Annotated in this window: 57 protein-coding genes (2 of these 57 cut by a window edge); 33 read left to right on the forward strand and 24 right to left on the reverse strand. The window is 37.8% G+C overall.

From position 1 onward, the window contains the following. Positions 1-330 carry the final stretch of a formimidoylglutamase gene (locus tag HQN86_RS18230; RefSeq protein WP_172662324.1) on the forward strand. 639 nt of this gene lie to the left of the window's left edge, so 330 of the gene's 969 nt are visible here — the last part of the coding sequence; its start codon lies beyond the left edge, outside the window; its stop codon occupies positions 328-330. Here HQN86_RS18230 and HQN86_RS18235 read toward each other — a convergent pair. From HQN86_RS18235 to HQN86_RS18265, 7 genes are all read right to left on the reverse strand, one after another. After that, the gene (locus HQN86_RS18235) at positions 291-869 is read right to left on the reverse strand and encodes a 5-formyltetrahydrofolate cyclo-ligase (protein WP_172662325.1); all 579 of its coding nucleotides are present in this window, start codon (positions 867-869) and stop codon (positions 291-293) included. The two genes, HQN86_RS18230 and HQN86_RS18235, sit on opposite strands and share 40 nt — an antisense overlap. Before the next feature lie 84 nt (positions 870-953). After that, positions 954-1,514, reverse strand: coding sequence for an elongation factor P (gene efp, locus HQN86_RS18240; RefSeq protein WP_048908156.1), 561 nt, complete (start codon positions 1,512-1,514; stop codon positions 954-956). A 156-nt stretch (positions 1,515-1,670) separates the two neighbouring features. Then, complete coding sequence (locus tag HQN86_RS18245) at positions 1,671-2,285, reverse strand: ABC transporter ATP-binding protein (protein WP_172662326.1); 615 nt, start codon at positions 2,283-2,285, stop codon at positions 1,671-1,673. Between the two features lie 11 nt (positions 2,286-2,296). After that, positions 2,297-3,082 (reverse strand): acyl-ACP--UDP-N-acetylglucosamine O-acyltransferase, encoded by a 786-nt coding sequence (lpxA, locus tag HQN86_RS18250; RefSeq protein ID WP_048908154.1) that lies wholly within the window; start codon positions 3,080-3,082, stop codon positions 2,297-2,299. After that, positions 3,079-4,491, reverse strand: a complete 1,413-nt coding sequence (locus tag HQN86_RS18255; RefSeq protein ID WP_172662327.1) for a bifunctional UDP-3-O-[3-hydroxymyristoyl] N-acetylglucosamine deacetylase/3-hydroxyacyl-ACP dehydratase — start codon at positions 4,489-4,491, stop codon at positions 3,079-3,081. The genes lpxA and HQN86_RS18255 overlap by 4 nt, the downstream gene beginning before the upstream one ends. Next, complete coding sequence (lpxD, locus tag HQN86_RS18260; RefSeq protein WP_048908152.1) at positions 4,491-5,567, reverse strand: UDP-3-O-(3-hydroxymyristoyl)glucosamine N-acyltransferase; 1,077 nt, start codon at positions 5,565-5,567, stop codon at positions 4,491-4,493. The genes HQN86_RS18255 and lpxD overlap by 1 nt, the downstream gene beginning before the upstream one ends. Positions 5,568-5,686: 119 nt before the next feature. Then, positions 5,687-6,910: an HD domain-containing protein gene (locus HQN86_RS18265; RefSeq protein WP_172662328.1), complete on the reverse strand. Its 1,224-nt coding sequence runs from the start codon at positions 6,908-6,910 to the stop codon at positions 5,687-5,689. A gap of 103 nt (positions 6,911-7,013) precedes the next feature. Between HQN86_RS18265 and porX the strand changes: the two genes are divergently transcribed. From porX to HQN86_RS18285, 4 genes are all read left to right on the forward strand, one after another. Further along, complete coding sequence (porX, locus tag HQN86_RS18270) at positions 7,014-8,567, forward strand: T9SS response regulator signal transducer PorX (RefSeq protein WP_172662329.1); 1,554 nt, start codon at positions 7,014-7,016, stop codon at positions 8,565-8,567. A 2-nt stretch (positions 8,568-8,569) separates the two neighbouring features. Next, positions 8,570-8,986, forward strand: coding sequence for a tRNA (adenosine(37)-N6)-threonylcarbamoyltransferase complex ATPase subunit type 1 TsaE (gene tsaE, locus HQN86_RS18275; protein WP_172662330.1), 417 nt, complete (start codon positions 8,570-8,572; stop codon positions 8,984-8,986). A 65-nt stretch (positions 8,987-9,051) separates the two neighbouring features. After that, positions 9,052-10,278: an alanine dehydrogenase gene (locus HQN86_RS18280; RefSeq protein WP_048908148.1), complete on the forward strand. Its 1,227-nt coding sequence runs from the start codon at positions 9,052-9,054 to the stop codon at positions 10,276-10,278. An 8-nt stretch (positions 10,279-10,286) separates the two neighbouring features. After that, positions 10,287-10,973, forward strand: a complete 687-nt coding sequence (locus HQN86_RS18285; protein ID WP_172662331.1) for a M15 family metallopeptidase — start codon at positions 10,287-10,289, stop codon at positions 10,971-10,973. A gap of 1 nt (position 10,974) precedes the next feature. On the opposite strand, the gene HQN86_RS18290 is transcribed toward HQN86_RS18285, so the two are convergent. Continuing rightward, positions 10,975-12,213, reverse strand: coding sequence for a D-alanyl-D-alanine carboxypeptidase/D-alanyl-D-alanine-endopeptidase (locus HQN86_RS18290; RefSeq protein WP_246269686.1), 1,239 nt, complete (start codon positions 12,211-12,213; stop codon positions 10,975-10,977). A gap of 122 nt (positions 12,214-12,335) precedes the next feature. On the opposite strand from HQN86_RS18290, the gene HQN86_RS18295 reads away from it, so the two are divergent. The 3 genes from HQN86_RS18295 (at position 12,336) to HQN86_RS18305 (ending at position 14,839) form a co-directional block, all read left to right on the forward strand. Further along, positions 12,336-13,589: an aspartyl protease family protein gene (locus tag HQN86_RS18295; RefSeq protein WP_172662333.1), complete on the forward strand. Its 1,254-nt coding sequence runs from the start codon at positions 12,336-12,338 to the stop codon at positions 13,587-13,589. Between the two features lie 18 nt (positions 13,590-13,607). Beyond that, positions 13,608-14,549 (forward strand): hypothetical protein, encoded by a 942-nt coding sequence (locus tag HQN86_RS18300; RefSeq protein WP_216854442.1) that lies wholly within the window; start codon positions 13,608-13,610, stop codon positions 14,547-14,549. 98 nt (positions 14,550-14,647) lie between these two features. Further along, entirely contained in the window at positions 14,648-14,839 is a 192-nt protein-coding gene (locus HQN86_RS18305; RefSeq protein WP_008241764.1) for a cold-shock protein, read from the forward strand. 66 nt (positions 14,840-14,905) lie between these two features. Here the strand turns inward: HQN86_RS18305 and HQN86_RS18310 are convergent, their stop codons facing one another. Continuing rightward, the gene (locus tag HQN86_RS18310) at positions 14,906-15,718 is read right to left on the reverse strand and encodes a glycerophosphodiester phosphodiesterase (RefSeq protein WP_172662334.1); all 813 of its coding nucleotides are present in this window, start codon (positions 15,716-15,718) and stop codon (positions 14,906-14,908) included. 92 nt (positions 15,719-15,810) lie between these two features. On the opposite strand from HQN86_RS18310, the gene HQN86_RS18315 reads away from it, so the two are divergent. The 5 genes from HQN86_RS18315 (at position 15,811) to HQN86_RS18335 (ending at position 25,455) form a co-directional block, all read left to right on the forward strand. Next, positions 15,811-19,128 carry a DUF4175 family protein gene (locus HQN86_RS18315; RefSeq protein WP_172662335.1) on the forward strand — a complete coding sequence of 1,106 codons (3,318 nt, stop codon included), beginning with the start codon at positions 15,811-15,813 and terminating at the stop codon, positions 19,126-19,128. 11 nt (positions 19,129-19,139) lie between these two features. Next, positions 19,140-19,574 carry an rRNA maturation RNase YbeY gene (gene ybeY / locus HQN86_RS18320; RefSeq protein ID WP_172662336.1) on the forward strand — a complete coding sequence of 145 codons (435 nt, stop codon included), beginning with the start codon at positions 19,140-19,142 and terminating at the stop codon, positions 19,572-19,574. 295 nt (positions 19,575-19,869) lie between these two features. Further along, the gene (locus HQN86_RS18325) at positions 19,870-21,732 is read left to right on the forward strand and encodes an ABC-F family ATP-binding cassette domain-containing protein (RefSeq protein WP_172662337.1); all 1,863 of its coding nucleotides are present in this window, start codon (positions 19,870-19,872) and stop codon (positions 21,730-21,732) included. An 88-nt stretch (positions 21,733-21,820) separates the two neighbouring features. Next, positions 21,821-23,683 carry a tRNA uridine-5-carboxymethylaminomethyl(34) synthesis enzyme MnmG gene (gene mnmG / locus HQN86_RS18330; RefSeq protein ID WP_172662338.1) on the forward strand — a complete coding sequence of 621 codons (1,863 nt, stop codon included), beginning with the start codon at positions 21,821-21,823 and terminating at the stop codon, positions 23,681-23,683. Between the two features lie 143 nt (positions 23,684-23,826). Beyond that, complete coding sequence (locus HQN86_RS18335; protein WP_172662339.1) at positions 23,827-25,455, forward strand: Ig-like domain-containing protein; 1,629 nt, start codon at positions 23,827-23,829, stop codon at positions 25,453-25,455. Between the two features lies 1 nt (position 25,456). Here HQN86_RS18335 and HQN86_RS18340 read toward each other — a convergent pair whose 3' ends face one another. Both HQN86_RS18340 and nadB read right to left on the reverse strand, forming a co-directional pair. Further along, positions 25,457-25,966, reverse strand: a complete 510-nt coding sequence (locus HQN86_RS18340) for a gamma carbonic anhydrase family protein (RefSeq protein ID WP_172662340.1) — start codon at positions 25,964-25,966, stop codon at positions 25,457-25,459. A 2-nt stretch (positions 25,967-25,968) separates the two neighbouring features. Continuing rightward, positions 25,969-27,555, reverse strand: coding sequence for an L-aspartate oxidase (nadB, locus tag HQN86_RS18345; RefSeq protein WP_172662341.1), 1,587 nt, complete (start codon positions 27,553-27,555; stop codon positions 25,969-25,971). Between the two features lie 503 nt (positions 27,556-28,058). On the opposite strand from nadB, the gene nadA reads away from it, so the two are divergent. Then, positions 28,059-29,051 (forward strand): quinolinate synthase NadA, encoded by a 993-nt coding sequence (gene nadA / locus HQN86_RS18350; protein ID WP_172662342.1) that lies wholly within the window; start codon positions 28,059-28,061, stop codon positions 29,049-29,051. A gap of 134 nt (positions 29,052-29,185) precedes the next feature. Beyond that, complete coding sequence (thiL, locus tag HQN86_RS18355; RefSeq protein ID WP_172662343.1) at positions 29,186-30,226, forward strand: thiamine-phosphate kinase; 1,041 nt, start codon at positions 29,186-29,188, stop codon at positions 30,224-30,226. Here the strand turns inward: thiL and HQN86_RS18360 are convergent. Then, complete coding sequence (locus HQN86_RS18360) at positions 30,221-31,546, reverse strand: DNA recombination protein RmuC (RefSeq protein WP_172662344.1); 1,326 nt, start codon at positions 31,544-31,546, stop codon at positions 30,221-30,223. The genes thiL and HQN86_RS18360 overlap by 6 nt on opposite strands. 71 nt (positions 31,547-31,617) lie before the next feature. Beyond that, positions 31,618-32,757: an NAD(P)/FAD-dependent oxidoreductase gene (locus HQN86_RS18365; RefSeq protein WP_172662345.1), complete on the reverse strand. Its 1,140-nt coding sequence runs from the start codon at positions 32,755-32,757 to the stop codon at positions 31,618-31,620. A gap of 86 nt (positions 32,758-32,843) precedes the next feature. On the opposite strand from HQN86_RS18365, the gene HQN86_RS18370 reads away from it, so the two are divergent. Beyond that, a complete protein-coding gene (locus tag HQN86_RS18370) occupies positions 32,844-33,539 on the forward strand; it encodes a zinc metallopeptidase (protein WP_172662346.1) in 696 nt (231 codons plus the stop codon). Here the strand turns inward: HQN86_RS18370 and apaG are convergent. Both apaG and dusB read right to left on the reverse strand, forming a co-directional pair. After that, complete coding sequence (gene apaG / locus HQN86_RS18375; RefSeq protein ID WP_048908132.1) at positions 33,536-33,922, reverse strand: Co2+/Mg2+ efflux protein ApaG; 387 nt, start codon at positions 33,920-33,922, stop codon at positions 33,536-33,538. The two genes, HQN86_RS18370 and apaG, sit on opposite strands and share 4 nt — an antisense overlap. Before the next feature lie 32 nt (positions 33,923-33,954). Next, on the reverse strand, positions 33,955-34,962 hold the full coding sequence (gene dusB, locus HQN86_RS18380; RefSeq protein WP_172662347.1) for a tRNA dihydrouridine synthase DusB: 1,008 nt from the start codon (positions 34,960-34,962) through the stop codon (positions 33,955-33,957). A 53-nt stretch (positions 34,963-35,015) separates the two neighbouring features. Between dusB and HQN86_RS18385 the strand changes: the two genes are divergently transcribed. Genes HQN86_RS18385 through HQN86_RS18395 form a run of 3 tightly spaced genes read left to right on the forward strand, consistent with a single transcriptional unit; the run spans position 35,016 to position 36,944 of the window. Continuing rightward, on the forward strand, positions 35,016-35,948 hold the full coding sequence (locus tag HQN86_RS18385) for a CPBP family intramembrane glutamic endopeptidase (protein ID WP_172662348.1): 933 nt from the start codon (positions 35,016-35,018) through the stop codon (positions 35,946-35,948). Continuing rightward, positions 35,929-36,135 (forward strand): putative signal transducing protein, encoded by a 207-nt coding sequence (locus HQN86_RS18390; protein ID WP_172662349.1) that lies wholly within the window; start codon positions 35,929-35,931, stop codon positions 36,133-36,135. The genes HQN86_RS18385 and HQN86_RS18390 overlap by 20 nt, the downstream gene beginning before the upstream one ends. Further along, positions 36,135-36,944, forward strand: a complete 810-nt coding sequence (locus HQN86_RS18395) for a phosphatidate cytidylyltransferase (protein WP_172662350.1) — start codon at positions 36,135-36,137, stop codon at positions 36,942-36,944. Before HQN86_RS18390 ends, HQN86_RS18395 begins: the two co-directional genes overlap by 1 nt. Positions 36,945-37,193: 249 nt before the next feature. Here HQN86_RS18395 and HQN86_RS18400 read toward each other — a convergent pair whose 3' ends face one another. Together HQN86_RS18400 and mfd are read right to left on the reverse strand one after the other, a co-directional pair. Then, complete coding sequence (locus tag HQN86_RS18400) at positions 37,194-37,412, reverse strand: DUF3820 family protein (protein ID WP_048908127.1); 219 nt, start codon at positions 37,410-37,412, stop codon at positions 37,194-37,196. 11 nt (positions 37,413-37,423) lie between these two features. Further along, positions 37,424-40,765, reverse strand: a complete 3,342-nt coding sequence (gene mfd / locus HQN86_RS18405; RefSeq protein ID WP_172662351.1) for a transcription-repair coupling factor — start codon at positions 40,763-40,765, stop codon at positions 37,424-37,426. A 79-nt stretch (positions 40,766-40,844) separates the two neighbouring features. Here mfd and HQN86_RS18410 point away from each other — a divergent pair, with 79 nt between their 5' ends. From HQN86_RS18410 to HQN86_RS18430, 5 genes are all read left to right on the forward strand, one after another. After that, a complete protein-coding gene (locus tag HQN86_RS18410) occupies positions 40,845-41,171 on the forward strand; it encodes a DUF2752 domain-containing protein (protein ID WP_172662352.1) in 327 nt (108 codons plus the stop codon). Beyond that, positions 41,164-41,523 carry a TM2 domain-containing protein gene (locus HQN86_RS18415; protein WP_172662353.1) on the forward strand — a complete coding sequence of 120 codons (360 nt, stop codon included), beginning with the start codon at positions 41,164-41,166 and terminating at the stop codon, positions 41,521-41,523. The genes HQN86_RS18410 and HQN86_RS18415 overlap by 8 nt, the downstream gene beginning before the upstream one ends. A gap of 98 nt (positions 41,524-41,621) precedes the next feature. Then, a complete protein-coding gene (locus tag HQN86_RS18420) occupies positions 41,622-42,719 on the forward strand; it encodes a Nif3-like dinuclear metal center hexameric protein (protein ID WP_172662354.1) in 1,098 nt (365 codons plus the stop codon). Further along, the gene (locus tag HQN86_RS18425; protein WP_048908124.1) at positions 42,719-43,462 is read left to right on the forward strand and encodes a zinc ribbon domain-containing protein; all 744 of its coding nucleotides are present in this window, start codon (positions 42,719-42,721) and stop codon (positions 43,460-43,462) included. Before HQN86_RS18420 ends, HQN86_RS18425 begins: the two co-directional genes overlap by 1 nt. A 199-nt stretch (positions 43,463-43,661) precedes the next feature. After that, a complete protein-coding gene (locus HQN86_RS18430) occupies positions 43,662-45,170 on the forward strand; it encodes a tetratricopeptide repeat protein (RefSeq protein WP_246269687.1) in 1,509 nt (502 codons plus the stop codon). Between the two features lie 9 nt (positions 45,171-45,179). Here the strand turns inward: HQN86_RS18430 and HQN86_RS18435 are convergent, their stop codons facing one another. The 4 genes from HQN86_RS18435 to rsfS form a co-directional block, all read right to left on the reverse strand. Further along, positions 45,180-46,262: a 3-oxoacyl-ACP synthase III family protein gene (locus HQN86_RS18435; RefSeq protein ID WP_172662355.1), complete on the reverse strand. Its 1,083-nt coding sequence runs from the start codon at positions 46,260-46,262 to the stop codon at positions 45,180-45,182. Positions 46,263-46,327: 65 nt separating this feature from the next. Then, positions 46,328-46,972 carry a LutC/YkgG family protein gene (locus tag HQN86_RS18440; protein WP_048908122.1) on the reverse strand — a complete coding sequence of 215 codons (645 nt, stop codon included), beginning with the start codon at positions 46,970-46,972 and terminating at the stop codon, positions 46,328-46,330. A gap of 61 nt (positions 46,973-47,033) precedes the next feature. Further along, positions 47,034-49,124 (reverse strand): ATP-dependent zinc metalloprotease FtsH, encoded by a 2,091-nt coding sequence (ftsH, locus tag HQN86_RS18445; protein ID WP_172662356.1) that lies wholly within the window; start codon positions 49,122-49,124, stop codon positions 47,034-47,036. Positions 49,125-49,154: 30 nt separating this feature from the next. Next, positions 49,155-49,529, reverse strand: a complete 375-nt coding sequence (gene rsfS / locus HQN86_RS18450) for a ribosome silencing factor (RefSeq protein WP_048908120.1) — start codon at positions 49,527-49,529, stop codon at positions 49,155-49,157. Positions 49,530-49,570: 41 nt separating this feature from the next. Between rsfS and HQN86_RS18455 the strand changes: the two genes are divergently transcribed. The 4 genes from HQN86_RS18455 (at position 49,571) to pfkA (ending at position 53,736) form a co-directional block, all read left to right on the forward strand. Continuing rightward, positions 49,571-50,344, forward strand: coding sequence for a biotin--[acetyl-CoA-carboxylase] ligase (locus HQN86_RS18455; protein ID WP_172662357.1), 774 nt, complete (start codon positions 49,571-49,573; stop codon positions 50,342-50,344). Between the two features lie 29 nt (positions 50,345-50,373). Next, positions 50,374-50,823, forward strand: a complete 450-nt coding sequence (locus tag HQN86_RS18460; RefSeq protein ID WP_172662358.1) for a protein-disulfide reductase DsbD N-terminal domain-containing protein — start codon at positions 50,374-50,376, stop codon at positions 50,821-50,823. A 218-nt stretch (positions 50,824-51,041) separates the two neighbouring features. Then, positions 51,042-52,760, forward strand: a complete 1,719-nt coding sequence (locus HQN86_RS18465; protein ID WP_172662359.1) for a protein-disulfide reductase DsbD family protein — start codon at positions 51,042-51,044, stop codon at positions 52,758-52,760. Next, a complete protein-coding gene (pfkA, locus tag HQN86_RS18470; RefSeq protein WP_172662360.1) occupies positions 52,753-53,736 on the forward strand; it encodes a 6-phosphofructokinase in 984 nt (327 codons plus the stop codon). Before HQN86_RS18465 ends, pfkA begins: the two co-directional genes overlap by 8 nt. Before the next feature lie 35 nt (positions 53,737-53,771). Here pfkA and HQN86_RS18475 read toward each other — a convergent pair whose 3' ends face one another. Both HQN86_RS18475 and HQN86_RS18480 read right to left on the reverse strand, forming a co-directional pair. Then, entirely contained in the window at positions 53,772-54,092 is a 321-nt protein-coding gene (locus HQN86_RS18475; protein ID WP_048908115.1) for a YbjQ family protein, read from the reverse strand. Positions 54,093-54,135: 43 nt separating this feature from the next. Further along, complete coding sequence (locus HQN86_RS18480) at positions 54,136-54,654, reverse strand: 5' nucleotidase, NT5C type (RefSeq protein ID WP_246269689.1); 519 nt, start codon at positions 54,652-54,654, stop codon at positions 54,136-54,138. Positions 54,655-54,815: 161 nt separating this feature from the next. Here HQN86_RS18480 and HQN86_RS18485 point away from each other — a divergent pair, with 161 nt between their 5' ends. The 3 genes from HQN86_RS18485 (at position 54,816) to trmD (ending at position 56,809) form a co-directional block, all read left to right on the forward strand. Next, on the forward strand, positions 54,816-55,406 hold the full coding sequence (locus HQN86_RS18485) for a 30S ribosomal protein S16 (protein ID WP_172662361.1): 591 nt from the start codon (positions 54,816-54,818) through the stop codon (positions 55,404-55,406). Between the two features lie 182 nt (positions 55,407-55,588). Then, a complete protein-coding gene (rimM, locus tag HQN86_RS18490; protein ID WP_048908112.1) occupies positions 55,589-56,116 on the forward strand; it encodes a ribosome maturation factor RimM in 528 nt (175 codons plus the stop codon). A gap of 15 nt (positions 56,117-56,131) precedes the next feature. Beyond that, positions 56,132-56,809, forward strand: a complete 678-nt coding sequence (gene trmD / locus HQN86_RS18495; protein ID WP_172662362.1) for a tRNA (guanosine(37)-N1)-methyltransferase TrmD — start codon at positions 56,132-56,134, stop codon at positions 56,807-56,809. Here the strand turns inward: trmD and HQN86_RS18500 are convergent. Further along, positions 56,806-57,165, reverse strand: coding sequence for a hypothetical protein (locus HQN86_RS18500; RefSeq protein ID WP_172662363.1), 360 nt, complete (start codon positions 57,163-57,165; stop codon positions 56,806-56,808). The genes trmD and HQN86_RS18500 overlap by 4 nt on opposite strands. A 131-nt stretch (positions 57,166-57,296) precedes the next feature. Between HQN86_RS18500 and HQN86_RS18505 the strand changes: the two genes are divergently transcribed. Together HQN86_RS18505 and HQN86_RS18510 are read left to right on the forward strand one after the other, a co-directional pair. Continuing rightward, positions 57,297-57,536 carry a hypothetical protein gene (locus tag HQN86_RS18505; protein ID WP_172662364.1) on the forward strand — a complete coding sequence of 80 codons (240 nt, stop codon included), beginning with the start codon at positions 57,297-57,299 and terminating at the stop codon, positions 57,534-57,536. 115 nt (positions 57,537-57,651) lie between these two features. After that, on the forward strand, positions 57,652-57,671 hold the 5' end (the start) of the coding sequence (locus tag HQN86_RS18510) for a hypothetical protein (RefSeq protein ID WP_172662365.1). Its footprint extends 274 nt past the window's final position; the window shows 20 of its 294 coding nt (coding positions 1-20); the start codon lies at positions 57,652-57,654; its stop codon lies beyond the right edge, outside the window.

Here is a 57,671-nt window from a genome sequence, read left to right on the forward strand (position 1 = left end):
GAGAATGAAAAAATACAGGTTGTTTTCTTTGATGATATCTTATTGTCGGACGCTACAGTAACCCTTTGGACCCCATTCATCAGTGCCTTTAAAAATCCTGGTCTAGAAATCGATCTTGATAGTATAGAGAATATGCTGTCAAGTGCTGCTACGCCCTCCGGATTTAGCTTAAATGACATCAGAAAGCTCATTCTTCGGTCATCAAAACAATTTGCCTATTTGCACATATGTGAAGGCGCAAGCGAAATGGCTGATGGAAGAACCAGTTCCTTTACTGGCAAAAGTATTGCCTACCTGATCACTGATTTCCTGAAATCATACACCCTATGAGGTGTAATACACAAATCCATTTGGATATCATGTTCATTTACATCCTCTATATCATCTCCTGATTCGAAAAAGGAAACACCCACCTTAAGTGTGGTCAAGCCCTGTAGAAACCTGTCATAAAACCCTTTCCCATAGCCAACCCTATAGCCTCTTTCATCAAAAGCCAATAATGGAATGATCACCATTTCCACATCCCCACTGTGGAGTTCTCCTTTTTGAGGCTCTAGAATATCATATAAGTTCTTTTCTAAACCATCCTTCCCTGAATAAACATAATTGTGCATTAAGGCCGTTTCAAAATCTGCTTTTGGGACAATAATTTTAATATCAGGATGGTTATTTCTAAGCCAATCGATGAAAAGAAATGTATCTGGTTCGTTTTTCTCAACTATGGGTAAAAAAACATGGATTGTCTTCACCTCCGAAAAATCAAGTCTTGAAAAATGAGCTAATAATTGGTTACTAAGTGCAGGTATTGCTGAGGGGGAGAGTAATTTTCTCTTGTTCAATGCTAATTTCCTAAGTTCTGCCTTTTTCATTTAAACAAATATAAAAAAAGATGGCTTCGGGAACCACTCCGAAGCCACAATCAACCTAAACCTAAAACTAAACTATGAAAATTCTTATTTTACTCTTTCTACGTAATCGCCAGTGCGTGTATCTATCTTAACTTTATCGCCTTGATTGATAAACATTGGCACTTTTATTTCAACTCCGGTCTCTACTGTTGCATATTTAAGTGCGTTTGTAGAGGTATCGCCTTTAACTGCTGGCTCAGAGTACGTTATTTCTAATTCAACATGTGAAGGTGTTTGTGCCATAATAGGCTCGTCACTTTCAAATGCGATAATTACATTCATTCCTTCTTTCAAAAAGCGAAGGCTTTTACCAAATAACACCTTTGGTATGTTAAACTGCTCGTAAGTAGTATTATCCATTACTACAAGTGCTTCACCATCTTCATACAAGTATTGGTAATCGTTGGTTTCAACACGGCAAATCTCAACATCTTCATCAACACGGAACCTATATTCTACAAGTTTCCCTGTTTTTACATTCCGCATTCTTGCTTGATAAAAAGCGCGTAAATTACCTGGTGTACGGTGTAGAAACTCTTCTACTTGCACTAATTCTCCGTTAAAACGAAGGATATTACCATTTTTTACTTCTGATGCTTTTGCCATTTTATTCTGAAATTTTGCCTAAACCACCGGCTATTTTTCGTGCCGCAAAGGTATAAACTATTTATTAATTCTACAATAGTAATTTAAAAATATTTTTTTATCGTTCTTTAATGCCCAAATCGACCGCTTTTGCACTTATCACAAATATAATTTTTGTTATTTATAATCCGTTATTTGAACGAAATGGTTACAAAACGAATACTCAGCTTCCTGATTTGAGCCTACTATTACAAGCCGGTCAGCCGTAAAACGTGCGATCAGTTCATGATACCATACAACACCTTGCTTATCTAAGTTTGAGGTCGGCTCATCCAATAAAAGTATTGGTGTATCTGTACAACATGCCAGAACAAGCTTGGTTCGCTGTTTCATTCCAGACGAGAAGTGTTTTAGTGCCTTGTCTTGCGATTTCTTTAATCCAAGCAGATCCAAGACCATCTCTTCATCAAAGCCCTTCTGCAGCGTCTTAAACCTGAAATGGAAATCGATGGTTTCCTGCAGCGTAAATTCTTCGATCAAATCTAAATACGGTGCCGCAAAACTGATATATTCATAGATTCGCTCTACGGGTATATTCTTCTGATTATTATAGGTTATAGCACCCTCCGACGGAGATAAATTTCCCAGTACAACACTCAAAAGTGTCGATTTTCCAGAGCCATTTGGGCCTAAGATTGCGTATTTGCCGCCAGAATTAAATTGATAATTTATTCCTTTAAAAATCCATTCCTGGTTAAACCTTCGCCCAATGTCCTCTAAAGTAATTGTCATTGATTGATCAATTAGCTTCCAGAACCAAAGCCCTTCATTACACCTCTGTTTGAGTTTCTAATAAAATCAACTATTTCATCACGAATTTCTGTTGGTTTAAATTCTGCTTCAATCATATCCAACGCTTTAGTAACGTTATTATGTTTCACAAATAAAACCCTATAGATCTCCTGTATCTCGTTAATCTTTTCAGACGAAAAGCCTCTCCTTCTCAAACCTACTGAGTTAATTCCTGCATACGAAAGCGGCTCTCTTGCTGCTTTGACGTAAGGCGGAACATCTTTCCTTACCAGGGAACCTCCGGTAACAAAGGCATGGGCACCAACTTTTACAAATTGATGGATAGCCACTAGTCCTGCCAGTACTACATAATTACCAATGGTAATATGGCCTGCCAAGGTGGTGCTATTAGAAAAAATGCAGTAATCTCCAACTTCACAGTCATGAGCGATGTGAGAATATGCCTGTATAAGGCAATTACTTCCTATTACCGTCTTCCACTTGTCTTTTGTTCCCCTGTTTATAGTCACGCACTCTCGGATAGTGGTATTGTCTCCAATCTCAGCTGTGGTTACCTCACCAGCAAATTTTAAATCCTGAGGCACACCAGAAATTACTGAGCCCGGAAAAACCCGGCAGTTCTTTCCAATACGCGCTCCATCCATAATGACTACGTTAGAACCTATCCAGGTTCCCTCACCAATCTCTACGTCCTTATGTATCACTGCAAAAGGCTCTATTACCACATTATCGGCAATTTTTGCCTGAGGGTGTATATACGCTAGGGGTTGTATCATGCTACTGGTTCGCTATCTTTTACTTTTACAATTTGTGCCATCATCTCTGCTTCCACAACTACCTTGCCTCCAACCATTCCGACACCCTTCATCTGGGCAATTCCCCTTCTGATTGGTTCCATCAAATCGCATCTGAAAACAATAGTATCGCCTGGCGATACTTGAGCCCTAAAGCGTACATTATCTATTTTTAAGAACAAGGTAAGGTAATTTCTTGGATCTGGAACTGTGCTCAGGACCAAAATACCTCCGGTCTGCGCCATTGCCTCAATTTGAATTACTCCCGGGAACACTGGCGCTCCAGGGAAATGTCCTTTAAAAAACTCTTCATTCATGGTAACATTCTTAACGCCAACTACGTGTGTTTTAGAAAGTTCCAATATTTTATCAATAAATAGAAAAGGTTGTCTGTGCGGTAAAATATCCATGATTTGAACCACGTCGTAAAGTGGTTTTACCGATGGGTCATAAACGTGCTGTACCTTTTTGTTTTTTTCTTTTTTGATTGCTGCTTTAATCTTTTTTGCAAAGGCAACATTTGCTGCATGACCTGGGCGGGCAGCCATAATATGGCCCTTTAAATGCACTCCAACAAGCGCAAGATCACCTATCATGTCCAACAATTTATGTCTGGCAGGTTCATTTTGATACCTTAATTCCATGTTATTTAAGATCCCCTGTGGAGCAACCTCTATCGCCTTTCTATTAAAAATAGTAGCTAAATGGTCTAGTTCCTCTTTGGTAACTTCTTTGTCAACAATAACTATGGCATTATTTAAATCACCTCCCTTAATCAGATTATTTTGTAATTGATATTCAAGTTCGTGTAAAAAACAAAAAGTTCTGCACGATGCAATTTCCTTTCTGAATTCAGCAATACTTGAAATGCCAGCATGCTGACTGCCTAAAACAGGTGAATTATAATCTATCATACAGGTAAACCTATAGTCGTCAAGCGGCATTGCTACAATCTCCACTTTTCTATCCGGTTCTGTATAAGTTATATTATGTGGTATTTGAAAGTACTCGCGATCGATATCTTGTTGCTGAATTCCGGCTGCTTCCAGTGCTTCTAGGAATAGGATTGCGCTGCCATCCATAATTGGCGTTTCCGGACCATCCACTTTCATAAGCACATTATCCAGATCCATACCTACAAGCGAGGCCATTACATGCTCAACGGTACTTACACTTGCGCCATTCTGAGAAATAGTTGTGCCTCTGGCAGTATCAGTAACATTATCACAATCTGCATCAACTATTGGCGCTCCTGGTAAATCTACTCTTTGGAATTTAAATCCATGATTTTCAGGTGCGGGACAAAAAGTTAATGTAACATTTGCTCCGGTATGCAGGCCTACCCCTTTTACGGAAACCTCGTTCTTAATGGTCTTTTGCTTAACGTTCATTATTTATCTTGTATTGTACTGTTTTGCTCAATTAACGCTTTTAATTGTGCGATAGTTGTTTCTAAGGCTGCTATTCTTTTTTCAACAGCAGGTAATTGTTTAAATATTACAGATGCGCGCATCCAATCTCTTAGTGGCTGGGCAGGGCTGCCGTGCCATTGTTTATTTTCTTCTGTTGTACTAAAATTAATACCCGCCTGTGCGCCAATTTGTGTTCCCTTAGCTAATGATAGGTGACCCGCAATACCAACCTGTCCTCCAACAACGGATTTCTCACCCAGTTTGGTACTTCCCGAAATTCCGGTTTGCGCGGCAACAACACTGTGTTCACCAACATCAACATTGTGGGCAATTTGAATAAGATTATCCAATTTAACCCCTTTTCTAATGAAAGTGGATCCCATTGTTGCCCTATCGATCGTAGTATTCGCGCCAATCTCAACATCATCTTCAATAACCACATTGCCAATTTGGGCAATTTTTGAATAGGTCCCGTCAGCTTGTGGGGCAAACCCAAAGCCATCACTACCTACTACAGTGTTTGCGTGTATAAAAACCCGATCTCCAATAACTGACCGGTTATAAATCTTTACCCCCGGAAAAAGTGTACACCCCGTTCCAATTTTGGTATCAGGGCCCACGTAAACCTGAGCAAGTATTTTCGAGTTATCTCCTATTTCTACGTTTTCTGCGATATAAGAAAAGGCTGCTATAAAGACATTTTTACCCAATTTTGCAGTTGGGTGCACAAAGGATGGCTGTTCAATTCCTGATGAGTCATTAACCTGACTAATCACTTCATTGTACCTGTCTAACAACACAGAAAATGCACTATAAGGATCTGCAACCTTAATTAAGGTACTTTTTACAGCCTGTGCAGGCAAAAAATCTTGACTAACAATAACTACAGAGGCATTGGTAGAATATAAATAGTTCTCGTATTTCGGGTTGGACAAAAAGCATAAAGATCCCGGCTTGCCATCTTCTATTTTAGAAAGCTCTTCGACTTTTACATTTTCGTCGCCCTCAATGGTGCCATTTATAAATTCGCTTATCTGCTTGGCAGTAAATTGCATTTTACAAAGTTATATGTTAAATTGATATGAACAAATAAACCTATTTAGGTTATTATAATTCCATCTTAGATTAAGAAACTAAAAACGGGATTAAAAACTAATTATTTTGTTAAATTATGCTAAATAATTCTCGGGTAGCAAAGTATGTGCTTTTTCACTGTTTTGTCTAAAGATTCTAAGTTAGATAAATCTGATGCTTTTGCAATATCAATTATGATATTGTTTTTTAATAGGATATTAATATTGCTGTTCCCCGCATCATATGCCCTGTTTCTTATTACATCGGTAAAAACAAAATAGGACACTTCATCATCATTAAGTTTCAAAAATTCCGCGGTGTTCTCCTTAAGCACATCTACTCTGTTCTGATCTGGAGCATCATTTGTAATTTCAACTTTATAAAGATTCCTGTTAGTAAGCATTTTGCACAATTGGGCCAATATTCTATCCGGATGGTCTCGCCAAACTTTAATGGAGGCAAAAATGTCCTGATCATCAAGTTGGGCGAACATATTTAAATGAATCTCTTCAGAAAAGAAACTTGTCTCCGTAACGTCATTTATTAAAAAATGCTGAAGCGCAGGTGTTGCAAAAAGAGCCTCTCCCTTAACTGCAAGTTCCTTTGCGCGTTTCAAAATTTTCACCAGCACCATTTCTCCTGCAATAACTGTTTTATGCAAATAAACCTGCCAATACATCAGTCTTCTGGAAATCAAAAAGTTCTCTATTGAGTAAATTCCCTTTTCTTCAATTACCAGGTTATCGTCCAGCACATTAAACATCTTAATGATGCGGTCAAAACTGATTACACCTTCGCTTACTCCGGTAAAAAAGCTATCCCGGTTCAGGTAATCCATTCTGTCAAGATCCAGCTGACCAGAAACAAGTTGAGCCAGAAAATTCTTATGGTATTTGCCTTTAAAAATATCAATTGCCGGGGTTAATCTTCCGCCAAATTCTGCATTAAGCTTTTCCATAATAAGCATGGAAATATCTTCATGCTTTATTCCGTTAACCAACGAATACTCAAGCGCATGCGAAAAAGGCCCATGTCCGATGTCATGTAGTAAGATTGCAATTGTGGCAGCCTCTTCTTCTTCCTTATTAATCTCATGCCCTTTGCTTCTTAAAATTTCAATAGCCAATCCCATCAGATGCATTGCCCCTAAAGCGTGGTGAAATCGGGTATGTAACGCTCCCGGATACACCAAATGGGTCATCCCCAATTGCTTTATATACCTCAACCTTTGAAAATAAGGATGAGAGATGAGATCAAATACTATTTCTGAAGGAATATTTATGAAACCATAAACAGGATCATTTATTATTTTCTTTTTGTTCAATCCTTAAAAATAAATTATACGGTACAAAAATTGCTATTTTTATCCATAGTAAGAAAGACACAGTCTCTTTTTGACAAATTAATTCACATTATAAAATACGATAATGCAGGAAACCAAGATTCTATGGGCCGACGATGAGATAAACTTATTAAAACCACATATATTACTGTTAAACGAAAAAGGATATCATGTTACCACCTACACTAATGGTAACGATGCCCTTGAAGCATTTGGGAAAGAACACTTTGACCTGGTTTTTCTTGATGAAAACATGCCTGGTATGAGTGGTCTCGAAACCCTTACCGCAATAAAAAACATTAGAAATGATGTTCCGGTTGTACTAATTACCAAAAGCGAAGAAGAAAACCTGATGGAAGATGCCATCGGGTCTAAAATAGATGACTACCTTATTAAGCCCGTTAATCCGAAACAGGTTTTATTAACCATAAAGAAAATTATAGACAATAAGCGTCTTGTAAGCGAAAGAACCTCCATGGCTTACCAACAGGACTTCAGGCGCCTGGGAATGACTTTAAACGATAAGTTAAGCTACGAAGAGTGGGTAGATGTTTATAAAAAATTAGTCTTCTGGGAACTTGAGCTAGAGAAACTTGATGATCCGCAAATGCACGAGATTCTGACAATGCAAAAGTCAGAAGCAAATATGCAGTTCTCAAAATTCATTGAAGACCATTACTTAGGCTGGGTTAATGGCAAAGGCAAAGCCCCCTTGCTTTCAAACGAGTTATTAAAGAAAAAAGCATTCCCTTTAATTAATAACAATGTTCCTGTCTTCTTTATTCTTATTGATAACTTAAGGTACGATCAATGGCGGATTATTAATCCCCTGATTACTGAACATTTCCGTTTGGACGAGGAAGATACGTATTCAAGTATCTTACCTACTGCAACCCAATATGCACGTAATTCGATATTCTCTGGGTTAATGCCGCTGGAAATGGAAAAACGCTTTCCTGGATTATGGCAAAACGATGATGATGAGGGCGGAAAAAACATGCACGAAGGTGCCTTTTTGGCAGATCAGATTAAGCGTAGCCTGCGTAAAGATTGTAAATTCAGCTACAACAAAATATTAACTTACGACGACGGGAAGGCCCTTAATGAGCAAGTGAACAATTTGCTGCAAAACGAGTTTAATGCTATTGTATATAACTTTGTCGACATGCTATCGCATGCCAGAACAGACATGCAAATGATTCGTGAGCTGGCCAACGACGATGCCGCCTACCGTTCACTAACCCTCTCATGGTTTGAGCATTCTCCTTTAATGGATCTTTTGAAAAAAATCTCTCAGAAGAATGTTAAGCTGATTATCACGACAGACCATGGAACAATAAGGGTAAAACATCCAAGCAAAGTTATTGGCGATAGAAATACCAATACAAATCTTCGCTACAAGCAAGGGCGTAACCTTAATTTTAATGCAAAAGAGGTTTTTCTTATTAAAAATCCTCACGAGGCCCAATTGCCAAAAATTAATATTAGCTCTAATTATATCTTTGCAAAAGAAGACCGTTATTTTGTTTACCAGAACAACTATAACCAATTCGTAAATTACTACAATGAAACCTTCCAGCATGGGGGTATTTCATTAGAAGAGATGATTATACCAATTGCCACATACAGTTCAAGATAATAATGAATATTAATGTAAACAGCTTATCTGATTTAGATCAAGCCGCTATTGCCCTGTTAGATTTTGCCGGAACTGAAAAAATATTTGTTTTTGAAGGAGACATGGGGGCTGGAAAAACAACTTTTATTAAAGTCATAGCAAAAGCGCTTGGCGTAAAAGAACTGGTTTCAAGTCCAACCTTTTCCATTGTAAACGAATACGAGGGAAAAGGCAACATCTTTTATCATTTTGATTTCTATCGTATTAAAAACCTCCAGGAGGCATACGATATTGGCTACGAAGAGTATTTTTTTTCAGGAAACACCTGCTTTATCGAATGGCCCGAAAAAGTTGAAGAGCTTTTACCGGAGCACTATATTAAAGTTGAGATCAAAATGTTAAGTGAAAACGAGAGGGTCCTGTCCATCAATAAAATATAAAATGGCAAACCCTGATTTTTAGGTTATTTTTCTTAATTTCAAGCTAAAATATCACATAAACAAATATGGCTACAGGATTACGCGAAGGTATGGCCTCCATTGCTCAAAAAGGGCTTTTACAACCCAAAGAGACAATGTCAGAAACCAGTCAGAAAAGCAATAGTTTGTATATTGGCATTCCAAAAGAAATCTCTTTCCAGGAAAACCGAATTGCACTGACTCCTTTATCGGTTGCCCTCTTGGTTAACAATGGGCATAAAGTTATAATTGAAACCGGCGCTGGCGTTGGTTCAAATTTTTCAGATAACGACTATAGCGAACAGGGTGCGATTATCTCTTTTAATAAAAAGGATGTATTTAATGCTGATATCCTGGTTAAAATAGCCCCGCCAACTTTAGAAGAGGTTGCCCTCATGCATAAAGGACAGACTTTAATATCGGCGCTTCAAATGGGCGGACTAAAAGAAACCTATCTAAAAGCGCTTCTTAATAAGAAAATCAATGCCATTTGCTTTGAAAACCTTAGAGATGAAGGAAATATTCTAAGCGTAGTACGTGCAATGAGTGAAATTGTTGGAGCAACCTCTATTTTCATCGCTGCAGAATATCTCAGCAATGTAACAGGAGGAAAAGGACTGATGCTTGGGGGCTTTACAGGCGTTCCGCCAACCGAGATTGTAATTCTTGGCGCAGGAACCGTTGGAGAATATGCCGCGCGTACAGCCCTTGCGCTAGGCGCGGAGGTAAAAGTATTCGACAGTTCTATTTATCGCTTAAGACGCCTTCAAAATAACCTGGGAAGCCGGGTATTCACCTCTGTAATGCAACCTATAGTCCTTGGTAAAGCAATTACTACCTGCGATGTTGTTATTGGCGCCATCAGAGCAACTCACGGAAGAAGCCCCTGCATTGTAATGGAAGAAACCGTAACCCGAATGAAACCCAATTCGGTTGTAATCGATGTAAGCATAGACCAGGGTGGTTGTTTCGAAACCTCAGAAGTCACCAATCATAAGGACCCCGTGTTTAGGAAACATGATGTAATCCATTATTGCGTTCCTAATATCGCTTCTCGGGTGCCTCGCACGGCGTCATATGCCCTCACAAATATATTTACACCAATTCTTGTAGATATAGGTGATATGGGCGGATTAATGAATGTGGTTTGGAGCAAGCCCGGTATCAGAGAAGCGCTATACATTTATCAGGGGCATTTAACGAACAAAGACCTTGCTAACATGTATAACCTTCCATACAAGGACATTGAACTGCTTGTGGTCTCAAATCAATAGCTCCTGGCATGAGGAAATACCTGTACCTGCTACTGCTTTTCATTTTTCCGTTATGCACAAAAGCGCAAAAACTTAAGGCCAACCCTTACGGTTTACAAGTCGTCAATTCATATGAAGATTACCACTCATCCTATGCTAAAGACCCAAAGAATAAATTAATAGAAATCCAAAAAGCAATTCCGAACATTAAGCTCGATATCAGGTACGCCACCAAAAACAACTTCATGAATCAGGTGATGTACAAAGAGGCCCGGGCTTTTGCAAGGAAGCCTGTTGTTGAACAGCTAAAAAAGATACAATTTGCCCTTAACAAAAAAGGCTACGGCTTAAAAATCTTCGATGCGTATCGGCCATATACCATTACACTTGCTTTCTACCAAAAAGCTAAAGACAAAAATTTTGTCGCTAACCCTAAAAAAGGATCTAAACACAACCGGGGCTGTGCCATAGACCTAACACTTATCGATTTAAAAACGGGAAAAGAACTTCAAATGCCGACACCGTACGACAGTTTTGCGGCCCAAGCCTCACCATCTTACTCAAACCTGCCAGCACCAGTAATAAAAAACAGAACATTACTGATAACAACAATGCAAGCCTATGGATTCCGTGTAATAACAAATGAATGGTGGCATTTTGATTTCGTTGGATGGAAAAAATATCCCCTCATGGATATTCCATTTGAAAAGCTATAACCTAAAAGTTTTCGTGCACGTAGGTTATAATTTTGCCCATCTCATTTCTCACTCCGGTTGTAGACGAAACAAAATTATTATTCATAAAGGAGAACAGATATATCTTGTTTTTTTTGGTCACAACATAACCGCTCTGACAGTGAACATTCGATAGCGTTCCTGTTTTGCCAAAAACAAAGGGATCATTGGTTTTAGGATAGGCATTTTTTAAGGTTCCGCTCTTCCCTCCGGCCGGGAGCATCGCAAATAATCTCTTTTGATCATTCACCTCTTTGTAAATAAGCTCCAGAAGCTTAATAATATCCCTTGGGGTGAATAAATTATACCTTGACAAGCCAGAACCATCAATCCATACGGGTTTATCCTGTAGCTCCTTTAAATAGGTTTTTTCGATGTGCTGTATTGCCGCCTCTGCACTCAAATGCTCGCCAATCTGATTTGAATATACCAGGAGCAACTGTTCGGCAATAAAATTGTCACTTGGAACCAGCATCTCTTTAAAAACAGAATCCGATTTTAAAGAATACAACGTTGATGCATTAGCGGGCATATTCATGTTAACTAATTCAACCTTTTTTCCAAGCGTATCCGACAATAATGCTAATGTTGTTTGCAAACTGACTTTATATGGCACGGCCTGCTTATATCCCAAAGGCACAGCTACTGAGGGATAATTAAATCTATTTTCATTGAAATCCCTCTTTACAAGAAAAGAAGTATCTTTTATTGAAGAATCCTGACCTACACAATCAGCAAACAAGGTAGGCGAAACCTTCAATTTACCCTTCTCTTCATTAATTTCAACCAGGTTCCCCATAATCGGGAACTCATTGATCTCTGCCTGATAATAATCATTGTAATCATCCCATTGCCAACCCTTTCCATAAAAATCCCCCTTGTATCTTCCATGCGCAAAAAAGAGTTTCTTTTTTGTAGCTCTTAGAAAATCGAAAGCTTTCGTTCCTTTTAACTGGATTTGTAAAAAAGAAGGATCTCCTGTCCCCCAAAATATAAGGGAATCACCACGCTCAATATACCGCAAGGCTGGAATTGAATCAGGGGTCATTTTTAGTCCCCCATAAAAAGTAAATAATTTAGTGTTTGATGCCGGAGTAAAATATTTATCAGCGTTATTTTCAAAGACCATTTTATCCGCAGACATATCGTATAAAGCAAACCCAACATAGTGTTTTTTTAGCCCCTCAGACTGTTTAAAAAGGCTATTCACCTTTCTGGCCATACGACGGTCAATGGAGCACCCACTTAAAAAAAAGCCCCCACAGACAACCAATAAAAGAAATAAGCTTTTAATTTTAAATTCAGATCTACACATACTGACTACTAATTTATTAAATTAGTTCAATGAATTCGCTTATGCGTGCCGTTAATTTCTTTTTCTTAAAAGTTATTCTGATTTCCATAATAATTGGAATTTGCTCGGCATATGCCCTAAAAGCCCAGCAATTTAGTTTTCATGGTTCTCGTACAAAAGGCGCTGTCAATTTTACCCTTATCCGGAATTTAATTATTATTCCCTTGTACATTAACAACAAAGGCCCGTATAACTTCATTCTTGATACCGGTGTAGGACCATTGGTGATCACAGATACTACAATTGTTAAAGATTTAAACCTCAAAGATCTTCGGCCTATTAAAATAACCGGTCTCGGTAAAGGAATAGAAATCGACGCTTTTCTTTCCAATGAGCTCTCAGCCAAAGTAGGCAAAGCAAGTATTGATTACATCCCTACGGCAATATTAAAAACAGATATTTTAGGTCTTTCAAATTTTATGGGCATCAGAATTTATGGCCTTTTGGGTTACTATTTCTTCAATAGCTTTACAGTCGAAATTAATTACTCTTCTAAAAGAGTAATCTTTAGCTTGCCGGGAACTAAAAAGAAAATAAAAGGAGATATTGTTCCATTGCAAATCATCAATAACAAGCCCTATATCAACGTAGAGCTAGACACCAAAGAATTGGGTATAATAAACGCAAAAGTTGTTGTTGATAATGGTGCCAGTCATGCCATTTCACTTGAAACCTTAAACGAAAAACCTTTCCCTGTCCCTGCAAATTCAATTCCTGCAAATCTCGGAATTGGTTTAAGTGGTCCAATTAGCGGAAATGTTGGGCGTGTGCCCAAAATAAGGATAGGAAACTTCGTGTTAAAGGATGTCATTTCTTCCTATCCTATTTATGATGATGTAGCGGCAAAAACGTTTATTTTAAATCGAAATGGGAATCTGGGAGCCGACATATTAAGTCGGTTCAATGTTACTTTTGATTATGCAAATGAAATCATGTACCTCAAACAGAATCAATCCTTCAAGCGGCCGTTTGAACACGATATGTCGGGTATCGAAGTCTATGTAGAAGAAGACCCAAACAAGCGATATTTCATCAGCAGAATTGAACCCAATTCTCCGGCCCAGTTGGCAGGAATACATGAAGGAGATGAGATTATATCCATCAATTTTTCTAGCGCCAAAACCCTAAACCTTAATGACATTACCAAAACATTACGCTCGGGAGATGGCAGGGGCATTTTCCTTTCCATAAACAGAAATGGAGAGCTCCTTATCAAACTTATAAAATTGAAGAAACGGATATAAATATTTATTTTTACAAATATGACGAAGATACCCCGTTTTAAATTATTATTCAGCTTAATCTTACTCACTACATCTTATGCCTGCAACAGCCCTAAAGAGGAGAAAAAAGTCGTAAAAAAACTTTCATTTGATTCAATCATTGGAATTAGATATCAGGAAGTAAAGCGTAGATTTAGCAACGGCCTTTCTTTCAATGAAATGGGATTCCAGCAGGAACCATCGTGGATCATTCAGTTTAAATCAAACGATACAGTGATGGCTTATAGTCCTCAAAAGAAAAAGATGCAGCCCTTTTTTCTCATGTTTGATCATGGCGATGTATATAATTTTGCAAATGAATACTTCCGGATAAAAAAAGTAAACAAAGATAGCCTTGTGTTTCAAAGGCTTCATCTTCAAAAAAAGGAAATCTCGAAAGACATCAGATCTGATGTTAACATAACTTACTATTCCGATAATTATATAAAAAATGTATTAAAAACAACTGCAGAGGAGCTGCAAAAGCCCTCCAAAGCCGATACACTTTATGTTCAATGGCTCTCTGCAAAATCAAATCGCAACCCGAAAAATTTAGATAGTGCGTTCGCGGGCCGGCAGCCGGTGGAGTTTACCCCGGTAAGCAAGCTAATTAAAGTAAAAAAAATCACAACCGTTGACCCCTTTATGGGCAGAACACAATCCTACGATTATTTATTCCCGGAATATCGTATCGACATTGATAAGGCTTACAAGGACTTTGCATACGCATTTAATGTGCTTGTAAATGCTAATGGCAAGATGTATTTAACTTCATTTGGAAACGTTTTGCCAGAACACAAAGAGGCAAGAAAGAAGTCATTAGAAGCAATTATCAATGTCTATCTTCAAAATCTACTGAGGGTTACACCGGGAAAAACACTTGGAATACCCCACTCTAGCGAAATTAAATTGGTTGTTCAGGGCAAAAAAGACAATAAATGATGCTTTTCGCATTTTATATTAATCAAAATATAAAGCACTTGCATTTTAATAAAAAAATAATATGTACATTGCACACTTAATTTTTAATAAATAATACAATGCAAGAAGGAACAGTAAAATTTTTTAATGTAACTAAAGGTTTCGGATTCATCATTCCAGCAAACGGAGATAGCGAAATTTTTGTACATTCAACAGGCCTTATCGATGAAATTCGTGAAAACGACAAAGTTGAATACGATGTTGAAAGCGGTAAAAAAGGGTTGAATGCGATTAATGTTAAAGTAATCTAGATTATTAAAAACATAAATTGTACAGCATCGCAGATAACCTGCGATGCTTTTTTGTTTTATAGCCTTTTATTTATTCTCCGTCTGTGTTGCTTTGATGGTCTCGAAAGCCAATTCAGGTTCGTTTGTAGTTATAAACTCCACCTTATTCTTAAGCAGCCATTTCATGTCCTCAGCATTATTAACTGTCCACGCATTAATAGTTAAACCCAATTCTTTAGCCTTAGCAAACCACTCTCCTTTTTGGTAAACGCTGTAGTGATAATCCGCACCATAAAATCCATCGGCTTTAAGTTTATCTAAAGATGCATCTCCATTCAAATAAGCCACCTTAGCCTTAGGGTCCAATTCCAAAACCCGCTTCAGAACATCATAGCTAAAACTAATGTAATCAACCCATTCTTTTGCTTTCAATTTCTTAACCATTGCAACTGCACGGTCAGTTAATTTCTGATCTCTTTCCGGATCTGCTTTCGATGGTTTTATCTCCAGAATCAACTTCATTTTCTTCTGCTTTATTCCCTCTTTTAAATACGCTTCCAGCGTAGGAATATTTTCGCCATTTGGATGTTTTTTAGTCAAAAGCTCTTTATACGTTACTTGCGCAATATGAAGCCCATAAAAGTCCGGATCGTGGTTAATAACCAAAACGCTATCCGAAGTCATATGAACATCGAATTCAGAACCATAACAGCCCAATCTTATCGCTTCTTTTAGAGAGGCAATAGAGTTTTCAGGTAAATTATTCTTTTTCCATGCGCCACGATGCGCAATAACAGGATTATTATTCCATGAACTTCCCTTAACAATTGCTTTAGGCTCCGGATCAAAACTTTTCGTAAATACAGCCATAAGGGTAATGACTAAAATTGATGATTTCATAAATATACTTTTTCTAAAAATACTCGTTAAATGTTTATCTAAACGTTTTCTTAAAGTTATTTTTTAACTTTATTACCCATTCCACTGTTTTAATGAATAATAATTACGCCATTTTAATAGCTAAAGTTAATGAGTTTACGCAAAAGTTTTATCTGAATAAGCTGGTGCGGGGGTCTATCTATGCAGCAGCCTTGCTACTTCTGGGTTATCTTTTCCTCTTTCTGTTTGTTTATTATACAAACCCTGGTGTAGGCACTAAAACCTTCCTTTTTTTCTCGTTTATAGTGTTTTCTGTAGCGGTAATATCATTTCTCATTATAAAACCAGCACTTTCTTACTTCAAACTAAGTAAGAATCTAAGTATAGAAGAAGCGGCTACATTAATTGGCGATCATTTTTTTAATGTAAAAGATAAGTTACTAAACACCCTTCAGCTTCAGGCGCTTGCCAATCAGCATCCAAACAACAATCAATTGATCTTAGCTGGGATTGATCAGAAAATAATGGAACTCAGACCCGTTCCTTTTGCAAGCGCAATCAAACTAAAAGACAACAAAAAGCACATTAAATACTTCCTCGTACCTCTCTCTGTTATCCTGCTAATTGGCATAATTGCACCAGCCATATTAAGAGAAGGAACTAGCAGTTTTGTTCAGTACAATAAAGAAATTCTCCCTAAAGCTCCTTTTGATTTTGTGATGTTAAACAAAAGCCTAATGGTTCCGCAGGGCGATGACTTTACGCTTAAACTTAAAACCACAGGAAACGAACTCCCTCAGGAAGTATATGTTTCAGATGGAGCAAATACCTATAAATTAGAAAAAGAAGGCAACAACCGCTTTACCTATATATTCAAAAACCTACAAAAGAATAAAAACATTCAGTTCTCTGCCGGGGGCTTTAACTCTATTTCTCATACAATTGAGGTTAAACCCCGTCCTTCCGTACTCAATATTACAGCTAAACTCCAATACCCTGCATATCTAAACAAAAAAGAAGAAACCATCCAAAATGCAGGTGATTTATTAATCCCTGAAGGAACGATAGTTACCTGGTTGTTAAACACAGAGAACAGTAGTGCGCTTAACTTTATCATTGGGGGCAAGCAGTACGCTTTAAATTCTAATAGCAATAGCTTTAGTTTTACCAAAAAGCTACAAGAAAATACAGGATATCAAATTACTCCTAAAAACAGCTTTATAAACAGCAAAGACTCTCTCTCTCATCAAATAGCCATTATTAAGGATGAATTCCCTAACATCTCAATAGTAGAAACCCCAGATTCTGTTAGTAGCAAGGCCTTATATTTTTCGGGGAATATATCAGACGATCATGGATTTAGTTCCTTAAAATTTCAATACAATATCAAAGAAAATGGGGTCCTAAAAAGCACTGTCACAAAATCCATTTCAATAAAGAAAAATCAACAGGAAGACGCATTTTTCTATCTATGGAATCTAAACGAGACGCCTCTAAAGCCCGGACAAGCACTAGAGTACTATTTTGAGGTGGCAGATAATGATGCGGTAAACGGAGCTAAAAAGACTAAATCAGCGATAAAGATATTTGAAGTTCCCACCCAACAGCAGGTTGCCGAAAAAATAAACCAGGGAAGCACAGAGCTGAAGCAGAAAATGGAAAAAACCATCAAACTGGCCTCCGAAGTTGAAAAAGACAGCAAAAAGCTTGGAGAAACGCTGCTGGATAAGAAACAACTCTCTTTCGATGATAAAAAACAGATAGAACAACTGCTGGATAAGCAGCAGCAACTTGAAAAAGCAGTTGAGGAAATCAAGTCATTAAATGAAAAAAACACACTCCAAAAAGAAGAGAACAATGCTTTAAAAGACGAATTAATGGAGAAACAAAAGAAGATTGATGACCTGTTCAACAATGTTCTTAATGAAAAAACCAAAGAGCTTCTTCAAAAGCTTCAAAACCTAATGGACGAGAACAATAAGGATCAAACTCAAACTGAGTTGTCTAAAATGCAGATGGACAACAAGTCTTTAAAGAATGAACTTGACAGGATATTAGAGCTTTATAAGCAATTAGAATTCGAACAAAACTTAAAAAACAACACAGACAGGCTAAATGACCTTGCTAAGGAGCAAAAAGAATTATCCCAAAAAAGTGCAGAAAAAGACTCTGGGGCCAACAAGCTTAAGGAAGAACAGAAAAAACTCTCTTCTGAATTCGACGACATTAAAAAAGAACTCGAGAAACTAGATGAGAAAAACCAGCAAATGGAGCGTCCAAATCCATTTAAAAATCCTGAAAAAGAAACATCCGAAATCAAACAACAACAAAAGGACAGCGAGAACAAACTAGATCAGAACAATAAAAAAGATGCGTCCAAAAGTCAGCAGAAAGCGGCCGAACAAATGGAAAAGGTTGCTAAACAAATGGAACAGATGCAGCAGGAATCTGCTGAAATGGAAAGTAACCTGAGTATTGCCGAGCTGCGTCAGTTATTAAAAAACCTGCTGAACACCTCTTTTGATCAGGAAAAGGTAATGCTGAACCTAAAAGGAATGAATAGCAATGACCCTCTTTATACACAGAACGTGCAGAAACAACGCAGTATTAAAGACAATATGAAAACCATTGCCGATAGTTTATTCTCTTTAAGTAAAAGGGTGCCACAAATTGAAACTGCTGTTAATGAAGAAATGCAGAAGATTAACTTCAATATTGATAAAAGCCTGGAAAACCTTGGAGAAAGAAACACTGCCATGGCAAACAGGAATCAGCAGTACACCATGACGTCAGTAAACAACCTAACCTTAATGCTGAATGAAGCGCTGGACCAGCTCCAGAATATGAAGAAAAACGCCAAAGGAGGCGGGCAAGGAAAAGGAAAAGGAGGCAGCATGCAGCAACTTCAGCAAATGCAAAAGCAGCTTAACAACAGCATGCAAAAGGCACGCGATGAGCTTCAGAAGAACGGGAATAAAGGCTCTGTACCAAAAGGGCAAATGAGCCAGGAGTTTGCAAAAATGGCCCAGCAACAACAAATGATAAGAGAAGCACTTCAGAAAATAAATCAGGAGCAAAATAAAGACGGAAAAAATGGGCTCGGAAACCTCAATCAAATGATAGAAGACATGAAGTCTACTGAGAATGAGTTAGTTAACAAAAAAATAGAACAGGAAACCCTTAATCGTCAAAAAACCATTCTTACAAAACTACTTGATGCAGAGAACGCGCAGCGAGAACAAGATCAGGATGCTAAAAGAGAGGCAAAAGCCGCTAAAGATTTCCCCCCTTCTTACAAACAGATGCTCGAAAAATTTAAAAAACTTCAGCAATCAGAAACAGAATGGCTGCAGAAATTGCCTCCTGATTTAAACTTCTTCTATAAAAAGAAAATAACAGAGTACTTTAAATTGCTAAATTCGCCCCAATAATTTATGATCTGATGAGCAAACCGAGCATTAATTTTTTTACAGAAGACACCAATTATACCATAAAAAAGAAGACCGTTATTAAGGATTGGCTCAAATCTGCCATTGCAGCAGAAGGATATCTTTTAAAGGAATTGAATTTTATACTTTGCTCCGACGAATATCTGCTGCGTATAAACCAGGATTACCTTAATCATGACACATATACTGATGTAATTACTTTTGACAACTCAGAAGAGCTTAAAACGATTGTGGGCGACATATTTATCAGCATCGAAAGAATAAAGGAAAATGCGGCAACATTTAAGCATACCGTTGAGCAGGAATTGTGTAGGGTCATGATTCACGGAGCACTTCATCTTTTGGGATATAAGGATAAAACTAAAGCGGCAAAAACACTCATGACTGCGCGCGAAGACCACTATCTTGCGCTTTTATCTAATCCTTAGTATTTGGCTGTTTTTAGGCTTTTTGCCGGGACTTGGCTTTTTTACAGCATAAGTATTGGATTGTCCGTTATTATTGCTTCTAACGCCCGCTAATAGAGCCGTTTTTTAACCCTTTTTATCTTCAAAAGTATCATTGTTCTTATTTTGAGGAGGCTATTATAACATTTTCGTTACAATCAAGTTATGTTACTGTAAGATCAAAATCCTCTATATTGAATAGGCCCAGCTATATACCAAATAATTATTGCTTACTTTTGTAGTAATTTCTTATCTATAATCTCGTTAAACACAGACTTTGAGCACACTAATTGCAGCCGAAAACTTAGGCCATGCTTATCACGATGAATGGCTTTTTAAAAACTTAACTCTGGGCATACAAACCGGTCAGCGCGTAGCGCTAGTTGGAATAAATGGCGCCGGAAAGAGTACCCTATTAAAATTACTTGCCGAAAGATTCTCTCCTCTTGAGGGTAAAATTGTAAAAAATAAATCCGTAAAGATCGGATTTCTTGATCAGGAGCCATCTTTCACTGAAGGTCACTCCATTAGTGATTTCATATTTTCATTGGAAAACAAGCAACAACAACTTATCAAAGAATACGAAGAGCTGATAGAAGACCCCAATCCAGATGAAAGGACACTGAATCGCTTATATGAGGAATTAAGCGAACACAACGCCTGGGAGTATGAGCATGAGATAAAAACCATTCTTAGTCGGATGGGGATCACTCATTTACAACAACAAATTTCTACACTTTCTGGCGGACAGAAAAAGCGTTTGGCCCTGGCGAAACTCCTTATTGAGGATCCTGAGATCTATGTATTAGATGAGCCAACGAATCATCTGGACATAGATACGATTGAATGGTTAGAGAAATTACTTACATCTGGAAATAAAACGATCCTATTGGTTACGCACGACCGTTATTTTCTGGACAATGTATGTAATACGATCGTTGAGTTAGACAGAGGAAAAATATATAACTACAATGGCAACTATGCCTACTTCCTTGAAAAGAAATCTGAAAGAGAAGCTGCTGATGAGAGTACTTTTCAAAAGAACAAAAATCTTTTAAAGAAAGAATTAGAGTGGATGAGAAGGATGCCACAAGCACGTACCACCAAATCTCAGGCAAGAATTGACGCATTTTACGACTTAGATAGCAAAACAAAGCAACGAACTGACAATCAAAGTATTACTTTAAATGTAAAAATGTCGCGCCAGGGAAACAAAATTCTTGAGCTAGACCATATTGGGCAGTCATTTGATGATAAAAAAATCATCAGTGATTTCAGTTATACATTTAAACGCGCCGACAGAATTGGTCTCGCCGGGAAAAACGGAACGGGAAAATCCACTTTGCTAAATATTATTACCGGATTTCTTAAACCTGAAAAAGGAAAAGTTGGGACTGGAGAAACAACTGTTTATGGTTACTATAAACAAGGAGGTTTAGCTTTCAATGAAAAAGAACGTGTTATTGATATTGTAAAATCTGATGCCGAATATATTAAAATGGCAGACGGGCAAACCATATCCGCCTCGCAGCTATTAACGCTATTTCTCTTCCCGCCCAAGAAGCAACATGGTATGGTCGAGAAACTAAGCGGTGGAGAAAAGAAGCGGTTGCACCTGATGAAAGTATTAATGCAAAACCCAAATTTCTTAATTCTCGATGAGCCTACAAATGATCTTGATATCGACACCTTAAATGTTCTTGAAGAATTTCTTGAGAATTTTCCAGGTGTGCTAATACTTGTATCGCACGATAGATATCTGTTAGATAAAATGAGCGAGCAATTATTTATAATGGAGGGAAATGGTGAAGTGACGATTTACAATGGAAATTATTCGGAATACAGATTAAGTTTAGATGCTGCAAAAGAAAAACCAGAAGTAAAAAAGAAAGAAACGCAAACGCCCGCTCCTACCCCAGTGGCACAAAAAAAATTAAGCTACAAGGAGCAAAAAGAATTAGAAGATCTGGAAGCAAGGATTCCTCAAATTGAAACAGAAGTAGAAAGGCTATCACAATCATTGTTAGAAATCGATAGTTCAAACTATATTGAAATTCAAACCGTAACCAAGTCTATCGAAAGCTTAAATACCGAAATGGACACTGTAATGGAGAGATGGCTCGAGCTTTCAGAGAAATAAATTAATAACTTTACAAACACGTTCCACGTGAAACGCTCCGGAAAATCATCGCAGAGTTTCACGTGGAACATACAAAATATACTAAGCTATGTTTAATGAATATGATGTAATTGTTGTCGGCGCAGGACACGCAGGTTGCGAAGCTGCAGCGGCAGCAGCAAACCTTGGCTCCTCTGTTCTATTGATCACGATGAACATGGAGACCATTGCACAGATGAGCTGTAACCCGGCAATGGGCGGAGTAGCCAAAGGACAAATAGTTCGGGAGATCGACGCTTTGGGCGGGTACTCCGGGATTATAAGTGACAAGACAACTCTTCAATTCAGAATGCTAAATCTTTCTAAAGGTCCGGCGATGTGGAGTCCAAGAACTCAAAATGACCGCAAAAGATTTGCCGAAGAATGGCGACTAGCTTTAGAGCGTACTCCAAATGTTGACTTTTGGCAAGATATGGTAAGCAGCCTACTCATTAAAAACAATACTGTAGTTGGAGTTAAAACCTCCTTAGGTGTCGAGATAAAAGGCAAGTCTGTAGTACTCACAAATGGAACATTTTTAAATGGCGTTATCCATGTCGGCGAGAAAAAATTTGGCGGCGGCCGCACCGGAGAAAAAGCAGCAACTGGAATTACCGAACAACTTACAGAGTTAGGATTTGAAGCCGGCAGAATGAAAACTGGCACCCCTCCCCGAGTAGATGGAAGATCCTTAAACTACAGTGTTATGGAAGAGCAATGGGGCGACGAAAATCCGGGCAGATTCTCTTTCACAAACGTAGCCAGACCGACCGAACAACGTTGCTGCTGGATCACCTATACAAACTCCGAAGTGCACGAGACCTTAAAAGAAGGCTTTGAAAAATCACCAATGTTTACTGGTCGCATCAAAGGCCTTGGTCCAAGATACTGTCCTTCCATTGAAGACAAAATCAATAGGTTTGCCGAACGTGAAAGGCATCAAATATTTGTGGAGCCTGAAGGCTGGAATACTTGTGAAATATATGTAAATGGATTCTCTACCTCGCTACCAGAGGATGTACAATACAAAGCACTAACCAAGATTCCAGGATTTGAAAATGCCAAAATGTTCAGGCCAGGTTATGCCATTGAGTACGATTATTTCCCGCCTACCCAACTATCTTTAACCCTAGAGACCAAATTAATCAGCAATTTATTCTTTGCTGGCCAAATAAACGGAACAACCGGATACGAAGAAGCTGCTAGTCAGGGTTTTATAGCAGGAATCAATGCCCATCAGAAGGTAAAAGACAAACATGAGCTCATCATGAAGCGCTCTGAATCATATATCGGTGTTTTAATTGATGATCTTGTAACTAAAGGCACCGAAGAGCCATACAGAATGTTTACATCCAGAGCGGAACACAGACTCTTACTTAGACAAGATAACGCAGATATCAGGCTCTCCCCTATTGGCCACAGTCTGGGTCTGATAAACGATGAACGTCTGGATCTCGTTAAGCAAAAAGTAGCTAATTCAGATGCAATTGTAGAGTTCTCCAAAAAACAGGCAATTGATATGAATCAAGCAAATGCGCTCTTGCAAGATTTAGGAACAAGTGCGTTAAATCAGACCGTTAAAGTATTTAATCTTTTAAGCCGACCGCAAGTAGGAATAAATGATATTAGAACTGTTAGTCCGAACTTCAATGAATTTTTAGATCAGTTTGATAAAGAAACTATTGAGCAGGCTGAAATAAAAATCAAGTATGAGAGTTATTTTGAAAAGGAACAGGAAATTGTAAATAAAATGCAAAAGATGGAAGACAAGGATATTAATCCAAATTTTGACTATTCTCAATTAGTATCTTTATCAAAAGAAGCTCGCGAGAAATTGTTGAAAATAAAACCAAGAACGCTCGGACAAGCGTCTCGAATTTCAGGTGTTTCGCCTTCCGACATATCCGTTTTAATGGTACATATCAGCAAATAATACATAACTAACTGGATAATAATAATTTAGGTGTTAAAATAATAGATAAAAATAAGGCTCATTTTAAAGCGATATAAACCACTTTTAGAAAAAAGTAATGATATCTATTAAAAACAGGTTTAAATTCAATACAACTCATATAAATGGCTAAAAACAACAACATAGTCTTCTTAAGGAATTTCGCTATCCTATTTTTGATAGTTTCTTTAATTTACAGCTGTGCAAGTATTCAGCAACCTCAGGGTGGGCCCAGAGACACCACCCCACCTAAGGTCTTAAGCATGCTACCAAAAGACGAGACTACAAATTTCACATCCAAAAAAGTTGTTATAGAATTTGATGAGTATTTCAAATTACAGAATGAGTTTAAAGAATTTTCTGTTTCACCTGAAATGCCTAAACCTCCAGTTCTAAAAACGAAGGGAAAAAAATTAGAAATATCCTTTCCGGATAGTCTCGAAAAAAACACAACATATACTTTAAACTTTGGAAAGTCTGTTGCCGATGTTAATGAATCTAACGTAGTCAAAAATTTGACCTATGTATTTTCAACAGGTCCAAAACTTGATTCATTGAGCATAAAAGGAAAAGTAACAAATTCATTAACGGGTGAACCGGAGTTAGACGCCGTTGCATTTATACTGCCCCTAAATAGAGATACACTATTCGGAAAAGGTAAGCCATCTATTTATACCCTTACAGATAGCAGTGGTAATTACAGCTTAAAGAATTTAAGGAGCGATACCTATAAATTATACGTCCTCAAAGAAAAAAGTGGTGATAAAATCTATCAGCAAGCGACAGACGAAATTGGTTTTCTAAAGGATTCCATCGTTTTAACCAAGAATATGGATAGCATGAATTTAAAGGTATTTAAAGAGGATGCTACCGTATTTAGAATCGTTGACAAACGCCTGAATCCAGATGGAAGTATACTGTTAACTTTTAATCAAAAACTAAAGAAGCCGGAAGCAATAATTCTGGATCCTCCCGCCTTAGATGCTTCAAAGAAAATTAAATTTAGTAAGAACAACGATTCACTAAAAGTTTGGCTTACAGATTTAAGCTTCGATTCAACAAAAGTAAGCATTAAAGAAAACGGAAAATTGCTTCAAACAGCAACATTAACCAGAGGTAAAAAAGAAACATATACCAGATCATTAACGGCATTAAATAATCTTGATAACCGCGCTTTGCCACCAGGCAGAACCCTAAAATTTACCTTCAATTTTCCAATAGAAAGCTTTGATGCAAGCAAAATAACATTACTGGAAGACTCTGTAGATACCAAAAACTTCACCTTGACTAAAGACAGTTTAGACCAACTCTCCTACTATTTCAGGTATCCGTGGAAACAAAAAACCATGTATGATATCACCTTCGCTCCTGGCGCATTTACAGCCATTTTTAAGGCTCAGAACAAGGAAATAAAAACTTCACTTGAGCTTGGCAAGAAAGATGATTACGGAACACTAAAAGTAAAAATTGTACCTCCTGAAAAACAAAAAAGTTATATTCTGGAAATTATTGATGGCAACAAAAGCATCGTAAATACAATAGTTGTAAAACAAGATACATCTGTAACTTTCAGTAATTATAAAGGCGGAAAATATTTCATAAGAATAACCTACGACACCAATAAAAACGGCGTCTGGGACACAGGAAGTGTTGCCCTGGGATTACAGCCCGAAAAAATATGGAATGAGCCTAAAGAGTTATCAATCAGGCCTAATTGGGAAAGAAATGAGGTAATTACTATTCCAAAAGAATAAACTATCTGAACCAGTCAGAATACATGATATAATTGTCCGGTAACTTATTTAATAAAGCCCTTTGCTCATCAGTAATGGGCTTTATTTTTTTTGCAGGTGTACCTGCATAAATAAATCCGCTTTCACAGTGCGTATTCTCTAATACAACAGCTCCTGCAGCAATAATAGTATAATCCTCAACAACTGCATTATCCATTATGATAGCGCCCATGCCCACCAATATATGGTTGTTTAGCGTACATCCATGTACAATTGCATTATGGCCAACAGATACCCTATTTCCTATCCTGGTGGCCGCTTTAAGGTAAGTAGCATGAATAACAGCACCATCCTGAATATTACTGTCATCACCAATCGTAATCTTATTTACATCCCCTCTAATCACGGCATTAAACCAAACAGAGCAATTTTTTCCCATAATCACATCTCCAACTATTGTTGCATTAGGAGCAATAAAACAATTGTCACCCCACTTTGGATGTACATCTTTAACTGGTAATATAACTGGCATAATTAAAAAATTGTATCTGTTAATTGTTCTGAATGATTAGGATAATCAGTAGTAAAATGAAGTCCTCTGCTCTCTTTTCTGGCCATAGCCGATTTTATAACGATGAACGCTACCTGAATTACATTTCTTAGCTCACAAAGTTTTACAGAGACCTTATTTCCTTTATAAAAATCCTCTGTTTCCTGATGCAATAAATACAAACGTCTCATGGCCCTTTCCAACCTGAAATCAGAGCGAACTATACCAACATAATCACTCATTAATTTCTGAGTTTCTCTTAAATTATGAGTTACTAATATGTCTTCATTTGATTGTGTAACCCCATGATCATTCCATTCAGGAATATTATCAGGAATCACGTTATTCATAAAATTAGCCACAGCATGTTCAAATATACGATGAGCAAACACAGGAGCTTCCAATAACGAATTAGAGGCCAACCTGTTGGCTCCATGTAAGCCTGTCGAAGAACATTCGCCACAAGCATATAAATTCTTTATAGACGATCTTCCAAACTCATCAACCAATATCCCACCACACATATAATGAGCCGCTGGAGTAACCGGTATCAGATCTTTGGTCATATCTATACCTATAGACAAACATTTAGCATATATATTAGGAAAATGAGCCAAAATATCAGCCTTTTTTCTATCCGTTATATCCAGATAAACGAAATCCTCACCCGATTTTTTCATCTCAGAATCAATAGCTCTTGCTACTATATCCCTTGGCGCCAAAGACCCACGCTTATCATACTCATACATAAACTCCTCACCATTTTTTCTTCTAAGCACACCTCCAAAACCCCTTACAGCTTCAGAAATCAGAAAAGCAGGATACTCCCCAGGATGATATAAAGCTGTTGGATGGAACTGAATAAATTCCATATTCCTTACTTTTCCTTTAGCTCGATAAACCATTGCCATTCCGTCACCAGTAGCAATCACCGGGTTTGTAGTGCTGGAATAGATATGTCCGGCACCTCCAGAAGCCATGATAGTCACATTAGCTAATATCTTTTCCACATCGTTAAGCTCTGTATTAAAGGCATATATCCCATAACAGTTAATAACCTCAGTGGCTTTATCAACATGTATCCCAAGGTGATGTTGAGTAATTAACTCCAAACAGAAGTAATGTGTTAATATCTCTATGTTCTCATTCTGATGAATTTGCTTCAATAACACACTTTCAATTTCATAGCCTGTTACATCTTTATAGTGTAGAACACGATGTTCAGAATGCCCGCCTTCCTTGGCCAGATCATACACTCCGGTACCATCTTTATCAAAGTTAGTCCCATAGTCGATGATCTCTTGTATACGCTGAGGACCCTCAGTCACAACTACTTCTACAATATGTTTATCACATAAACCATCTCCGGCAATTAATGTATCTTCAATATGCTTCTCAAAAGAATCATCTTTATCTACAACAACAGCCACTCCGCCCTGGGCATATTTAGTATTAGATTCGTCTTCGTTAGACTTAGTAACAATTAATACTTTGCCATATTTAGCTGCCTTTAATGCAAAGCTCAAACCGGCAATACCTGATCCTATGACCAAAAAATCTACTTTTCTCATTAAAATGTGTTATTTCCACTCCTTTGTTAACAACGTTGATATAATTGTTAACTACTTGTCTAAATAAATAGAACAATTTTATTTGAATGTTTAAAGCTAAGCTAAAATGGTAATTCGACGCAATATTTTAACTTATTTTTAAGCATAAACGTATAGGTTATTAACTTTTTATTCACCAACTAAGAATACACATATTGGTATTGATAAGTTTTAGAGTGAATTAATATATCGTTGTAAATCAGCCAATATTTTTATTAAAAATGTAATCTAAATGTTAATAAGTTACTAATAACTCATAAAAAAGCATTTTTTTGAAGTACTTTTAAACAATACTAACACACTAATAAACAATAGAAATCTATTTATATATAATAATTATATTTTATTGAAGTGTTGAAAGCTCCGTACATTTACAAAAGTTCCAAAACAGATAATTAAAATTTATCCTGTTCTTTGCTGCACTAAAAAAGAAATATTAAAAAAGAAAATATCAACTCATTAAAATGGACACCTTAGAGGAAATTAACAGAAAAGGTTTTGTAGATGAAAAGATCGATCCCACACTTGACCTTTTTGAGGAAATTGAAAAATTAAAAAGGGAAAAGAATGCGATAATATTAGCTCATTATTACCAAGACCCTGATATTCAGGATATAGCAGATTATATTGGAGATAGCTTAGGGCTTTCTCAGGAAGCTGCTAAGACTGAGGCAGATATCATTGTTTTTGCCGGAGTGCATTTTATGGCAGAAACAGCTAAAATTCTTTCTCCCAATAAAACTGTTTTGTTACCAGATGTAAAGGCTGGATGCTCATTAGCAGATAGTTGCCCACCACATTTATTTAAAAAATTTAAAGAAAAATATCCTGATCACCTGGTCATAACGTATGTAAACTGCACAGCAGAGCTGAAGGCACTGAGTGATATCGTATGTACCTCCACAAATGCTGTTCAAATTGTTGAAAGTTTACCAAAAGATCAGAAAATTATCTTCGGACCAGATAAAAATCTTGGTGCATGGGTAGCAAAGAAAACCGGTAGAGACCTGGTACTGTGGAATGGAGCATGTATGGTGCACGAAATATTCTCCAGAGAAAAAATAACAAAACTTAAAGAGCGCCACCCTAATGCAAAGTTTATTGCGCATCCTGAATGCGAAGAAGCTGTATTAAAAATGGCCGATTACATTGGTTCAACAACAGGATTGTTAAAATATTCCATAAATAACGACGCTCAGGAGTTCATTGTAGCAACGGAAAGTGGCATTATTCATCAAATGGAGAAGGCTAATCCCGGAAAAACCTTTATTCCTGCACCGCCAAATAACAGTTGCGCATGTAATGAATGCCCGTATATGAAAAGAAACACGTTAGAAAAACTGTATTTGTGTTTAAAAAATGGATCTCCAGAGGTAACAGTACCTGAAGATATCATTGTAAGAGCAAGAAAACCAATTGAAAGAATGCTTGAGATATCTGCAAGTTTGGGGTTGTAGTAGCCAAAATTAGATTGGTTAATCGTCATTGTTGCCCGTCATCTCGACGATAGGAGAGATGACGAATCGCATAAAAAAGAATGTTGGTAACTATGTTAATTCAATATAAAACAGTAGTTTAAAGAAATAAGATAATGTTTGAGAATAAGGAAAGAACTGATATTTCAGAGTTGGGAGAATTTGGGCTGATAAAGCATTTAACAGATACTTTTAAAATAAGACATGAAAGCAGTATAAAAGGCATAGGTGATGATGCAGCAGTATTAAATTTTAACAACAAAGAAGTGCTGATTTCTACAGATCTGCTGCTTGAAGGAATTCATTTTGATCTTGCTTACGTACCGCTAATTCATTTAGGTTACAAAGCAGTTCAAGTAAACCTAAGCGATATTTATGCAATGAATGGTATTGCAACTCAGGTAACCGTTTCTATCGGTTTATCGAGCAAATTTACTTTAGAAGCAGTTGAAGAAATTTACAAAGGAATTGAACTCGCCTGTAATAAATTTAACATCGATCTTATTGGAGGAGATACCTCAGCAAGTAAACAAGGATTGGTAATTAGTGTAACCAGTATTGGCTATGCTGAAAAAAATGATGTTGTTTATAGAAATGGAGCTGGTGAAGGTGATCTCTTATGTGTTTCCGGAGATTTAGGCGGTGCTTATGTTGGGATGCAAATATTAGAAAGAGAAAAGCTTATTTTCCTTGAAAATCCTAATATCCAGCCAGATTTAGAGGGTAAAGATTACATTATTGAACGTCAGTTAAAACCTGAAGGAAGAAGAGATATAGTTGATCTTCTGGCACAAATGGAAATAAAACCGACCTCAATGATTGATGTATCAGATGGATTGGCTTCTGAAATATTACACATTTGTCAGCAATCTGAAAAAGGATGTAACCTTTACGAAGAGAAGATTCCAATAGATCCAATGACTTACGAAACTGCACGGGAACTTGGTTTAGACCCGACGGTATGTGCTTTAAGTGGTGGCGAAGACTATGAATTGCTATTTACAATTAAACAGGAAGACTATCCTAAACTAAAAAATGATGTTGATATCACCATTATTGGTCACATCACTGATAAAAATTCGGGATGTAAAATGATATCTAAGTCCAATGTTGTGCATGAATTAAAGGCACAAGGGTGGAATGCATTTAAATTATAAACTATCTTCCTCATCAGGTAAGGTAGAATCCAGAAATTTGGTGTCAATCTGCTTAGTAGCTTTGGCACCTAATTTCTTAATTTTCTCTGAAGTATTGGAAAGGTTTCCGGCACCGGTAGAGAGCTTATTTAAAGCTTTATCATAAGCATCCTGGCTTTGCTTAATGTTCTTTCCTATTCCCTCCATATCAGTTAAAAAGCCAACAAATTTATCATACATATTGCCACTTAAACGGGCAATTTCAAGTACGTTTCTATTTTGTCTTTCCTGTTTCCAAATACTTGCGATGGTTCTTAAAGTAGCCAATAAAGTAGAAGGACTTACAATAACTACTTTTCTGTCCCAGGCATAATTAAAAAGCTCGGCATCCTGTTGTACCGCAATGCCAAAAGAAGATTCAATGGGTATAAATAACAATACAAAATCGGGTGAATTGATCTGATAAAGATCATGGTAGTTCTTGGCAGATAAACCTTGTATATGAGTTTTTATAGAAGCAAGGTGTTGTTTTAAATACAAATCTTTATCATCATCAGTATCCGAACTAACCAATCGTTCATAAGCCAATAAAGATACCTTAGAATCAATTATTATATGTTTATCATCTGGAAGGTCAATAATAACATCCGGTTGCATTCTACCCCCGTCAGATGAGTTCAAACTGGTCTGTATTCTATATTCCCTATCCTTTACCAGCCCAGATCTTTCCAAAACACGTTCCAGAATTACTTCTCCCCAGTTTCCTTGTTTTTTATTGTCGCCTTTAAGGGCCCTGGTTAAGTTATTTGCATCTTCCTGAATTTGCTTGGTCTGATCCATTAATTGGGAGATCACACCTTTCAAAATATTTCTTTCGTCTGATTCAGATTTATAAACCTTATCAACCTTTTCTTCAAAAGCTTTAATATTTTCTTTAAATGGATTTAGAATAATATCAAGATTAGTCTTGTTTTGTTCTGTAAACCTTGCTGTCTTTTCTTCGAGCACTTTATTGGCTATATTTTCAAATTCCAACTTAAATCTTTGTTGTAGTTCCGCAATATATTTATCCTGCTCAATCTGCCTTTCACGTTGTGCAATTAGCGATTCTTCAGCTTTTATTACCTTACTGCGCTCATTCATATAATTGAGGCGAAGATCATTCAATTCATCTTCCAGTTTCAATTTTTCATCCTTTAACCAATTCATCGATTTTTGATGTTCCAATTCCTTTAACTCCAAAAGAGCAATATGATTTTGATTAGCCGCCGGTTTCTTAAACAATAAAAAAATAAGTGAGGCTAAAATGATAACTAATAAAACTATTCCTGCTATTTCCATACTAATATTGTTATCAAATGTGACCATAATAACTTTAAATTGCAAAAATAAATAGTATTTTATTGATTAGGTTATAGTGAATCTATAACAAGCCGGGCGGCATCTTCTCCGGTTTGAGTGCCCATTGCAATTCCCATTCCATTACACCTAACAGCACAGAAAACATTGGGTTTTACTTCTTTAATTATAGGATTTATAGTAGACCCAAATGCCATAATTCCGCTCCAGGTTTGCTCTATTTCAAAAGGTGTTTCAGGTAAAATTACATCCGATAACAATTTTATTAGCGCATTCTGTACCAACTCGGTGGTTCCAAATTCAGTGGTTTCCTCAGCTTTAAAATCAAGGTTTCTTCCGCCTCCTAAAAGAAGCCTGCCATCTATATTTCTAAAATAATAATACCCTTTATCGTAATGAAAAGTACCCTTTATTTTTAAGTTCTTTATTGGTTTTGTAATGATCACCTGACCACGTCCGGGAATTACATCTAAAGAAGGCAATAGCTCCTTTACAAATGCATTCGTACAGATCAATACCTTTTTACATCTAAAATTTCCGTCTGGGGTTAAAATGACTTGTTCATCGCCTTCTTCTTTTAGCGCAGTGACTGTACAGGAATTAAAAATACTTATCCCTTGTGATGCTGCTTTATTAAGCAAACACTGCATCATTTTCCCGGTATCTATTTGTGCCTCCAAACTATTTTCTAAAAGGATGCTCACATCTTTAAAACCAAACTCAGAAATTTTACTTGCTGCAGTTTTAAAAACCTCCTGCTTGCCCGATATTTCCTTCAAAATATGGTTATAATGGCCAATTTTGGAGACACACAATGAAGATAATTCATTTTCTAACGGCTTAAATAATTCATAACCGCCATAATTTTCATAAGATATTGAACTGTCTCCCAATAGCTTTCTGAGCTTTAGGAGGCCATTCCAGCGTTTATCAATTAAATTGTATAAACCGTCGGTTCCTATAATTTTCTCCTGTTCTATTAATTCAGAAATACTGCCGAAACAAGCAAAGCCAGCATTCTTTGTGCTCGCCCCCGAGGGTAAGAACCCCCTTTCTAATACAGCTATACTTAAATGTGGTATTTCTTTTTTTAAACTAATTGCAGCGTTCAAACCCACAATTCCGCTTCCTATGATAATAATATCATAATTAAAAAAGTGCTGTTTTTCCCAATAAGAAATCAATGCCGACATAATATAAAATTATGTTATTTTTTGATTATCAGATAAATTGGGAACGCTTTTTGATTAAAACCTAATGAGATTGCAAAACTAAAAAAATGGGAATTTATTTGATTTTAATAATCCCGGTTCTAATATTAAGCATGTTTGTACAATGGAGATTTAGAAATAAGTTTTCAAAATATGCTGAAATGCACTTGAATTCGGGATTTTCGGGAAAAGAGGTTGCAGAGAAAATGCTGCACGACAATGGGATATTTGATGTAAGGGTGATGAGTACCGATGGACAATTATCAGATCATTATAATCCTTCAGATAAAACAGTTAATTTAAGTACAGATGTCTATTATGGGCGGAGTGTTGCAGCAGCAGCAGTAGCTGCTCATGAGTGCGGGCATGCCTTACAACAGGCTAAATCATATAGCTGGTTAAACCTTAGAACCAATATGGTGCCTTTGGTAAGCCTAACTTCAAACCTTTTACAATGGGTATTAATTCTGGGCGTTTTATTAATTGCATTTACTTTTAACCCTGTTGTTTTAACAATTGGAGTAGTTGGATTAACACTAATAACTATTTTTAGTATAATTACCCTACCGGTAGAGTTTGATGCCAGCAGAAGAGCGCTTATATGGCTAAAAAACAATAAAGAGATACTGTATACAGCAGAAGAAAATACACAGGCTAAAGATGCACTTTGGTGGGCGGCCATGACTTATGTTGTAGCCGCGTTAGGTGCCATGACTAATCTTATCTATTACCTTTCCATATTATTTGGAAGGCAAAAAGGTTAGTTTAATCTGTAAGAAGCTATTAAGCTAAATTTAGGAATATCAACTGTAAATTCAGTATCGTCAAACAGACGGCTCATTAAATAGCTGCCGTTCATGGTACCCATATCAGTTGTTAAGTTACAACCAGATACGTAAGAATGGCTTTCTCCAGGTTCAATTACAGGCTGTAAACCAATAACTCCTTCGCCTTCTACTTCTCTTTGAACACCGCTGGAATCAAAAATGAACCATTGACGTCTTTTAAGCTGTATAGCGTAATCTGAAAGGTTTTCTATATTGATGCGGTAGGCAAATACATAGTGATCATTTGCTGGATTAGAATATTCATCCTGATACACGGTTTCTACCGAAATTTTAACACCATCTGTTATTGCTGTAACCATTACAATTTTATTTTTTAAATGTTTTTCAAAAATCACGCCATTTCCCCAACCGGGAGAATGTTATGATACTTATCTGCCACTTCGTCCAGGATACTATGTATTGTTTCTATGTTATCCTCTTTGACAAGTAACATTCTATAAGGTTTAAAGTCTGGCAAACCTTTAAAGTAGTTTGCATAATGGCGTCTCATTTCGAATACACCAACTTTAGGTCCTTTCCATGCAATTGATTTCTCAAAATGCGTTCTGCATACTGTTACACGCTCTTCAACACTTGGTCCGGCTAAAATTTCGCCTGTGTTAAAAAAGTGTCTTATTTCCCTGAATATCCATGGATATCCAATAGCAGCCCTGCCAATCATGATGCCGTCAATCTCGTATTCCAGTCTCCAGTCTGCCGCTTTTTGTATGCTATCTACATCACCGTTACCAAAAATTGGAATTTTTATGCGTGGATTACGTTTAATCTCTCTTATCAGTGTCCAGTCTGCCTCGCCTTTATACAGCTGAGCTCTGGTTCTTCCATGAATTGTTAACGCTTGGATACCAATATCTTGTAATCTTTCTGCAACTTCTTCTACATTCTTGGTATTATCGTCCCATCCAAGTCTGGTTTTAACCGTTACAGGCAAATGTGTAGCTTTTACAACAGCCTCGGTCATCTTAACCATTTTGTCAATATCCTGCAGCAAACTAGCACCCGCGCCCCTGCAAGCAACGTTCTTAACGGGGCAGCCGTAATTGATATCCATCAGATCAGGATTGGCCAGCGTAGCAATTTCGGTAGCCTCTCTCATATGATCAATCTCACTTCCAAATATCTGTATGCCAATAGGGCGCTCATATTCAAAAATATCAAGTTTAGCCCTGCTTTTTGCAGCATCCCTTATTAATCCTTCCGACGAAATAAATTCGGTATACATCATATCTACCCCGCTTTGTTTACAAACAAAACGAAAAGGAGGATCGCTCACATCTTCCATCGGTGCAAGCAATAAAGGGAACTCTCCCAGGTCAATATTTCCTATCTTTACAGACATTTTTCTATCTTCAATGCAAATTTCAAAGTGCAAAGGTACAAATAATCAAAATAATGAATTTCATAGAAAAGCAACGAGACGAAAATAGTCCTTATACGCAGCTACTTATGCTCATTGGATACATAATAGCAGGCCTTTTTGCTTTTTCTATTATTGCGCTCATAATTATAGTTGCCATATATGGACTAGGATCGCTTACCGATCCTGCAATACTTTCTGGTGCTGAAGAGAAATATCGTCCTGCATTACAAATTTTGCTGGCCGCTACTTCTGTCGGAATGTTTTTGGCCCCGCCATTATTCCTGGCCTTAACAGAAAGAAGGAAAATTAAGGTATTCTACGGGTTTAAAAAGCCAGAACCGAACCTTTTGCTCATCGTTTTATTAATTATGATAGTTTCTATGCCCGTTATGGAGTGGACGGCCATGATTAATCAAAAAATGGTACTTCCCGATTACTTGAAATGGATCGAAACCTGGATGAGAGAAAAAGAAGACCAGGCCATGCAAACCACCCTGCTCCTATTAAAAATGAAGCACATCAGCGAGCTTGTAGTTAATCTTTTGTTAATTGCATTATTACCAGGCATAGCAGAGGAATTGATGTTTAGAGGGGCTGTACAGCGCTCATTCTTAAGAATTTTTAAAAACCCGCATGTCGCAATTTGGACTTCAGCCTTCCTTTTCAGTGCTATACATTTACAGTTTTATGGCTTTTTACCACGTTTCTTATTGGGTGCCGGCTTCGGATATATCTATTATTGGAGTGGTAATTTATGGTACTCAATGTTAGCCCATTTTTTAAATAATGCTTATGCAGTATGTGTAGCATGGTATATGCAAAAAAACAATATACCTTTGTCTGAAGCAGACAACACAAGTCATTTTGTCTGGTATGGATACCTGATCAGTTTCATTTTAACGATTTTTGTATTCCAATTTTTTAAAAATAAAACATCAAAAACTTATGAGCAGCAATTGGATTAAGGTTTATGAAACAGAAGATCAATTTAAGGCTGAGATTCTTAAACAAGGATTAGAGGCAATTGATATCGATGCTGTAGTATTAAACAAACAAGATTCATCTTACAAAACTTTTGGCATCTTAACAGTCCTTGTACATCCAGATGACTCCGAAAAAGCGAAGGAATACATTTTAGAAAACAATATTTAATGAAAACCAGAGCAATAACTGCGTTCTTTTTTACCATAGTGATGTTGGGATCCATCTTTTTAGGTGGCTATACCTTTACCTTTTTTTACCTGCTTTTAAGTCTTGCTGCGCTATTTGAATTCTTTAAACTGATCAAAACAGCAGGAATAAGACCACACCGAAATATTGCACTTTTTGCTGCCACACTAGTATTTTTAATGACCGCAGGATACCATTATCTGCAATTTGAAACCAAGTACCTGTTGCTTTTAGTACCACTTTTATTTTCGGTATTCATCAGCGAACTCTATAAAAAAGATAAAATACCCTTTGCCAATATATCCTATACTTTTGTGGGGTTTGTATATGTAACAACCCCATTTTGTTTCTTTTATTCACTTGGTTTTTTGGCCAGCAGTGCTGAATATAGCTTTCATTTACCATTGTCCTTTTTACTGATGCTATGGGCCAATGATACAGGCGCTTACCTGTTTGGAATGAAATTCGGTAAAACACGACTTTTTGAGCGTCATTCGCCAAAAAAATCATGGGAGGGTTTCTTTGGAGGAATGTTTACCAGCGTGCTCGCATCTTACCTTATATCTTTACAATTTACAGAAATAAGCAGCTGGGTTTGGGCCGGAATGGCACTTTTAATAGCAAGCTTTGGCACACTTGGAGATCTTGTAGAATCAATGCTGAAACGAAGCCTTAATGTAAAGGATTCAGGTACTTTCTTACCGGGACACGGTGGCCTTTTAGATAGGTTTGATGGCCTCTTGATTGCCGCCCCTGTGGTGTATACCTATTTGTACCTTTTGCTCCATTAATTTTAAAAAAATACCGGGTTAATATCAGGTCTGAAAACGGCTGGATTGTTGCTTTACCAAAATCAATAATGAATGCATGTTAAGTTCATATTAACACCGTGTTTTTCTGGTAAAACATGGACTAGACATGGAGTAGACATGGACTCAACATGGACTTTGAAGATTTTGTACTTAAACAAGAGCCCTACAACACTATAACGATAAATAAAAAAATAGGCTAAAAAACAAGAATTTTGGAGAGAAATGAGACTAACGATTGGGGTTCTTTAGCGGTTGAAGCAAATACTCCAGGCCGTTAAGTTTAATCTCATAAAGTGTTGCAATCATTTCGCCAAGTTTCCCGGGAGGAAAACCTTCTTTATGAAACCAGATCAGGTAAGATTCCGGCAGATCGCATATAATACGTCCTTTATATTTGCCAAATGGCATTTGCATGGTAACCAGATCTTTCAGTATTTGCGGATTCATTTCGCTTTAAATTAATTAACCACCATTTCGAGCATTTCTACTGCTTCATCAACTGTGTTAAGGTTATCAAAGGCAATCCTTAAGCTGTCTTTAACTTCTTTTAAATTACATAGCCGGGGGTGGATTTGTGCAAAGTGCAATATTTTATTGAACATTGTTGAATCAAAAAACGAAGATTGTTTGTCTGTTATGAAATAACCGCGTAAAGTGCCTTTTTTGAAGGTTATTTTTTCAAAAGCCAGTTTTTTGGCCACCCATTGCAATCTCAATACATTCAGCATGGTTTTAACTGGCTTTGGAACCGGACCAAACCGATCTTTTAAACTCAGCTCAAATGCTTTTAACTGGGTTTCGTTCTCTATTTTAGACAACTCGGTGTATAGATTATACCGCTCGGTAATGTTGGTTACATAATCGTCTGGAATGTATAATTCCAAATCGGTATCTATCTGTGTAAAGGTAACAAAAGGGCGTTCCGGCTCATCTTTAAACAGGCCTTTAAACTCATCTGCTTTGAGCTCCTGTATGGCTTCATCAAGTATTTTGTGATACATTTCGAAACCTATTTCGGCAATAAAGCCACTTTGCTCCGCTCCTAACAGGTTTCCGCTGCCGCGGATGTCCAAATCCCTCATTGCGATGTTAAAGCCGCTCCCGAGGTCTGAAAACTCTTCGATGGCACTAAGTCTTTTGCGGGCCTCAGAAGTTAAGGTAGAAAGTGGAGGACTTAGCAGGTAACAGAAAGCTTTTTTGTTGGACCTACCTACCCTGCCACGCATCTGGTGCAGGTCGCTTAGCCCAAACATATGTGCATGGTTAATGATGATGGTGTTTGCGTTTGGAATATCCAAACCTGCCTCAATAATTGTTGTGGCAACCAATACATCCTTTTCGCCATTTATAAAATCAAGCATTACATCCTCAAGCGCGTCGCCATCAAGCTGCCCGTGGGCAATACCTATGCGTGCTTTTGGAACCAGGCGTTGTATTAAACCGCCCAATTGCGGAAGGTCGTTTACGCGGTTATGGATAAAGAATACCTGTCCGCCACGATCAAGTTCAAATTGAACGGCTTCCTGAATCAGTTTATCGTTAAAAACGTGTAATTCTGTATTTACAGCTTGCCTGTTTGGTGGCGGAGTGCTCATGATGGAAAGATCTCTCGCTCCCATTAACGAAAAATGGAGTGTACGCGGAATTGGTGTGGCGGTAAGGGTTAGGGTATCTACATTCACCCTCAAAGCCTTCAGTTTTTCTTTCGATGCTACACCGAACTTCTGTTCTTCATCGATGATCATGATGCCCAGATCTTTGAATTTTACATCCTTGCTCAATAAACGGTGGGTACCAATAATGATATCTACTTTGCCATCAACAACAGCTGCAAGCGTATCTTTTATCTGTTTATTGGTTTTAAAACGGTTAATGTAGTCGACATTGCAAGGGAAGCCTTTTAAACGACCCGAGAAGGTTTTAAAGTGTTGTAAGGCCAAAATGGTGGTAGGCACCAATACTGCTGCCTGTTTGCCGTTTGCAACGGCTTTAAAGGCCGCACGTATAGCGATCTCTGTTTTACCAAAGCCTACATCGCCACACACAAGCCTATCCATTGGATGCGGGGCTTCCATGTCTTTTTTAACATCGTTTGTCGCCTTTTCCTGATCAGGGGTATCTTCGTAAATGAAAGATGCTTCCAGTTCTGTTTCCAGGTAGCCATCTGGATCGAATGCAGTACCAACCTGCGATTTTCTTAAGGCGTATAGCTTTATCAGGTCGCGGGCTATATCTTTAACTTTTTTTTTAGTGGTCTTTTTAAGCTTGTCCCATGCCTCGGTTCCCAGCTTGTTCATTTTAGGGGCAGTACCATCTTTTCCGCTGTATTTTGCAATGCGGTTTAGGGAGTTGATGTTTACGTAAAGCAGGTCGTTGTCGGCATATACCAGTCGAATCATTTCCTGTGTTTTTCCGTTTACTTCTACCTTTTCCAGGCCGGCATATTTACCTATTCCATGGTCTATATGGGTCACAAAATCGCCTGGCTTTAAATCTCTGAGTTCTTTTAAAGTTATGGCCTGACTGCGCTGATAGCCTCTTTTGAGCTTGTATTTGTAAAAACGATCAAAAATTTGATGGTCAGTATAAAAGGCCACATGTTGTTGCGCGTCAACAAATCCTTCTCTTAAAGGGATGTTTACCGGGGTAAACTTTGCCGTTTTATCTATATCGTCTAATATGGCGTATAAACGTTCGGTTTGCTTGGTTGAGGAGCTAAAAATGAAGTTATGGATGCCTTGCTTTTCATTTTCTTTGATGTTGTGAATAAGCAGGTTAAAGTCTTTATTAAAGGATGGCTGTGGCTTGGTTTCGAACTGAAAAACCTGATCTGTTTTGTAAAAAAATTGTTTTCCAAATTCTACCAGAAGAAAATCCTGCAGCATGTCGGCCATCATTTTTTCGTCGGTAAAGGCAAATTTAGGGTCAATCCAGTCTTGATTTTCCGCTTTTTCTTTAACCGGCAAAGCTTTCCAAAGCTCAACAGCCTTTTTGTAGCCGGATTTAACAATGTCGAGGGTAAATTCTACATCTCTAAACCAAAGCTGGGTGTCTTTTTCTATATAGTCGAGCAAGCTGATGTTGCTTTCTGTAAGGTATTTTGATTGAACATTTGGGATGATGGTGAAGGTTTTTACATCTTCTACAGAGAGTTGACTTTCTATTTCGAATGTGCGGATGCTTTCAATTTCATCACCAAAAAATTCTATACGATAAGGCAGGTCATGTGAGAAAGAAAAAATATCTACTATGCCGCCACGGATTGAAAACTGACCGGGTTCGTAAACGAAATCGGTACGGTTAAAATCGTAGTCTATCAGGAACTCATTTATGAAATCGATGCCTAGTTTAGCGCCCAGACTAATTTCGAGGGTGTTTTTTTCGAGAAGAGAACGGTTTATTACCTTTTCTGCAAGGGCCTCGGGGTATGTAACTACTATTTTGCCGTATTCAGAATGGTGGTTTAGTTCGTTTAATACTTCGGCCCTGGCCAGTACATTTGCGGTGTCAACCTGTGTAAATTCAAAAGCTTTGCGGAATGAAGAAGGAAATAAAAGTACTTCTTTATCCAGAATACTTTCCAGATCTGCAAGAAAATAAGATGCCTCTTCCCTATCCGGTAACACAAATAAAATTGGTTTATGGAGCAGAAAATAAATAGCTGTTGCAATTGTTGCATCGGCAGAACCAACTAGTCCTTTTAGCTGAAGTTTATTACCTTTGCCCGCATTAAGGGCTTTTGCCAATGCTACAATGCGTTCATCTGTTTTGTATCGATTAATCAGGTCGCGGATGTTCACAATGCAAATGTAAGATTTATGATTAGCTTTAGATGTAACAAAGTCTCTATTAATCAATCTAAAATAAAAAGAGGATAACATGAAAATGCTGAGCCGCATACCATTAGAACTCATTTTTTGGATAACGGCTTTAGTATTGCTGGGATTAGCGCAACCACAGTTACATGGCCATGAACATCACTTTACCCTTTGTCCGCTAGCAAACATGGGGATAGATTGGTGCCCGGGATGTGGAATTGGAAGAGCTTTAACGCAGCTGTTTCATGGTAATATTGCAGAGAGCATTAAGCTCCATTGGTTTGGAATACCTGCCCTGCTGATTATTGTATACAGGATTGTTGTGCTGATAAAATTAAGTGTTAAAAGGAATAAAATTTTAAAATATAAGGAGGAAGGATATGTTTGATTCACCATTTATGTCATTGCCGGGTATCACACCTCAGGAATATTCGTACTTGCAAACTGCAACTACAGGATTTAGTGAACAACAGTTGAGAGGGTTTTTAATGATTTACGGAAGTAAAAGAAGAAATCCGGACGATATGGTGCTGTATTGCATTTTAGGCTTCTTTGTACCAGGATTACCAAGGTTTCTGGTAAACCAGATTGGTATGGGAGTGCTGTATTTCTTTACAGTTGGGTTATGTTTTATAGGAACGATTATCGATTTAATAAACCATAAGACCCTTGCTTTTGAATACAATCAGCGTATGGTGTTTGAAAGTTTACAGATGGTTAAAATGGGGAATATTCAATAGAATAGTACACTTTAAAATAAAAAGAGATTGTACAGCGTGTGCAATCTCTTTTTATTTTAAAGTGAAATTTTGTTGTGCATATTGTAAATTTACAGCCTATGAGGTTAGCGATTTTAATAAAGCATCTGGAAGAATTTGCTCCATTGAATTATCAGGAAGATTATGATAATTCTGGATTACTTATCGGAAATGCTGATCAGGAAATACACGGGGCGCTTGTTGCCCTCGATTGCACGGAGGCCATTGTAGATGAGGCCATTGCTCAGAACTGTAATTTGATCATCACCCATCATCCTATCGTTTTTAAGGGGCTCAAAAAGCTTACCGGGAAAAACTATGTTGAACGGGTTGTACTAAAAGCGATAAGGCATAATATTGCGCTTTATGCTATTCATACAAACCTAGACCATGTAAAATATGGTGTTAACGGGGTGATCAGTCAGCGGTTGGGGCTAAAAAATATTAAGATTTTAAGTCCGAAAACATCGTTATTAAAAAAATTGGTGACATTTTGTCCGACTGCTCAGGCTGCTGCAGTACGATCAGCTTTGTTTGAGGCAGGCGCTGGCGGTATTGGTAATTACAGTGAATGTAGCTTTAATGCAGAAGGCACAGGAACATTTAGGGCCGGAGAAGACACTAATGCCTTTGTTGGCGAGAAGGGTGTTCGGCACCATGAGTCAGAAGTAAGGATAGAAACGGTTTTTTTGGTTCAGGATGAGAGAAAAGTGCTTCTGGCCTTGTTTGAAAACCATCCTTATGAGGAGGTTGCCTATGATATTTATCCTTTGGGAAATAGATTGGATACTGTAGGTGCCGGAATGGTTGGCTGGCTGGAACACGAAATGGACGGAAAAGACTTTCTTCATTTAGTTAAAGACAGAATGGATGCCGAGGTAATAAGACATACTAAATTGCTGCCTAAAAGGATTAAAAAGGTGGCTGTTTGTGGTGGATCGGGAAGTTTTTTGCTTAAAGATGCCATTGCAGCCGGTGCCGACGCTTTTGTAACCGCAGATTTTAAATATCATGAGTTTTTTGATGCCGATGAAAAATTGGTTATCGCTGATATCGGACACTTTGAAAGTGAACAATTTACATCTAATTTGTTGATAGATATTATTCAAGAAAAATTTCCTAACTTTGCAATCCGTTTAACGGAGCATAACACAAACCCCATAAATTATTTCATTTAATGGAACAAACTGTAGAGCAAAAGCTAAAAGCTTTATACGAATTACAAACTCTTCATACTAAGATCGATAAAATACGTCAGATACGTGGTGAATTGCCAATGGAAGTGGCTGACCTTGAAGATGAGGTTGAAGGACTGGAAACACGTATACAAAAATTCAAAAGTGAATTGGATGATACTGAAGACGCCATTGTAACGCGTAAAAATATGATTAAGGAAGCTCAAGGCCTGATCAAAAAATACGAGACCCAATTAAAAGATGTTAAAAACAATCGTGAATATGATGCTTTAACTAAGGAGGTTGAGATCCAGACGCTTGAGATTCAGGTTTGCGAGAAAAAGATCAGAGAGTTTGGTTTTGATATCACTCAAAAAACTGAAGTTTACGAAAAAGCACTTGCTGATTTAGAGTCGAGAAGAAAAGATCTTGATATCAAAAAAGGAGAGTTGCAAACAATTACTGCTGAAACTGAAAAAGAAGAGCAGTCGTTAAGTAAAAAAGCTGAAAAAGCTGAAACTCAAATTGAAGACAGACTTTTAACTGCATATAAGAGATTAAGAGGAAATGCTAATAACGGCCTTGCTGTTGTTACTATCGACCGTGATTCATGTTCAGGTTGTTTTAACCAGATTCCTCCTCAGCGTCAATTAGATATCCGTCAACGCAAGAAAATCATTGTTTGCGAGCATTGTGGAAGGATTTTAGTTGATGAGGCACTTACTCAGGAAGAGTTACCGGCATAACACGTGCCGTCATTCTGAATTTATTTCAGAATCCCTCTTGAGTATGTTTTTGAATAGCCCCTGCTAGATTCTGAAATAAATTCAGAATGACGAGAGAAAAAAAGAAGGTGTATCATTATCATATGATACACCTTCTTTTTTGTGGAAGAATTTTTGCTTGCAGCAAAGCATTAAGATTTAGTTAATCCTTGCCTTAGTTATGAATATGATTTCCGGTTCTGTATATAAATGTGTGCTGATTGTTTTTTTGTTGCTTTCGCCAACAGCTATTTATGCAAATTTCGACTTTAATGCCAATTGCTTAAAAGCCTACCAGAACATATTTGAGCTTAAGCTGAGCACCGCCAGACAGCTGATTGCTGCTGAGAAGAAGATTCATCCTGACAATGGGTTGGTTCCTTTACTGGAAAACTATGTTGATTATTTTTATTTGCTTACCACGGAAAGCAAGACGGAATTTGACAAGTTAAAAGAAAATAAATCTACACGGTTAGACCAAATCGCTGATGGTGATAAGTCATCACCATACTATTTATATGCGCAGGCCGAGATAAACTTACAATGGGCTTTAATTAGGGGGCGATACGGTGAATACTTTACTGCCGCAAGGGAAATTAAAAAGGCCAATGGCTTATTACAGGATAACAACAAGAAATTTCCGGCATTTACATTAAACGCAAAAGGGCTAGGCCTGATCAATGCTTTTTTGGGTAACCTGCCAGATGGAATTTTGAAGAGCACACTTTCTACGTTCGGTATAAAAGGGAATCTTCAAAGCGGAATAGCAATGCTCGATAAGTTGTCGGAAAGCCTGCCCAAATCTAAATTTGAGCCATTCTATGAAGAAGTGGTGTTCTATTACGTATTTGTGCTGAATGATATCGCACATAGCCCTTCGGCCTACAGCAAAACAATGAAATACACCTCCAGAATTGCAGAGAGTAGTCTGTTAAAAACATATTTGCAGGCATTGGTGTGCTCAAAGAACGGCCACAATGATGAGGCCATCAGTATTTTAAATAACAGACCAACAGGTGCGGAGTATCAATCTTTTCCTTATCTGGAGTTTTTGCTGGGTTCTGCAAAGCTCAATAAACTTGACTATTCATCTGGACAGAACTTTGTCCGTTTTTTGCAGCTTAATAAAGGGGCTAATTACATTAAAGACGCAAACCTGCACTTAGGCTGGGTCTCGCTACTAAAAGGCGATACGGAGGCTTATACTGCGTTTATGAACAAGGTTAAGTCGGCAGGCTATACTTATCAGGAAAAGGATAAGCAGGCGCTTAATGAAGCGGGCGAATCAATACCAAATAAAGAGCTTTTAAAAGCAAGGCTGTTGTTTGATGGCGGCTATTACAATAAAGCACTGGAGGAGCTAAAAGACAGCAAAGGGGATAGTTTTGCCTCTGCCAGGGATAAAACGGAATACTATTATCGTCTGGGGCGTATAAATGATGAGCTTGGAAAGTACGATATAGCGCTTACCAGCTATCAGAATGCCATTAATAAAGGAAAAAACCTGAAGTACTATTTTGCAGCAAATTCTGCATTGCAGATTGGTAAGATTTACGAAAAGAAAGCAAACTTCTCAAAGGCTAAAGCTTTTTTCAATGTTGCCATTCAAATGAAAAACCACGATTATGAAAGCAGCATTGAGACGCAGGCAAAGGCCGGTATCAAAAGAATTGATAAAAATGCTGACTAAAACTATAGCTTAAAAACGATAAACAAAAGCATTGATGTGCATGCCTGCCCCTACAGAGGCAAATACAGCGTAATCACCTTTCTTTACTTTATAGCCTTCTACCTTTTCTTTTAGAACCAGATCCAGCAGTGTTGGTATAGTAGCTACAGAGCTATTTCCTAACCATGAAATGGTCATAGGAACTAGATTTTCCGGCACCGTATCCAAATCATAAAGTTTAAATAAGCGTTTCATAATGGCGGTATCCATTTTCCCGTTAGCCTGATGTATGAAAACAATTTTAACATCTTTAATGTCTATTTCTGCTTTGTCTATAGCTTTTTTAACTACTTGAGGAACGTTTATAACGGCAAACTCATAGAGCTTGCGGCCATTCATTTTAAGATAGGTGTTGCCATTACACTCGCTCGGGTTGTTGCTTTTGCCCATTACCAGTAACGAACCATAATCGACCGCATAGGTTTGTGTTTTGTGAGCAACAATGCCTAATGGGTTTTCAGATTCCTGAGCTTCAAAAATAACAGCTGCTGCACCATCAGAGAAGATCATGCTGTCGCGGTCATGAGGATCGGTTATTCTGGAAAGCGTTTCTGCACCAATAACCATTACTCGTTTTGCATCGCCACTTTGAATGAGATAGTTGGCTTGTATGGCGCCTTGAACCCAGCCCGGGCAACCAAATATGATATCATAGGCAACACAATCGGGATTTAGGATATGCAGGGTTTGCTTTACCTTGGCGGCCAAGGAAGGAAGGATATCCATACGATTGCTGCCGCTTTTTACGTCTCCGAAATTATGGCAGAATATGATATGATCTAAAGTTTCTTTGTCTATTCCGGCATCGTCAATTGCGCGTTGAGCAGCAATAGCTGCAATGTCGCTATTTACAATATTGTCATCAACATAGCGTCTCTCAAGAATCTCTGTGATCTCTGCAAATTTATTTATTACTTCGTTGATGTCTTTTTCCAAAGCCACTCCATTATCGTAAAATGTGGAGGTTAAAAAAGAGTCGCCAGAAATGATGTTTTCGGGAATATAGCTACCTGTACCTGTAATAACCGAGTGTAAGTTTGTTTTATTGCTCATTATGAACCGCAGACTGTTTTGGTATACAGTATAAAAATAGAACTATTATATTAGAAATAAAAATTTTAAGAGAAATCTTCAATTAAAAATACAAATAATTCTTTTGGTCCGTGTGCTCCAAGAACCAATGTTTTTTCAATATCTGCTGTTCTGCTTGGTCCTGTTATGGTGCTGATCATTGATGGGATTTGACTACCGTATTTGTCTTTGATGAGCTTAAAAGCATCTTTAAGATCCATTACAAGCTGTCCTGTTCTGGCAATAACAATGTGATGATGAGGGAAGATACTAAGTCTGCGACCGGCTGCATTTTGGTTGGAAACCATTACGGAACCATTACGTGCAATAAGGGCTTCACACAAAGTAATTCCAACTTCGGCCAGGTCAAAATCTTTGTCTGTTTTATAAAAAGGGAATTCGTATTCTGTTAAGAGTTCTTGTAATTCAGGCTCCCAGCAGTATATTTTACGCCAGTTAAAGCGGTCTGCAAGCTGAAGGATGTTTTCAATAAATTCTATTCCGTTTTCGCAGTAGATGAAATTGCCCGAAACGGCGGTAAGTTGTTCTGCAAATAATACCTCCGGATACTCTGTATTTTCTGTGTACAGTGGGGTATCTTCTAAATTTGGATAAGGGTTGTCTCTTTTTTCAAGAAGCGCCTTCCTTATCTTTTTCAGCATTAACTCTTTGGAGGAAATATTTTCTTGCATAAAAAAAGGGATTTGCAGCCATTTCGTTTATTGCGAAATGGCTGCCCCATAAATATTGTAATTAAGACTCTGTATTCGTTGGCGTAATAGAAGCTGAAGGATCTGTAGTTTCTCCAACACCTTCATGTAAAAGGCCTTCTGCTGCAGGTTTTTGATCACCTGTACCGTTTACAAACTCGTCGTAAGTGGTGCGGTTATCAAAAGGACGTTTTCCTAAGATTTCTTCTAAATCTGCCTGGAAAAGAATCTCTTTTTCTATTAGTTTCTGAGCAAGCTTTTCTAAGCCATCTCTTTTATCTGTAAGTAATTGTTTTGTTCTGTCGTAAACCTGTGAAATAAGGATACGTACTTCGTGGTCAATCATTTCAGATGTTTTCTCTGAGTACGGCTTATTAAAGTTATACTCATTTTGAGGATCGTGGAACGACACGTTACCAATAGTGCTGTTCATACCATAGATGGTAACCATTGCGTATGATAGCTTGGTAATTCTTTCAAGGTCATTTTGAGCTCCTGTAGAGATTTTACCGAACACAATGTCTTCAGCTACTCTACCACCCATTGTCATACACATACCGTCAGTTAATTGCTCTGTAGTATACAGGAACTGCTCTTTAGGTAAGTATTGTGCATATCCTAATGCGGCAACGCCACGAGGAACTATAGATACCTTTACAAGTGGATCTGCATGTTCCAGGAACCATCCTGCAATTGCGTGACCAGCTTCGTGATAAGCAACGATTCTTTTTTCTTCTGGTGAAATGATTTTGTTTTTCTTCTCTAAACCACCAATAACACGGTCAATTGCGTCCTGGAAGTCTTGCATGTCAACGCTTTCTTTGTTGCGACGGGCGGCGATAAGTGCAGCCTCATTACAAACGTTGGCGATTTCTGCTCCGGCAAAGCCTGGAGTTTGAGCAGAAAGTTTTTTAGCATCAACTTCCTGAGAGGTTTTAATAGGGGTAAGGTGAACCTTGAAGATCTGCTCACGACCAACCAAATCAGGTTTGTCAATAGAGATTTGTCTGTCAAACCTTCCCGGTCTTAACAAGGCTGTATCCAATACGTCAGGTCTGTTGGTAGCAGCAAGGATAATGATACCAGAATCGGTACCAAAACCATCCATTTCAACCAATAGCTGATTTAATGTGTTTTCACGCTCATCGTTACCACCCATCATGCTGTTTTTACCACGGGCACGACCAATTGCATCAACCTCGTCAATAAAGATGATACATGGTGCTTTATCTTTAGCCTGTTTAAACAAATCACGGACACGTGATGCTCCAACACCCACAAACATTTCTACGAAATCAGAACCTGAAAGTGAGAAGAAAGGAACTTGCGCTTCGCCGGCAACGGCTTTAGCCAATAATGTTTTACCAGTTCCCGGAGAGCCTACTAATAGCGCTCCCTTAGGTATTTTACCACCCAGGTTGGTATATTTTTTAGGGTTTTTAAGGAAATCTACAATTTCCATTACCTCTTGTTTTGCTTCTTCGAGGCCGGCAACATCATTAAATGTTACGTTTACCTGGCTCTCTTTATCGAACAGGGTTGCTTTAGATTTCCCGATATTGAAAATCTGACCGCCACCGCCACCTGCACCACCGCCCATACGGCGCATAATAAAGATCCAGAAGCCAATGAACAACAGAACAGGGATAATTACAGTGAAGAACCACGAGTTAAATGAACTTTGTCTGGTTTCTTTTTCTGCTAAAATCTGCTGATCGGGAGGAAGGTTTTTCTGAGATTCCTTTAATTGCGTATCCAGCGCGTCCATTGATCCGGCCGTAAAATAAGCTATAGGGCCTGTGTTTGTTCCAAAATTGCTTTTGTTTTGGTACTCTTTGTACTTAGGCTGATTTAGCTTGTCTTTTTTAATGTATACCTCAATTTTTACAAGATCTTCGTGCTTGTAGGCTACTAATTTTTGTACATCACCCGGCAAAAGCATTTCTTTTTCAAAAACGCGGTAGGTAATTGGTTTGCTGGTATCGGCATTGAATAGGAACTGCAATAATATCAGTCCTAAAATAATAGCTGCATAAACCCAAAAAATATTGAATTTTGAACCTTTTTGAGGCTTCTTCGGAATATTTGGAATTCTCTTTATTAGTTTGGGTTTTGTATTCGGGTTCTCTTTCATCGTTATATCAAAAAATGTGGAAGTAAATGATTATGCGCTTTTATAGGAGGTTGCCTGGGCATCGCCCCACAGGTCTTCTATCCCATAAAAGTCTCGCTTTTCAGTTTTAAATATGTGGACAACAACGTCAAAATAATCCAGGATTATCCATTCGGCAGCATCTTGTCCTTCTTTGCGCCAAGGATTAGTTTGAGTATTTTTATAGATTTCTTCTTCTACGCTATCGGCAATTGCCTTAACCTGAGTGGCTGAATTAGCGCTGCAGATAATAAAATAGTCAGAAACGGAACTGTTAAGATCTCTTAGGTCCAGGCGGACAATATCATTGCCTTTTTTTTCCTGTATGCCGTGTACGGCTATTTCTGAGAGGTATGTAGAAAGGTTTACGATTTTCTTTTTTACCATTAAAATGTTTTAATTTTGATAAACAAATATACAATCAACACTTGCAAAATAACACTTTTTCAACATTATTTGTTGGTCAAAATCTTATCAGATTATCAGCCGTTGATTCTACCAATAACTTTTTGAAGATGATGGTGTCAAAATCCGAGCCATTACCGGAAGGAACTGTTATTATGGCAGATAACCAATTTGCGGGCAGAGGACAACAGGAAAACACCTGGTACAGTGAGCCCGGATTAAACCTGACATTCAGCATCTTTCTAAAACCGGTATTTCTACCCATAAACAAGCAATTTATGCTAAATATAGCGGTTAGTAACGGCATTAACAAGGCTTTAGGCCGCTTTGTAAAGGACGGAATAACGGTAAAATGGCCTAACGATATTTACTATAATGACAGTAAAATAGGAGGCGTTTTAATTGAAAATAGCTTGTCTGGGAATAGTTTTAAATCGAGCATTGTTGGCATAGGAATGAACGTTAACCAGCAAAAATTTGATATTGAGAAGACCAAAGTAGCAACATCGTTATATGAAATTTTACAGCACGATGTTAATTTAATTGAGCTATTAGCTGAAATTTGCAGTCATATTGAAAGTCAGTACCTTCAATTGAAAGGAGGAAATTACAATAGACTGATGAAAGAGTACCTTGAAAACCTGTACAGATTTAATAAACTGGGTTTTTACAGACAGAATGGCGAGGTTTTTGAAGCTACAATAACCAGAATTACTGAAGCAGGACAACTGGTTCTTTTAAGCTCTGGTAAGGAAAGAGTATATAACTTTAAAGAGGTTGAATTTTTAAAGGATTAAGAGACATAAAAATTAAAAAACAATTACAGATGAAAAGAATAAGTTTGGTATTAACATTAGTCTTATTTACAGTTCTAGGGGCGGTAGCTCAAATTGAAAAACCTGTAACATGGGCTTACGCAGCTAAGAAAGTAAGTAAAACAGAAGCAATACTTTATATTAAGGCAAATATTGAAGATGGCTGGCATATTTATTCTCAAAATCTGAAACCAGGGGGCCCGAGTAAAACAACTTTTACCTTTACTCCATCAAGTGATTACGCACTTAATGGAAAGACTACAGAGCCTAAGGCAATAAATTATTACGATGAGAATTTTAAAATGAACGTTAGCTATTTTGGCAACGGGGTTACCTTTCAGCAAAAAATCAAATTGAATAAAGGTGCTACTACTGTGAAGGGAAAAGTAGAATTTATGGTATGTAACGATAAACAGTGTTTGCCTCCTGAAGAAGTAAGCTTCAGCATACCGGTAAAATAAGCTGATACAGATAAAGAAAAGGGTGTTTTGAGTTTTCAGAGCACCCTTTTTTTATTTCAAGGGTTTTAAGGGATTATTAGCTAATAGTAAAATTAACGCTTAGCGGTTACAACACCGTCTTTAAATAAAAAATTATAAGTAATTTCACGCCCTCATCATGAAAATGAATATAATGGCGGGGTTTTTCATGGGTTTTAAAATAGGTAATAGGAATGCGGATGAAAAAAACACTTTTAGTACTGAGCTTGTTCTTTCTTTTTATTGTAACAATGACGGGGCATGGATTTGCCGCTACTCAGGTTCAGGATTCAACCGGAACGGATGATCTGGTTTTTACGGAAGTTGGTTCTGCTCAGGATAGTGCAGTAAACAACATTGTAAAAGACACGGTAAAAAAAGATACTATAGCACAGAGTGCATCTATAGATCAGGCAAAGGATAAGCCGGCAACTGCTGTTGTATCTGATGAGGCTAATCATAAGAAAACACTTTGGCAAACTTTTATCGCCGGTCTTGTTGGTGGGTTTTTAGCATTTTTAATGCCTTGTATTTTCCCAATGGTGCCGCTTACCATAAGTTATTTTACCAAAAGGGCGGGCAGCAAGAATAAAGGAATTGGGCAGGCAATTATTTACGGCCTCTCTATTATTGTTATTTATGTTGCTTTCGGGCTGTTAATTACGGTATTATTTGGATCGGCAGGCCTAAACGCGTTGAGTAGTAGCGGACTGTTTAATTTCTTCTTCTTTATTCTACTGGTCGTTTTTGCCATCTCCTTTTTTGGCGCATTTGAGATTACATTACCAAGTTCTTTCGTTAATAAAATTGACAATAAGGCAGATAACAGCAAAGGTTTAGGAGGCATCTTTTTTATGGCTGCATCTCTGGCTTTGGTTTCCTTTTCGTGCACAGGACCTATTATTGGAACTTTGCTTGTAGATGCGAGTTCAAAAGGTGAGTTACTTGCCCCGGCTGTAGGGATGTTTGGTTTCTCGCTGGCACTAGCGCTTCCATTTACCTTGTCGGCGATCTTCCCTGGCTTTTTAAGCAGCATGCCTAAATCAGGGGGATGGTTGAATAGCGTGAAGGTTTGCCTTGGTTTCCTTGAGCTTGCTTTAGCGTTGAAATTCCTTTCTGCTGCCGATTTGGTTTGGCATTGGGAATGGTTCGACCGTGAGGTGTTCCTGGTGCTGTGGATCGTGATTTTCTTCTTAATGGGTATTTATTTATTGGGGAAACTCAAGTTTTCGCACGACAGTGATCTGCCATATGTATCGGTACCACGATTATTCCTTGCCATACTTTCGTTTTCGTTTGCCATTTACATGGTGCCTGGTTTATGGGGCGCGCCGGTAAGCGTTTTAAGTGGCCTTGCACCGCCAATGAATACTCAGGATTTTATCCTTAACGGGAACGGCTCATCGCAATCAAAAGTGGATACCGAGTTTCCTTCTAAAGTGAAATACGATGATGTATTTAAAAAACCAATTGGTTTTACTCCGTTTTTTGATCTGGAAGAAGGCTTAGCTTATGCTAAAAAGGTAAACAAGCCTGTTATGATAGATTTTACAGGCTGGGCATGTGTGAACTGCCGCAAAATGGAAGATAAAGTATGGATAGATGCCGAGGTAGGACGTATAATTAACGAATACGTATTAATACAGCTTTATGTAGATGAGCGCAAAATTAAAATGCCGAAGGAAAAAGTTCATTATTCGGAGATTCTGAGAACAACAACAGATGATCTGGGCAAGTGGAACGGTGATTTCCAGGCTACAAAATATGGATCTAACTCTCAGCCTTTCTATGTATTGGCAGGACATGATTTAATTCCCTTAGTTAAACCACAGGGGGCGATTTTTGATGCAAAAGAATATGCTGCATATTTACAAAGTGGTTTAGATAAATTCAAACAAGCTGAAAAACCAAATGAATAAGATTAAAAACATAGGTGTATTAACATCTGGAGGCGATGCTCCCGGAATGAACGCTGCAATACGAGCAGTAGTAAGGGCAGCAATTTACTACGATTTACAAGTTACTGGTATTTTAAGAGGCTACGAAGGACTGGTGAATGGCGACTTTATTGAAATGGACCGTAAGTCGGTAGCAAATATCATTCAACGTGGAGGAACGATTTTGAAAACGGCAAGGAGTGATTCATTCCGAACCAAAGAAGGAAGGCAACAGGCGTACGATCAATTAAAGAAAAATAACATAGACGCATTAATTGTTATTGGTGGTGATGGTACTTTTACGGGAGCAGATTTGTTTACACACGAATTTGATTATCCTGTTATAGGTTTGCCTGGAACTATTGATAATGATCTGGAAGGAACTGATTTTACAATAGGTTATGATACTGCAATTAATACCGTTATTAATGCTGTAGATAAAATCAGAGATACTGCAGAATCTCACGACCGTTTATTTATTGTTGAAGTGATGGGCCGTGATTCTGGTCTTATTGCTTTAAGAAGTGGAATAGGGGTAGGTGCTGAGGCGATTATGATACCTGAAGCAAATATGGGTATTGATGGTTTGGTTACCAGACTTGAGACCGGACGTAAGGATAAGGCATCGAAAATAATTATTGTTGCCGAAGGTGATGAGATCGGTGGCGGCTTTAATGTTGGCGAGGTTCTTAAAGAGAAATTTCCGGCGTATGACATCAGGGTTTCTGTACTGGGCCATATTCAGCGTGGAGGTAAGCCAAGCTGCATGGATAGAGTTTTGGCTAGCCGCTTAGGTGTGGTTGCTGTAGAGGGGATCTTAGCCGGACAGACAGGCGTAATGGTTGGACAAAAGAATAAAGAGATTGTTTTTACGCCATTTAATCATGCTATTAAGCATATTGATGCAAAAGAAATAAGTCCTGCCTGGTTAAAACTGGTAGAGATATTGTCACTATAATAAACAAAGGCCCTAAATTTTAGGGCCTTTGTTTATTATTCTATTACTACAGCGGTTCCTGTTGCAGCAACCATTAACATGCTGCCGCCGCTACCTACTGTTTCATAATCTAAATCTACTCCGATTATGGCATTTGCACCCATTGCGGCTGCGTATTGCTGCATTTCATTAATCGCAGTATTTTTACCTTCTCTTAATACTTGTTCATACGATCCCGATCTGCCTCCAACGATGTCTCGTATTCCGGCAAAAAGATCTTTAAAAATATTGGCACCGATAATGGTTTCGCCACTTACAAGGCCTATGTATTTAACTACTTTTTTGCCTTCTACTGAATTGGTTGTTGTAATTAGCATCTTTTAATTGGTTTTTAGGTTTGATGATGATTTTGTGGATTTGTTACAGTAATTTATCCAGAACCTGCTGCCAGGTATCTACACGCTCGTAATCTTTTAACAGTAAGTTGTGTGGCGAAGAGAATAATAGTTTCCGGCCTTTAAAACCAGCGAAATTTTTAGCCCTGTCATCAATCATTACATCTACATCAACAATTTTATCACCGCAGAACATGATGTTTCTCCAGGTAATAAAAGGAAAATGTTCTGCCAGCCAGTCAAGTTTATCTTCAAGAGAGTTTCTAAATTCTGTTGCTGCCGAAACGATATATATATCATGATGTTCCTGTAATTTTTTTACAGCTTCTACACTTCCTTCAATAAGCGGAAGGTCTCTAAAAAAGCCCTTTTCATTAATATAATCGAACCATTTATTGTTAATATGCTCGGGCATATGATGGTAAACTTCATTTCCCGGTTCAATAATCAAGTCGAGCGGGATTCCGTAATCCCGGTTATAAAGGTGTATAAATTTGTGTATCGGATCGGCTAAAACCTCGTCCATGTCTATGGCTATTCTCATTTGTATATCGTTTGCTCCAAATATCTTTAATTGGGGAGACAGTTATGTTAAATGAATTTAAAATTATTGCATCTTGTTAATCATTAGTATTTTACTTACTTTTGCAACCCCGCAAGCACGAAGCTCCGGGAACTATGTTGAATACATAAACTAAAAGAGAAATGGCAACTAAAATCAGATTGCAAAGATTCGGTAAAAAAGGTAAACCTTTTTTCCACGTTGTGGTAGCGGATTCCCGCTCACCAAGAGATGGTAAATTCATTGAGCGTTTAGGTTCATACAACCCAAACACCAATCCAGCTACTATCGATCTTAACTTTGACAAAACTTTAGACTGGGTAAACAAAGGTGCTGAACCTACGGATACTTGTCGTGCTATCCTTTCTTACAAAGGTGTTTTATACAAAAAACACTTAGAAGGTGGTGTTAAAAAAGGTGCGTTAACTGCAGAACAAGCGGAAGCTAAATTTGCTGAATGGTTAAGCGCTAAAGACGGTAAAATTGAAGGCAAAAAAGAGGGCTTAACTAAATCTAAAGATGAAGTTAGAAAAGCTGCTCTAGCTGCTGAAGCTAAGAAAAATGCTGACCGTGCTGCTGCCCTTGCAATTAAAAATGCACCGGTAGAAGAGGTTGTAGAAGAAGAAGTTGTTGAAGAAGCTCCAGTAGCTGAAGCTGCAACTGAAGAAGCTCCGGTAGCAGAAGAAACTCCTGCAGCAGAAGCTACAGAAGAAAGCAAAGAAGAAGAAGCATAGTATTTTTGTTATTCTGAATAATAGCGAAGAATCTTTTATATGATTTCTTCGCTATTTTTTTATTTAAAGGTTTTATGAAAGGCTGATCTTCATTTCCGTCATCTCGACGATAGGAGAGATGACGGAAGCTGAGGTGATGGTACTGTAGGAATACAACAAGACCAAAAATTAACGATACACCAATGAAAATAGAAGAAGCGTTTTATATAGGATACATTACCAAAACAAAGGGATTAAAGGGAGAGGTTCAGCTGTTCTTTGAATATGATGAGCCTGAATTACTGGAACTTGATGTGATTTTTGCTGATATAAATGGCAAAATGGTGCCTTTCTTTGTATCGTCTTATAAGCTTCAGACTAATAATACAGGGAATTTCTATTTTGACGACATCGATCATATAGACAAGGCCCAGCCTCTGTTAAGAAAAAAGGTATATCTGCCTTTAACAAAAATGCCAGATCGTTCTGATGAAGATTTTCATTATAATGATTTAAAAGGCTTTGTTGTTTTTGATGAAACACATGGGGAGCTTGGCGAAATTATTGAGGTAAATGAATACCCTCAGCAATTTGTTGCAACGGTAGCCTATCAAAGTAAGGAAATCCTGTTTCCTTTGAATGATGATATGATTGTTGAGATTGATGAGGATGAAGGCACTATGCTTGTTGATTTGCCCGAAGGCTTATTAGACATATATATCAATCCTTAATTTTATCTTTGCACCATGCGTTTTGACATTATAACTGTTTTGCCGGCTCTTTTGGATAGCCCTTTTGCCCACTCTATTTTGCAACGTGCTCAAAAGAAAGGTATTGCTGAGATAGTGGTTCATAACCTTAGAGATTATGCCACGAACAAGCAAAAAAGTGTAGATGATTATCCTTATGGTGGTGGTAGCGGCATGGTGATGTCTATTGAGCCTTTTGCCAGGTGTATAGAAGGGCTAAAGGCTGAACGTGATTACGATGAAGTAATTTTTATGAGCCCGGATGGGGTGACTTTTAACCAGACGATTGCAAATGAATTATCGGGCAAGGGCAACATTATGATTCTATGTGGTCATTACAAGGGCATAGACCAGCGCGTAAGAGATTTATTTGTAACACGTGAGATTTCTATCGGAGATTATGTTTTGTCGGGAGGAGAGCTTCCTGCAGCAGTTTTGGTTGATGCCATTGTAAGGCTTATTCCTGGTGTTTTGAATGATGAGACATCGGCTTTGTCTGATAGCTTCCAGGGAGAGCTACTGGATGCTCCTGTTTATACGAGGCCGGCTGACTGGAACGGACATAAAGTTCCTGATGTGCTATTAAGCGGTCACGAGGCAAAGATTAATGAATGGCGCCATGATCAGGCTTTGGCCAGAACACAACAACGTCGCCCTGATTTACTCGAAGACTAGTTTCCTTTGCTCAGGAGCGAAATAATTTTATCCTTATCTTTTATTTGATCTTTTAATGCGGTAAGCATCTCTTTGCAATTTTTCAAATTGCTCTTTAGATCGGTATACTCTGCTTTTTGATCGCTTACAAGGCTTTCTACGCTTTTGTTGCTGTACGGTATTACTGTTGTTTGAAAAAACGTGGCAGGCGGTACGTCAAGGACCTTTGAAAGGGTTATAATGTCATTATATTTTATTGATCCCCGGGTTAAACTCAGCTTCAGGCCATCAAAGGTTTTGTCCATTTTTTCAGCAAGCCAGGTCATGGATCTGCCTTTTTCTTTGAGTAGCTCATCGACTATCCGCTTTAATGCCATAAAAAAATTCGTATAAATTTGGCTAACACTTAAAATATTTGGTGTATTTATGCTATAAAATTATGAATAGCATTACATTTTTTTGATAAAAATACAAAAAATAAGTATAACCAAATTAAACTAACGTAAGTATGAAAAAAGTAAAGATCAGCGACAGTGCACCGAGGAAGTACAAGATTAACGAGTGTTTGCTAAAAAGATCGATCGGCCACCGCCGCGAAGCGATTAGAAAACTGCCCAAATATTTAAGCATCTCACTCAACACGCTTCATAATTATCGGAACATTCTTTTTAGTGATTCTCAGGATATTCCTCATGAAATTGTGGTGCTGTTTGAGCATTATTTGAACTGCAGACAGGAGGATTGCTGAATAAGCCAATAAGAGGTAAAACGCTTGATGAGCTGATAAATACTGAACTACAGCAAAGTAGGGAATGATGTGTAGAATAAATTCAAAAAAACTGACTAACTGACAAGATTATATCATGAAAGAACAAAGAAAATA

Source organism: Pedobacter panaciterrae (assembly GCF_013204795.1).
GTDB classification, from domain to species: domain Bacteria; phylum Bacteroidota; class Bacteroidia; order Sphingobacteriales; family Sphingobacteriaceae; genus Pedobacter; species Pedobacter panaciterrae.

Bases quoted from the DNA above. Each gene is read 5' to 3' on its own strand.
- HQN86_RS18235 (WP_172662325.1), bottom strand. From the start codon at position 869: ATGAAAAAGGCAGAACTTAGGAAATTAGCATTGAACAAGAGAAAATTA.
- efp (WP_048908156.1), bottom strand. From the start codon at position 1,514: ATGGCAAAAGCATCAGAAGTAAAAAATGGTAATATCCTTCGTTTTAAC.
- HQN86_RS18245 (WP_172662326.1), bottom strand. From the start codon at position 2,285: ATGACAATTACTTTAGAGGACATTGGGCGAAGGTTTAACCAGGAATGG.
- lpxA (WP_048908154.1), bottom strand. From the start codon at position 3,082: ATGATACAACCCCTAGCGTATATACACCCTCAGGCAAAAATTGCCGAT.
- HQN86_RS18255 (WP_172662327.1), bottom strand. From the start codon at position 4,491: ATGAACGTTAAGCAAAAGACCATTAAGAACGAGGTTTCCGTAAAAGGG.
- lpxD (WP_048908152.1), bottom strand. From the start codon at position 5,567: ATGCAATTTACTGCCAAGCAGATAAGCGAATTTATAAATGGCACCATT.
- porX (WP_172662329.1), top strand. From the start codon at position 7,014: ATGCAGGAAACCAAGATTCTATGGGCCGACGATGAGATAAACTTATTA.
- tsaE (WP_172662330.1), top strand. From the start codon at position 8,570: ATGAATATTAATGTAAACAGCTTATCTGATTTAGATCAAGCCGCTATT.
- HQN86_RS18280 (WP_048908148.1), top strand. From the start codon at position 9,052: ATGGCTACAGGATTACGCGAAGGTATGGCCTCCATTGCTCAAAAAGGG.
- HQN86_RS18285 (WP_172662331.1), top strand. From the start codon at position 10,287: ATGAGGAAATACCTGTACCTGCTACTGCTTTTCATTTTTCCGTTATGC.
- HQN86_RS18290 (WP_246269686.1), bottom strand. From the start codon at position 12,213: ATGGCCAGAAAGGTGAATAGCCTTTTTAAACAGTCTGAGGGGCTAAAA.
- HQN86_RS18295 (WP_172662333.1), top strand. From the start codon at position 12,336: ATGAATTCGCTTATGCGTGCCGTTAATTTCTTTTTCTTAAAAGTTATT.
- HQN86_RS18300 (WP_216854442.1), top strand. From the start codon at position 13,608: ATGACGAAGATACCCCGTTTTAAATTATTATTCAGCTTAATCTTACTC.
- HQN86_RS18305 (WP_008241764.1), top strand. From the start codon at position 14,648: ATGCAAGAAGGAACAGTAAAATTTTTTAATGTAACTAAAGGTTTCGGA.
- HQN86_RS18310 (WP_172662334.1), bottom strand. From the start codon at position 15,718: ATGAAATCATCAATTTTAGTCATTACCCTTATGGCTGTATTTACGAAA.
- HQN86_RS18315 (WP_172662335.1), top strand. From the start codon at position 15,811: ATGAATAATAATTACGCCATTTTAATAGCTAAAGTTAATGAGTTTACG.
- ybeY (WP_172662336.1), top strand. From the start codon at position 19,140: ATGAGCAAACCGAGCATTAATTTTTTTACAGAAGACACCAATTATACC.
- mnmG (WP_172662338.1), top strand. From the start codon at position 21,821: ATGTTTAATGAATATGATGTAATTGTTGTCGGCGCAGGACACGCAGGT.
- HQN86_RS18335 (WP_172662339.1), top strand. From the start codon at position 23,827: ATGGCTAAAAACAACAACATAGTCTTCTTAAGGAATTTCGCTATCCTA.
- HQN86_RS18340 (WP_172662340.1), bottom strand. From the start codon at position 25,966: ATGCCAGTTATATTACCAGTTAAAGATGTACATCCAAAGTGGGGTGAC.
- nadB (WP_172662341.1), bottom strand. From the start codon at position 27,555: ATGAGAAAAGTAGATTTTTTGGTCATAGGATCAGGTATTGCCGGTTTG.
- nadA (WP_172662342.1), top strand. From the start codon at position 28,059: ATGGACACCTTAGAGGAAATTAACAGAAAAGGTTTTGTAGATGAAAAG.
- thiL (WP_172662343.1), top strand. From the start codon at position 29,186: ATGTTTGAGAATAAGGAAAGAACTGATATTTCAGAGTTGGGAGAATTT.
- HQN86_RS18360 (WP_172662344.1), bottom strand. From the start codon at position 31,546: ATGGAAATAGCAGGAATAGTTTTATTAGTTATCATTTTAGCCTCACTT.
- HQN86_RS18365 (WP_172662345.1), bottom strand. From the start codon at position 32,757: ATGTCGGCATTGATTTCTTATTGGGAAAAACAGCACTTTTTTAATTAT.
- HQN86_RS18370 (WP_172662346.1), top strand. From the start codon at position 32,844: ATGGGAATTTATTTGATTTTAATAATCCCGGTTCTAATATTAAGCATG.
- apaG (WP_048908132.1), bottom strand. From the start codon at position 33,922: ATGGTTACAGCAATAACAGATGGTGTTAAAATTTCGGTAGAAACCGTG.
- dusB (WP_172662347.1), bottom strand. From the start codon at position 34,962: ATGTCTGTAAAGATAGGAAATATTGACCTGGGAGAGTTCCCTTTATTG.
- HQN86_RS18385 (WP_172662348.1), top strand. From the start codon at position 35,016: ATGAATTTCATAGAAAAGCAACGAGACGAAAATAGTCCTTATACGCAG.
- HQN86_RS18390 (WP_172662349.1), top strand. From the start codon at position 35,929: ATGAGCAGCAATTGGATTAAGGTTTATGAAACAGAAGATCAATTTAAG.
- HQN86_RS18395 (WP_172662350.1), top strand. From the start codon at position 36,135: ATGAAAACCAGAGCAATAACTGCGTTCTTTTTTACCATAGTGATGTTG.
- HQN86_RS18400 (WP_048908127.1), bottom strand. From the start codon at position 37,412: ATGAATCCGCAAATACTGAAAGATCTGGTTACCATGCAAATGCCATTT.
- HQN86_RS18410 (WP_172662352.1), top strand. From the start codon at position 40,845: ATGAAAATGCTGAGCCGCATACCATTAGAACTCATTTTTTGGATAACG.
- HQN86_RS18415 (WP_172662353.1), top strand. From the start codon at position 41,164: ATGTTTGATTCACCATTTATGTCATTGCCGGGTATCACACCTCAGGAA.
- HQN86_RS18420 (WP_172662354.1), top strand. From the start codon at position 41,622: ATGAGGTTAGCGATTTTAATAAAGCATCTGGAAGAATTTGCTCCATTG.
- HQN86_RS18425 (WP_048908124.1), top strand. From the start codon at position 42,719: ATGGAACAAACTGTAGAGCAAAAGCTAAAAGCTTTATACGAATTACAA.
- HQN86_RS18430 (WP_246269687.1), top strand. From the start codon at position 43,662: ATGAATATGATTTCCGGTTCTGTATATAAATGTGTGCTGATTGTTTTT.
- HQN86_RS18435 (WP_172662355.1), bottom strand. From the start codon at position 46,262: ATGAGCAATAAAACAAACTTACACTCGGTTATTACAGGTACAGGTAGC.
- HQN86_RS18440 (WP_048908122.1), bottom strand. From the start codon at position 46,972: ATGCAAGAAAATATTTCCTCCAAAGAGTTAATGCTGAAAAAGATAAGG.
- ftsH (WP_172662356.1), bottom strand. From the start codon at position 49,124: ATGAAAGAGAACCCGAATACAAAACCCAAACTAATAAAGAGAATTCCA.
- rsfS (WP_048908120.1), bottom strand. From the start codon at position 49,529: ATGGTAAAAAAGAAAATCGTAAACCTTTCTACATACCTCTCAGAAATA.
- HQN86_RS18460 (WP_172662358.1), top strand. From the start codon at position 50,374: ATGAAAAGAATAAGTTTGGTATTAACATTAGTCTTATTTACAGTTCTA.
- HQN86_RS18465 (WP_172662359.1), top strand. From the start codon at position 51,042: ATGAAAAAAACACTTTTAGTACTGAGCTTGTTCTTTCTTTTTATTGTA.
- pfkA (WP_172662360.1), top strand. From the start codon at position 52,753: ATGAATAAGATTAAAAACATAGGTGTATTAACATCTGGAGGCGATGCT.
- HQN86_RS18475 (WP_048908115.1), bottom strand. From the start codon at position 54,092: ATGCTAATTACAACAACCAATTCAGTAGAAGGCAAAAAAGTAGTTAAA.
- HQN86_RS18480 (WP_246269689.1), bottom strand. From the start codon at position 54,654: ATGAGAATAGCCATAGACATGGACGAGGTTTTAGCCGATCCGATACAC.
- HQN86_RS18485 (WP_172662361.1), top strand. From the start codon at position 54,816: ATGGCAACTAAAATCAGATTGCAAAGATTCGGTAAAAAAGGTAAACCT.
- rimM (WP_048908112.1), top strand. From the start codon at position 55,589: ATGAAAATAGAAGAAGCGTTTTATATAGGATACATTACCAAAACAAAG.
- trmD (WP_172662362.1), top strand. From the start codon at position 56,132: ATGCGTTTTGACATTATAACTGTTTTGCCGGCTCTTTTGGATAGCCCT.
- HQN86_RS18500 (WP_172662363.1), bottom strand. From the start codon at position 57,165: ATGGCATTAAAGCGGATAGTCGATGAGCTACTCAAAGAAAAAGGCAGA.
- HQN86_RS18505 (WP_172662364.1), top strand. From the start codon at position 57,297: ATGAAAAAAGTAAAGATCAGCGACAGTGCACCGAGGAAGTACAAGATT.